The organism is Citrobacter sp. GW821-FHT07H02 (assembly GCF_059418505.1).
Window position 1 is genome coordinate 1 of sequence record NZ_JBWKPZ010000017.1, and the last position, 56,765, is coordinate 56,765.

At 54.8% G+C, this 56,765-nt stretch carries 58 protein-coding genes and 1 CRISPR repeat array (1 of these 59 running past the window's edge); of the genes, 27 read left to right on the top strand and 31 right to left on the bottom strand.

The features are described from left to right. The first annotated feature begins 413 nt into the window (after positions 1 to 413). The 9 genes from AC07NP_RS16065 (at position 414) to AC07NP_RS16105 (ending at position 7,554) form a co-directional block, all read left to right on the top strand. On the top strand, positions 414 to 1,250 hold the full coding sequence (locus AC07NP_RS16065) for a flagellin N-terminal helical domain-containing protein (protein WP_203358760.1): 837 nt from the start codon (positions 414 to 416) through the stop codon (positions 1,248 to 1,250). Between the two features lie 154 nt (positions 1,251 to 1,404). Next, a complete protein-coding gene (gene fliD, locus AC07NP_RS16070) occupies positions 1,405 to 2,667 on the top strand; it encodes a flagellar filament capping protein FliD (RefSeq protein ID WP_494661053.1) in 1,263 nt (420 codons plus the stop codon). Between the two features lie 16 nt (positions 2,668 to 2,683). After that, the gene (gene fliS, locus AC07NP_RS16075) at positions 2,684 to 3,064 is read left to right on the top strand and encodes a flagellar export chaperone FliS (RefSeq protein WP_192611251.1); all 381 of its coding nucleotides are present in this window, start codon (positions 2,684 to 2,686) and stop codon (positions 3,062 to 3,064) included. Beyond that, positions 3,061 to 3,372, top strand: a complete 312-nt coding sequence (locus AC07NP_RS16080) for a hypothetical protein (protein WP_203358762.1) — start codon at positions 3,061 to 3,063, stop codon at positions 3,370 to 3,372. Before fliS ends, AC07NP_RS16080 begins: the two co-directional genes overlap by 4 nt. Further along, on the top strand, positions 3,369 to 4,520 hold the full coding sequence (locus tag AC07NP_RS16085; protein ID WP_494661054.1) for a flagellar hook-length control protein FliK: 1,152 nt from the start codon (positions 3,369 to 3,371) through the stop codon (positions 4,518 to 4,520). Before AC07NP_RS16080 ends, AC07NP_RS16085 begins: the two co-directional genes overlap by 4 nt. Positions 4,521 to 4,556: 36 nt before the next feature. Then, a complete protein-coding gene (locus AC07NP_RS16090; protein WP_494661055.1) occupies positions 4,557 to 5,012 on the top strand; it encodes a flagellar basal body-associated FliL family protein in 456 nt (151 codons plus the stop codon). 12 nt (positions 5,013 to 5,024) lie between these two features. After that, positions 5,025 to 5,756: a FliA/WhiG family RNA polymerase sigma factor gene (locus AC07NP_RS16095; protein WP_203358765.1), complete on the top strand. Its 732-nt coding sequence runs from the start codon at positions 5,025 to 5,027 to the stop codon at positions 5,754 to 5,756. Further along, positions 5,756 to 6,613, top strand: coding sequence for a flagellar motor stator protein MotA (gene motA, locus AC07NP_RS16100; RefSeq protein WP_494661056.1), 858 nt, complete (start codon positions 5,756 to 5,758; stop codon positions 6,611 to 6,613). Before AC07NP_RS16095 ends, motA begins: the two co-directional genes overlap by 1 nt. After that, positions 6,610 to 7,554 carry a flagellar motor protein MotB gene (locus tag AC07NP_RS16105; protein ID WP_203358767.1) on the top strand — a complete coding sequence of 315 codons (945 nt, stop codon included), beginning with the start codon at positions 6,610 to 6,612 and terminating at the stop codon, positions 7,552 to 7,554. Before motA ends, AC07NP_RS16105 begins: the two co-directional genes overlap by 4 nt. 156 nt (positions 7,555 to 7,710) lie before the next feature. On the opposite strand, the gene AC07NP_RS16110 is transcribed toward AC07NP_RS16105, so the two are convergent. From AC07NP_RS16110 to flgB, 12 genes are read right to left on the bottom strand one after another with little or no spacing between them, the layout of a single operon-like run. Next, positions 7,711 to 8,790: a hypothetical protein gene (locus tag AC07NP_RS16110; protein ID WP_494661057.1), complete on the bottom strand. Its 1,080-nt coding sequence runs from the start codon at positions 8,788 to 8,790 to the stop codon at positions 7,711 to 7,713. Positions 8,791 to 8,793: 3 nt separating this feature from the next. Further along, positions 8,794 to 9,717, bottom strand: coding sequence for a flagellar hook-associated protein FlgL (gene flgL / locus AC07NP_RS16115; protein ID WP_203358769.1), 924 nt, complete (start codon positions 9,715 to 9,717; stop codon positions 8,794 to 8,796). 59 nt (positions 9,718 to 9,776) lie between these two features. Then, positions 9,777 to 11,138, bottom strand: coding sequence for a flagellar hook-associated protein FlgK (gene flgK, locus AC07NP_RS16120; protein WP_203358770.1), 1,362 nt, complete (start codon positions 11,136 to 11,138; stop codon positions 9,777 to 9,779). Beyond that, positions 11,135 to 11,626, bottom strand: a complete 492-nt coding sequence (locus AC07NP_RS16125; protein WP_494661058.1) for a rod-binding protein — start codon at positions 11,624 to 11,626, stop codon at positions 11,135 to 11,137. The genes flgK and AC07NP_RS16125 overlap by 4 nt, the downstream gene beginning before the upstream one ends. A gap of 13 nt (positions 11,627 to 11,639) precedes the next feature. Next, positions 11,640 to 12,743: a flagellar basal body P-ring protein FlgI gene (locus AC07NP_RS16130; RefSeq protein WP_203358772.1), complete on the bottom strand. Its 1,104-nt coding sequence runs from the start codon at positions 12,741 to 12,743 to the stop codon at positions 11,640 to 11,642. 2 nt (positions 12,744 to 12,745) lie between these two features. Continuing rightward, positions 12,746 to 13,429, bottom strand: a complete 684-nt coding sequence (flgH, locus tag AC07NP_RS16135; RefSeq protein WP_238929162.1) for a flagellar basal body L-ring protein FlgH — start codon at positions 13,427 to 13,429, stop codon at positions 12,746 to 12,748. Positions 13,430 to 13,437: 8 nt separating this feature from the next. After that, a complete protein-coding gene (flgG, locus tag AC07NP_RS16140; RefSeq protein ID WP_203358773.1) occupies positions 13,438 to 14,223 on the bottom strand; it encodes a flagellar basal-body rod protein FlgG in 786 nt (261 codons plus the stop codon). Between the two features lie 22 nt (positions 14,224 to 14,245). Then, the gene (locus tag AC07NP_RS16145; RefSeq protein ID WP_494661059.1) at positions 14,246 to 14,983 is read right to left on the bottom strand and encodes a flagellar basal body rod protein FlgF; all 738 of its coding nucleotides are present in this window, start codon (positions 14,981 to 14,983) and stop codon (positions 14,246 to 14,248) included. Then, complete coding sequence (gene flgE, locus AC07NP_RS16150; protein ID WP_494661060.1) at positions 14,983 to 16,206, bottom strand: flagellar hook protein FlgE; 1,224 nt, start codon at positions 16,204 to 16,206, stop codon at positions 14,983 to 14,985. The genes AC07NP_RS16145 and flgE overlap by 1 nt, the downstream gene beginning before the upstream one ends. Further along, entirely contained in the window at positions 16,203 to 17,030 is an 828-nt protein-coding gene (locus tag AC07NP_RS16155) for a flagellar hook assembly protein FlgD (protein ID WP_203358776.1), read from the bottom strand. The genes flgE and AC07NP_RS16155 overlap by 4 nt, the downstream gene beginning before the upstream one ends. 23 nt (positions 17,031 to 17,053) lie before the next feature. After that, positions 17,054 to 17,485 carry a flagellar basal body rod protein FlgC gene (gene flgC, locus AC07NP_RS16160; protein ID WP_203358777.1) on the bottom strand — a complete coding sequence of 144 codons (432 nt, stop codon included), beginning with the start codon at positions 17,483 to 17,485 and terminating at the stop codon, positions 17,054 to 17,056. Between the two features lie 41 nt (positions 17,486 to 17,526). Next, positions 17,527 to 17,913, bottom strand: coding sequence for a flagellar basal body rod protein FlgB (flgB, locus tag AC07NP_RS16165; protein ID WP_203358778.1), 387 nt, complete (start codon positions 17,911 to 17,913; stop codon positions 17,527 to 17,529). A 145-nt stretch (positions 17,914 to 18,058) separates the two neighbouring features. On the opposite strand from flgB, the gene flgA reads away from it, so the two are divergent. The 15 genes from flgA (at position 18,059) to AC07NP_RS16240 (ending at position 31,025) form a co-directional block, all read left to right on the top strand. Then, a complete protein-coding gene (flgA, locus tag AC07NP_RS16170; protein ID WP_494661061.1) occupies positions 18,059 to 18,829 on the top strand; it encodes a flagellar basal body P-ring formation chaperone FlgA in 771 nt (256 codons plus the stop codon). 84 nt (positions 18,830 to 18,913) lie between these two features. Beyond that, positions 18,914 to 20,194 (top strand): motility associated factor glycosyltransferase family protein, encoded by a 1,281-nt coding sequence (locus tag AC07NP_RS16175; protein ID WP_494661062.1) that lies wholly within the window; start codon positions 18,914 to 18,916, stop codon positions 20,192 to 20,194. Then, positions 20,191 to 20,457: a hypothetical protein gene (locus tag AC07NP_RS16180; RefSeq protein WP_494661063.1), complete on the top strand. Its 267-nt coding sequence runs from the start codon at positions 20,191 to 20,193 to the stop codon at positions 20,455 to 20,457. Before AC07NP_RS16175 ends, AC07NP_RS16180 begins: the two co-directional genes overlap by 4 nt. Before the next feature lie 148 nt (positions 20,458 to 20,605). Further along, positions 20,606 to 21,007 carry a flagellar biosynthesis anti-sigma factor FlgM gene (locus tag AC07NP_RS16185; protein WP_203358782.1) on the top strand — a complete coding sequence of 134 codons (402 nt, stop codon included), beginning with the start codon at positions 20,606 to 20,608 and terminating at the stop codon, positions 21,005 to 21,007. A gap of 6 nt (positions 21,008 to 21,013) precedes the next feature. Next, a complete protein-coding gene (gene flgN, locus AC07NP_RS16190) occupies positions 21,014 to 21,445 on the top strand; it encodes a flagellar export chaperone FlgN (RefSeq protein ID WP_494661064.1) in 432 nt (143 codons plus the stop codon). 305 nt (positions 21,446 to 21,750) lie between these two features. Then, on the top strand, positions 21,751 to 23,085 hold the full coding sequence (locus tag AC07NP_RS16195) for a sigma 54-interacting transcriptional regulator (RefSeq protein WP_494661065.1): 1,335 nt from the start codon (positions 21,751 to 21,753) through the stop codon (positions 23,083 to 23,085). 26 nt (positions 23,086 to 23,111) lie between these two features. Then, the gene (fliE, locus tag AC07NP_RS16200) at positions 23,112 to 23,441 is read left to right on the top strand and encodes a flagellar hook-basal body complex protein FliE (protein ID WP_494661066.1); all 330 of its coding nucleotides are present in this window, start codon (positions 23,112 to 23,114) and stop codon (positions 23,439 to 23,441) included. A 24-nt stretch (positions 23,442 to 23,465) separates the two neighbouring features. Further along, the gene (gene fliF, locus AC07NP_RS16205; RefSeq protein ID WP_203358784.1) at positions 23,466 to 25,139 is read left to right on the top strand and encodes a flagellar basal-body MS-ring/collar protein FliF; all 1,674 of its coding nucleotides are present in this window, start codon (positions 23,466 to 23,468) and stop codon (positions 25,137 to 25,139) included. 9 nt (positions 25,140 to 25,148) lie between these two features. Further along, positions 25,149 to 26,183, top strand: coding sequence for a FliG C-terminal domain-containing protein (locus AC07NP_RS16210; RefSeq protein WP_494661067.1), 1,035 nt, complete (start codon positions 25,149 to 25,151; stop codon positions 26,181 to 26,183). Positions 26,184 to 26,186: 3 nt separating this feature from the next. Beyond that, the gene (locus tag AC07NP_RS16215; protein ID WP_494661068.1) at positions 26,187 to 27,053 is read left to right on the top strand and encodes a FliH/SctL family protein; all 867 of its coding nucleotides are present in this window, start codon (positions 26,187 to 26,189) and stop codon (positions 27,051 to 27,053) included. Positions 27,054 to 27,057: 4 nt separating this feature from the next. Continuing rightward, positions 27,058 to 28,389, top strand: coding sequence for a FliI/YscN family ATPase (locus tag AC07NP_RS16220; RefSeq protein ID WP_494661069.1), 1,332 nt, complete (start codon positions 27,058 to 27,060; stop codon positions 28,387 to 28,389). Continuing rightward, positions 28,386 to 28,814 (top strand): flagellar FliJ family protein, encoded by a 429-nt coding sequence (locus AC07NP_RS16225; protein WP_203358788.1) that lies wholly within the window; start codon positions 28,386 to 28,388, stop codon positions 28,812 to 28,814. The genes AC07NP_RS16220 and AC07NP_RS16225 overlap by 4 nt, the downstream gene beginning before the upstream one ends. 49 nt (positions 28,815 to 28,863) lie before the next feature. Next, complete coding sequence (parM, locus tag AC07NP_RS16230) at positions 28,864 to 29,907, top strand: plasmid segregation protein ParM domain-containing protein (protein ID WP_494661070.1); 1,044 nt, start codon at positions 28,864 to 28,866, stop codon at positions 29,905 to 29,907. Then, positions 29,900 to 30,559, top strand: a complete 660-nt coding sequence (locus AC07NP_RS16235; protein WP_494661071.1) for a hypothetical protein — start codon at positions 29,900 to 29,902, stop codon at positions 30,557 to 30,559. The genes parM and AC07NP_RS16235 overlap by 8 nt, the downstream gene beginning before the upstream one ends. Before the next feature lie 85 nt (positions 30,560 to 30,644). Then, positions 30,645 to 31,025, top strand: a complete 381-nt coding sequence (locus tag AC07NP_RS16240) for a FliO/MopB family protein (protein ID WP_494661072.1) — start codon at positions 30,645 to 30,647, stop codon at positions 31,023 to 31,025. 11 nt (positions 31,026 to 31,036) lie between these two features. Here the strand turns inward: AC07NP_RS16240 and AC07NP_RS16245 are convergent, their stop codons facing one another. From AC07NP_RS16245 to AC07NP_RS16280, 8 genes are all read right to left on the bottom strand, one after another. Continuing rightward, positions 31,037 to 32,221 (bottom strand): transglycosylase SLT domain-containing protein, encoded by a 1,185-nt coding sequence (locus tag AC07NP_RS16245; RefSeq protein WP_494661073.1) that lies wholly within the window; start codon positions 32,219 to 32,221, stop codon positions 31,037 to 31,039. Next, positions 32,184 to 34,193 (bottom strand): flagellar biosynthesis protein FlhA, encoded by a 2,010-nt coding sequence (locus AC07NP_RS16250; protein WP_370552336.1) that lies wholly within the window; start codon positions 34,191 to 34,193, stop codon positions 32,184 to 32,186. The genes AC07NP_RS16245 and AC07NP_RS16250 overlap by 38 nt, the downstream gene beginning before the upstream one ends. Before the next feature lie 91 nt (positions 34,194 to 34,284). Continuing rightward, positions 34,285 to 35,400 carry a flagellar biosynthesis protein FlhB gene (gene flhB, locus AC07NP_RS16255; RefSeq protein WP_494661074.1) on the bottom strand — a complete coding sequence of 372 codons (1,116 nt, stop codon included), beginning with the start codon at positions 35,398 to 35,400 and terminating at the stop codon, positions 34,285 to 34,287. Next, a complete protein-coding gene (gene fliR / locus AC07NP_RS16260) occupies positions 35,397 to 36,176 on the bottom strand; it encodes a flagellar biosynthetic protein FliR (protein WP_494661075.1) in 780 nt (259 codons plus the stop codon). Before fliR ends, flhB begins: the two co-directional genes overlap by 4 nt. A 2-nt stretch (positions 36,177 to 36,178) precedes the next feature. Then, positions 36,179 to 36,448, bottom strand: a complete 270-nt coding sequence (locus AC07NP_RS16265) for a flagellar biosynthetic protein FliQ (protein WP_494661076.1) — start codon at positions 36,446 to 36,448, stop codon at positions 36,179 to 36,181. Further along, entirely contained in the window at positions 36,445 to 37,179 is a 735-nt protein-coding gene (gene fliP / locus AC07NP_RS16270; RefSeq protein ID WP_494661077.1) for a flagellar type III secretion system pore protein FliP, read from the bottom strand. The genes AC07NP_RS16265 and fliP overlap by 4 nt, the downstream gene beginning before the upstream one ends. 4 nt (positions 37,180 to 37,183) lie before the next feature. Then, complete coding sequence (locus AC07NP_RS16275) at positions 37,184 to 37,564, bottom strand: FliM/FliN family flagellar motor switch protein (RefSeq protein ID WP_494661078.1); 381 nt, start codon at positions 37,562 to 37,564, stop codon at positions 37,184 to 37,186. A gap of 20 nt (positions 37,565 to 37,584) precedes the next feature. Beyond that, entirely contained in the window at positions 37,585 to 38,469 is an 885-nt protein-coding gene (locus AC07NP_RS16280; protein ID WP_494661079.1) for a FliM/FliN family flagellar motor switch protein, read from the bottom strand. 730 nt (positions 38,470 to 39,199) lie between these two features. Here AC07NP_RS16280 and pspE point away from each other — a divergent pair. Continuing rightward, positions 39,200 to 39,523 carry a thiosulfate sulfurtransferase PspE gene (pspE, locus tag AC07NP_RS16285; RefSeq protein WP_494661125.1) on the top strand — a complete coding sequence of 108 codons (324 nt, stop codon included), beginning with the start codon at positions 39,200 to 39,202 and terminating at the stop codon, positions 39,521 to 39,523. A 349-nt stretch (positions 39,524 to 39,872) separates the two neighbouring features. Beyond that, positions 39,873 to 41,405 carry an EAL domain-containing protein gene (locus tag AC07NP_RS16290; RefSeq protein ID WP_494661080.1) on the top strand — a complete coding sequence of 511 codons (1,533 nt, stop codon included), beginning with the start codon at positions 39,873 to 39,875 and terminating at the stop codon, positions 41,403 to 41,405. Positions 41,406 to 41,464: 59 nt separating this feature from the next. On the opposite strand, the gene AC07NP_RS16295 is transcribed toward AC07NP_RS16290, so the two are convergent. The 11 genes from AC07NP_RS16295 to cas3 all read right to left on the bottom strand — a co-directional run bounded on the left by AC07NP_RS16295 (position 41,465) and on the right by cas3 (position 54,623). Next, positions 41,465 to 42,244, bottom strand: coding sequence for an anti-sigma factor family protein (locus tag AC07NP_RS16295; protein WP_494661081.1), 780 nt, complete (start codon positions 42,242 to 42,244; stop codon positions 41,465 to 41,467). After that, complete coding sequence (locus tag AC07NP_RS16300; RefSeq protein WP_494661126.1) at positions 42,241 to 42,771, bottom strand: sigma-70 family RNA polymerase sigma factor; 531 nt, start codon at positions 42,769 to 42,771, stop codon at positions 42,241 to 42,243. The genes AC07NP_RS16295 and AC07NP_RS16300 overlap by 4 nt, the downstream gene beginning before the upstream one ends. A 2-nt stretch (positions 42,772 to 42,773) precedes the next feature. After that, on the bottom strand, positions 42,774 to 43,283 hold the full coding sequence (locus AC07NP_RS16305; protein WP_370552337.1) for a tetratricopeptide repeat protein: 510 nt from the start codon (positions 43,281 to 43,283) through the stop codon (positions 42,774 to 42,776). 204 nt (positions 43,284 to 43,487) lie between these two features. Continuing rightward, positions 43,488 to 46,017: direct repeats of the CRISPR family, unit length 29 nt; unit sequence CGGTTTATCCCCGCTGGCGCGGGGAACAC. A gap of 84 nt (positions 46,018 to 46,101) precedes the next feature. Next, positions 46,102 to 46,395 (bottom strand): type I-E CRISPR-associated endoribonuclease Cas2e, encoded by a 294-nt coding sequence (gene cas2e, locus AC07NP_RS16310; RefSeq protein ID WP_494661082.1) that lies wholly within the window; start codon positions 46,393 to 46,395, stop codon positions 46,102 to 46,104. A 4-nt stretch (positions 46,396 to 46,399) separates the two neighbouring features. Continuing rightward, the gene (cas1e, locus tag AC07NP_RS16315; RefSeq protein WP_494661083.1) at positions 46,400 to 47,314 is read right to left on the bottom strand and encodes a type I-E CRISPR-associated endonuclease Cas1e; all 915 of its coding nucleotides are present in this window, start codon (positions 47,312 to 47,314) and stop codon (positions 46,400 to 46,402) included. Position 47,315: 1 nt separating this feature from the next. Continuing rightward, complete coding sequence (gene cas6e / locus AC07NP_RS16320) at positions 47,316 to 47,969, bottom strand: type I-E CRISPR-associated protein Cas6/Cse3/CasE (RefSeq protein WP_494661084.1); 654 nt, start codon at positions 47,967 to 47,969, stop codon at positions 47,316 to 47,318. Then, positions 47,969 to 48,703: a type I-E CRISPR-associated protein Cas5/CasD gene (gene cas5e / locus AC07NP_RS16325; protein WP_494661127.1), complete on the bottom strand. Its 735-nt coding sequence runs from the start codon at positions 48,701 to 48,703 to the stop codon at positions 47,969 to 47,971. Before cas5e ends, cas6e begins: the two co-directional genes overlap by 1 nt. A 9-nt stretch (positions 48,704 to 48,712) precedes the next feature. Further along, positions 48,713 to 49,768, bottom strand: coding sequence for a type I-E CRISPR-associated protein Cas7/Cse4/CasC (cas7e, locus tag AC07NP_RS16330; RefSeq protein WP_494661085.1), 1,056 nt, complete (start codon positions 49,766 to 49,768; stop codon positions 48,713 to 48,715). Between the two features lie 26 nt (positions 49,769 to 49,794). Further along, positions 49,795 to 50,391 carry a type I-E CRISPR-associated protein Cse2/CasB gene (gene casB, locus AC07NP_RS16335; RefSeq protein ID WP_494661086.1) on the bottom strand — a complete coding sequence of 199 codons (597 nt, stop codon included), beginning with the start codon at positions 50,389 to 50,391 and terminating at the stop codon, positions 49,795 to 49,797. Then, positions 50,384 to 51,946: a type I-E CRISPR-associated protein Cse1/CasA gene (casA, locus tag AC07NP_RS16340; protein WP_494661087.1), complete on the bottom strand. Its 1,563-nt coding sequence runs from the start codon at positions 51,944 to 51,946 to the stop codon at positions 50,384 to 50,386. Before casA ends, casB begins: the two co-directional genes overlap by 8 nt. Before the next feature lie 25 nt (positions 51,947 to 51,971). Beyond that, positions 51,972 to 54,623, bottom strand: a complete 2,652-nt coding sequence (cas3, locus tag AC07NP_RS16345; RefSeq protein WP_494661088.1) for a CRISPR-associated helicase Cas3' — start codon at positions 54,621 to 54,623, stop codon at positions 51,972 to 51,974. 691 nt (positions 54,624 to 55,314) lie between these two features. Here cas3 and AC07NP_RS16350 point away from each other — a divergent pair. Further along, positions 55,315 to 56,765: the 5' portion of an APC family permease gene (locus tag AC07NP_RS16350; protein ID WP_494661089.1), read on the top strand. It continues 31 nt past the right edge of the window; only the first 1,451 of its 1,482 coding nucleotides appear in the window; the start codon lies at positions 55,315 to 55,317; the stop codon falls past the right edge of the window.

Below are 56,765 nucleotides of genomic sequence, written 5' to 3' on the forward strand. Positions count from 1 at the left end.
GGCAGACGGAATAAGGCGAATATATCGCGAAGCGACGATTTTCCCGCCGGGAGCCAGGGTTGCAAGGGAGGCGGCGGCGAGCCTCCCTTGCACGTTCACGGGTAGGGTGGTTTCAGAAAAGCAGTAGACATAAGGTGAACGGAACCCTTCGCAAAATCAGCATGTTGTCCGTTCCGGGTAAATGCCACATGGCTTTTTAGTTTGCCAGTGCTGAACTAATCAGCCTTACTCCATCTCCCCTCTTTTTCGTCGTTATCGACCTACCCAAATAAAAAAATCGATCGTCATTTAAGTTACTGCCCCAACCTGCCGTTTTTTCACTAGATGGACAGGTAGCCCGGCCAGCCGGGACCTTCTTCGATATGCGTAATGTCGTATTACGTTTCAGCTAGCACTTTATAAGGAATATTGTCATGGCTATTTCTATTCAAACTAACTACGCCTCCCTGGTGGCTCAGAACTCCCTGGCCAAGTCCACCGAATCCCTGAACACCTCCATGGAGCGTCTGGGTACGGGTTACCGCATCAACAGCGCCAAGGATGACGCCGCAGGCCTGACCATCGCCAACCGCATGAACACCGATATGGTCGGTATGAACGCCGGTATCGGTAACATTGAAAAGACCCAGGACATGCTGCAAACCGCTGACCAGGCGATGGCCGAACTGACCAGCATCACCGACCGTATGACCGAACTGGCAACCCAGGCATCGAACGGCACGAACTCCACCGCCGACCTCGAAGCTATGGACTCCGAGTTCCAGAAACTGGCTGATGAAGCGAACCGTATCGTTACCGACACCCAGTACGCGGGCAACAACCTGTTCGATAAGCTGGCTGCCGGTTCTATCAACGTACAGATTGGCCGTAACGGCTCTGCAGACTCCATCAGCGTTGATGTTTCCACAGAAATTACCGACATGCGTACTGCAATCGGCAGCATGGGTACCATGACCCTGACCGGCAGCGGTAGCGCCCAGGCGGTACTGAGCGGCCTGAGCTCAACCTCCGACACCATCTCGGCTGCCCGTTCTTCCACCGGTGCTTATATCAACTCCCTGGAACACACCAAGAGCAACCTGATGAACGTGGAGATGAACACGGAGGTGGCGAAAGGGCGAATCATGGATGCCGACTTCGCGGAAGAAGGGGCCAACATGTCCAAGCAGATGATGCTGCAGCAGTCCGGCACCATGGTCATGGCCAACGCCAAATCAATGAGCGGCCTGGCCCTGAACCTGATCGGCTAATTATCCGGCTTACCGTCTCACTAAATGGACTGCCCCGGCAGTCCATTTTTTTGTGATGGTCCTGAATGTGCTACGTCTGCATATCGTTAAATGAAAATCGGCACGATTCTTGCTTTTACGATGTTCAGCGCTCACTGAGAGGCATACACACACTATGATCAACCCCTCCTATCTGGCCAGCTACTTCACCGCCCTTGAGCGGGCGCCTTACGATGAGCGCTATCAGGCCCAGATGGCCGATGTGGACGCACAGATCGCCGCCTGGGGAGAAATTGAAACCGCCATTACCAGCGTACAGACGGCAGCGAAAGCGCTCTATGCGGACAACGACGGTTTCAATACCACCAAAGCGTCAGTATTACCGGAGAACTCCGGTGCGACCGTATCAACCGGTGCGGGCGCCATCCCGGGTCACCATGAACTCTATGTCGAGCAGGTCGCCAAGGCGCAGCAGGAGTCGCTCAACTTCGGTACCAGCGGCAATGTGCCCGCCGGCACCCTGACGATTGATGGCACTGATGCCGATGGCAACCCGATAAGTCTGGTCATTGATACCAGCACTCTCAACCCGCCTACGGTCGAGTCACTCTCTAATGCCATCAATGCCCAGGGCGATGATCTGGGGATCTCAGCCTCGGTACTGAAGGACGATACCGGCAACTACAACCTGGTAGTGACCAGTGACGATACCGGCGTTGATAACGGGTTTACCATCAGCTTCTCCGACCCTTCCGTCACCCAGAAAACACTGAGCCAGGCGCAAAACGCCATCGTCTGGTACGGCGGTCAGAATACCGGTATCCGCTACGAGTCCCAGAGCAATACCATCAGCGACATGATCCCCGGTGTCACTATCAACGTCACCCAACCGGGTCAATTGACGATTGATGTCATACCGGACACCGAAGCGATCACCACGGACGTACAAGCCTTTGTCGACAGCTACAACGCGATGCTCGACGTGTTCACCACCCATGTGAACACCCCGGAAGGCGCGCTGTATGCCAACGGCTCGGCACGCGGCATCCAGAACAGTCTCAAGCAGACGTTCTATACCGTCAGCCCGGACGGCATGATGATGGCCAACTACGGCATCACCTCCGATCCCTACACCGGTAAGCTGACGCTGGATACGGAAGAGCTGCAAACCGCGCTCACCGAGAACCCCGAGGACGTAGCCGCCCTGTTCAAAGACGTCGCCACGCAAATCGACGATCTCGTTTACAACTACACCTCCACCAGCGGCACCATCTACAACGCCCAGCAAAGTCTGGATAAAGAAAAAGCCAGCATCCAGTCCGATATGGACGCGCTCGATCGCCGTATGGATAAGGTCTACCAGCAATACCTGAAAGAATTCAGCGAGATGGTCGAGTACATCAACATCATGAACGCCACCTCGGCCATGTTCCAATAACCCGGCAGGAGTCGCCATGTTTGACAATGACAACCCGCTAATCGCCTATCGGCAGAATGCCGGGGCCGCCCGTATCGCCGCCGCCAGCCCACAGCAGCTGGTCGTCATCCTGCTCGATCACCTGCTCGACGAGCTGGATTATATCGAAAACTATATCGCCACCATGCAGCTCAACCGCAAGGGCGACAGCATCAGCAAGTGCCTGGAGATCCTGCATGTTCTGGACGCCAGCCTGGACATCCAGAACGGTGGGAAACTGGCTGAAACCCTGCACCAGCTCTACGACTTCTGCAGTCGCCGCCTTCTGACCGTCAACCTGCGCAATCAGCCAGAGCCTCTGCAAGAGGTACGCCGGGTGATTATTCCGCTCAAGGAAGGTTGGGAAGGTACCACGTGATAGACCGTATCAGAGAGCTGGGCGAGCAGTTGCTCGCCGCCATGGAAGCGAGGGCGGCAAAGCGTGAGTGGAAGGCATTAATTCAGTTGGATGGTCAGCTTGCCGATCTGTTACGCCGTCTCGGGCATCAGCCAGCCCTTAAAAACCAATTGCCAATGACCGAATGGCAGGCCCGTCATCGGCAGATAATCACCCAACTGGAAGCCCGCCAGACATGGCTGGGCGAGCGCCTGCGCGGCGACAGTGAATTGCGGGAAGGCAAACGCACTTATCGTGAAGTTCAGTTGTACGGAGGAGAAAAGCAGTGATTCAACCCACACCAGGTTTGCCCTACGGAAGCCAGGCTTCCCCTGCACCCGGAAGTTTCGTTGCCTTGTCCCAGGCAAGACCAGGGTCCCCTTTCCGCTTTGAGAACAACATGGGTTCCCCTGCGGTGGACGAGCTGATGGTGGAGATCGAACAACTGCGCAAAATCGCAGCGAATGAACCGGACCTGCTGGCCCGTCTGGATGACATGCTGGAAGCACTCCGCGCCCATGATCAGGGGAACAAAGATGCGCCCGCCAGGCTGATGGAAACGGTAAGCCAGATGTGGCAGCGCCCTCCTCAGGACCCCGCTGTCGTGGCGCAGTTACAGCAGGTTGTCTCCACACTGGAAAGGGCGCTGGCGGCAGAACCCAAGAGCGAATCCCTGATTGCGCAGCTACGAGGTATGCAGGCGATGCATCCCGCGCGCCTGAAGCAAGGCACAGAGCTGACCGTGGGCGAGCTCCAGAAACAGGCGCCGCATCAGACTGGCAAGCTCGCCAATGGCGCCCCCCTGGCCCCTCTACAGACGCAGGCACTTCTGACACAGCCAAAACCAGACTCTCAGTTGCTCTCTTTGCTGAGTACGATGGCGCTGAATAGCGAACAGCTGAGTGAGCTGACAAGCCAGGTCCAGTTGCGCCAGACGCAGCCGTTGCTCCCCGTCGCGGCAAACACGATGAGTCGGCCGATGCCGGGCTCTGGCGGTCATGAGTTTTCCCCCCTGACCCTGGACAGACAGCCTTCCCTGTGGGCCGAGCAGATGCTGGCGCCGCTGGTAGACCGCCTGCGAGTACAGAACCACCTGGGGGTAAAACAGGCAACCCTGCGACTCGATCCGCCCGATCTGGGCAAACTCAATCTCCAGGTACGAACCGAGGATGACAGAGTCTTTATCCAGATTTCGGCCACTAACCCGGCGGTCAGGGATCAACTGCTGCAATTAAGCGACAGGCTGCGGCAGGATCTGCTGTCCGGACAGTCGTACAGCCAGGTCGATGTCGAAATCGGCCAGCACGGCGAGCAAACCGACGACCGGCAGACCCGCGACGATGATCAACATATTGCCCTCGCCGCCGAAGGGCACGATGAACCCGAGGCTCGCTCGCTTGCGACGACCTCCGATTATCATCTGGACACCTATGTCTGATTATCCTCTTTTCCTTTTATAACGAGACAGTTATCCATGGCAAAAAATATTATTATCGGCCTTCTTCTGGTGTTGCTGGCTGGCGGTGGTGGTTATTTCTATCTCGGTGGGATGGAAGGAATACAGAAATGGCGGGAGGCGTCTGCCACCAGCCAAAGTGAAGGCCAACCTGAACTGCAGCTCTATACCATCGAAAAGGTACTGCTAACCCTGCCGGAGGCAGGTCAACCCCGGCTGCATCACGCCCAGCTTGATGTTGTGCTGACCAGCTTCGACCCCAAAACCGTCGCGACCCTGAAAAAACTGGATCCTCTGCTGCGCAATATCATCGTCGAGACGTTCTCCGACAAGACATTCGACCAGCTCAGAGAAATGAAAAATTTCAACACGCTGCAAAAGGAACTTCAGAGTGCGTTCGTGGTGGCGCTGGCCAGGTACAAGATCAACCTCGAACTGGTGGATGTGAAACTCAGTAAGATGGTCTTGCAATAACAGGTGGCCGTGATGTCGATGTTTGCCACCCACGATTCCGCGCTCTTCGAACAGTTCCAGGAGCGCAAACATATTGAAAGCGATCTGCTTCGGCAGTATCTCCCGCTCGTCCACAAGCTCGTCAACCAATTGCACAGCCATGCGGGTCCCATTATGGGACGAGAAGACATGATCCAGCTTGGGTTAATGGCGCTGCTGGACGCGCTGCGCCGCTATCCAGGACAACTGGATGCCGGATTTATCAGCTATTGCAAACAGAAAATCAGAGGCTCCATCCTCGATGAGCTAAGAAGACTCGACTGGCGTTCGCGCGGCGCTCGCCAGGAAGCCCATCGTCTCAATGATGCGACCCGCCTGCTGACCCAACAGCTCGGCCGCTCTCCCAAACCGGATGAACTGGCCGCAGAGATGGGTATCACCCTTGACGAATTGCGAACGCTGGAACAGGAGTCCCACGCGAATGCCTTGCAGAGTCTGGAGACGCTGCTTGAACAGGGTGAGCATTGCCATCCCGCTGGCAGTGACACCACAGAACCCATGGAGAGGCAACGTTGGCTGGCACAGGCCCTTGGGCAACTGCCTGAGCCCGATCGACTGGTGCTGAGCCTCTACTATCAGCATGAGCTGAACATGAAAGAAATTGCCGTCGTCATGCAAAGAACCGAGGCCCGCGTGTGCCAGTTGCATAAGCAGGCTATCTCGCGTCTGCAGGCGGTATTACAAAATGAAATGGAGTCGTACTGATGTTAAAAATTGTAGGCATCCTCGTGGTGCTGATCGCCGTCATCGGTGGTTATATCTTTGCGGGTGGCGCGATCCGCATGCTCTGGCAGCCCGCCGAATACATTATCATTCTGGGGGCGGCTGGGGGCGCTATGCTGCTGGCCAACGACAAGGAAGTGCTGAAAAGCATCTGCACCCAATGCAAGCGCGCCTTCGTGAAACATGATGATGGCGACCTGTATCAACAGTTTATCCTGCTGACTATGGAGGTGCTGGAAAACACCAAGCGCCAGGGGCTTAAGTACCTGGACGAACACATTGAGAACCCGCAGGAAAGTACGCTCTTCGCCAAATATCCGCTGATTCTCGATGAGATCCAGTTGGTGACTTTTCTCACCGACAACCTGCGACTGCTCTCAATGGGCAGAATAGAAGGATATGAGCTGGAAGCCATCCTCGACAAAGAGATCGGCGCAATCGCCGAAAAACGGCTCTCCGCCTCTCAGGCCGTCGGCACGATTGCCGAAGCCATGCCGGGCTTTGGTATCCTGGCGGCGGTACTGGGGATTGTGATCACCATGGGCAACATTGATGCCGGTATTGTCATTGTCGGTCTCAAAGTTGCGGGCGCGCTGATCGGCACCTTCTTCGGTATCTTCATGTGCTACGGCGTACTCAGCCCGCTGTCTGAAGCCATGAAAGCGACTGTCGAGCGCGATATGACGCTGCTCTACGCCTGCCGCGAGGTCCTGATCAACTTTGCTGCCGGTAAATCCCCGTTGATGTCCATTGACGCCGGTCGCCGCATGATCCCAGAAAAATACAAACCCACCTTCGCCGTCATGGAAAGCTGGATTGAAGAGGCCAAGGCGCAATGACCGAAAAAAGCGATTCCGATAAGAGACGCAAAGGGTCGGTCATCATCAAACGGGTGACCAAAGTGAGCAGTGGTCAGCATACCGGGGCCTGGAAGGTCGCATTTGCCGACTTCGCCATCTCCATGATGGCGCTGTTCCTGGTGCTCTGGATCATGGGGGCGACGACGGAAAAAGAGCGCAAGCAGATGGCGGAAGCCGTGGCCAGCAACAAGATAGTGGAACTGGACGGCGCCTCTGCGTTGCTGGAGGGGGCTGGCGGTAACTCTGTGCTGGAGGAGACCGTGACCTCATCATTGCCCTCGACGGAAGAGGAAGAAGAGACGCCAGAGAAGGCAAACGAGAACAAGATTAAGGAGGCTCTCGCCAGACAAGCGTCCTGGTACGAATCTCAGGCGCAGCTTGGCCAGTTGGCTGAAGATCTGTCCAGCACGATCCAGGCGATGAAAGTCAGCGACAGCGTCGTTATCGAAGTGGTTGAGCAAGGGGTGAGGGTCCGTTTTCAGGATCAGGCCAAAAAGCCACTGTTCGCCAGCGGCAGCCGGGAACTTAGCGGCTATTTTGTCAAGATATTGCGCTCTCTCGCGCCGGTCTTCGCGAAGATCAACAACCGGGTGATGATCACGGGTCACTCCGATGCCACGCCGCTCAACAATGCCTTTTATTCCAACTGGGAACTGTCCACAGAGCGCGCGATCACGGCACGTCACGTACTGGCACAAAACGGTATGAAACCGGAGCAAGTGATCCAACTGGCGGGCTATGCCGATACCATGCCTATCCAGGACAAAGATCCGTTAGATCCGGTCAACCGCCGCATTGAGATATTGATCCTGACCGAAAAAGGGGAAAAAGAGCTGAAGAAGATGTTCAGAAACAGCGCGGCCCCGATTTCCTCCGGGACTCCCTCTTCTGCGCCAGCCACACCACAGGTTAAACAGTGAAAACCGGGTTATGCGCAGCGGATAAAAATGTACCCTGAACCCGCATCCCAGCGGGTTCTCCCGGCGTTACGGAAACACTTCAGTTGGACTCTTCCCACACCTGGCCTATCGTGCGATTAGTGCCCCTTTAAACAGCCAAACGGAAATCCCTGAAAGTCAGGGTTCTTCTCGCCAGCGCTCGCCGACAGCCAGAATGTTCTGTACGGTTCCCCGCTGGACATTGGCCTGGGTCGTGAACAGCACCAGCGGATGGGATGACTCCTTATCAAAGCAGGACGTCACATGGCTCATCAGGGCATCAAGTTCATCCGTTCCCAAATCGTTGGGCTGTGCCTGCAATTGCCCCATCCATTGACTCTGCATCTGCTGCAACAGGAAGAAGTGCGACTCTATCTCACGGCCCAGACGACCGATTCGCCCCTGGGCCAGGGTGAGATCCTCTTCATTGCCTAACTTCCAGAGGCCGATTTCTCGCCAGGAGATATCGGGTTCCAGTTGCAATTTAATCGGCTCCCCCGTTGGAATACGGACGCCCCCACCCCGAACGTAGAGCTGTCCGTTGACCGCCTTCCACTGCTCAATCGGCACGCTAAACACCAGACCACCCTCTTCACCGGGTCGCGAGCGGATACCCAGTCGCGCAAATGCGCGGCCAATCTGGCGGATGCGGACATCCAGCAACGAATCTCCCTTAATGCTAAGGCCGGCACGCACCGGGCGCCCACCCAGTAATATCAGCTCAAGGTGCTCATCACGCCCCGCAGGCGTCAGCAGGTTCAGGCCTGGAATGGAAAACTCCCGGATATCCTGATAACCGAGTAGTGCCGGACGAATCCCCTGCGTCAACAGACGCAAGCCGCGATAGTGAGTCTGGAACGGGATCCGGGCCACTAACCGCTTCTGCTCCTGCAACTGGTTCGTCCAGCCCTTGAAGGAGCCTGCTTCTCTGATGGCGGCGAAGAGCTGCAACATATCGCGCAACCCCTGTCTGACCAGCAACAGCGCGCGCAGGGTTATCTGCACCGCCGTCGCCTGCTGCTGGAGAGACCCCACCTGCGCCCAAAAACGGTGTAAATCATAGCGTCCCGGCAGAGGGCGTAATAGCGGAGCAGGCAGTTGCTCCAGCTCCGGGCCTTTTCGTGATTCTGTTACAGGGGAGCCCAGAGGCGTCGTAAAACGGCGCCTCTGAAGCCCGTCAAGCTGACCGGTGCGTGGGGTAGTATTAGCAACCTTCATGCATTACATCATCTGGAATAAATTCATCTGAGACATATCCAGATAGGTTTTCTGTACCGCCTGCAGGGCGACCATCGATTCGGTGAGGTCCATCGCTGCCTTTGCGTAATCCAGGTCGCCAAACTGCCCCTGTAACTGTTGGTTGAACATTAAAACATCGGTGTGAGAGAGCTGCATGTCGTCGACCATGTTCATGCGTCCCCCCAGCTCGGCAAGCTGCATGTTAATCGCATCCTGAAAATCACCGACGGCAGTCAGCAGGTCATCAGACGCCTGGGCAACCTGCTCCGGAGTGGCGTTAGGATCGCGCAGCACCTCTACCGTATCGTCAATGGTGTTGAAGATGTCATTACCGCTGCCGAAAAGCTGATCAAACGGGCTGAAGGCCGCGTCGATACTGGTACCTTCACCCACAGGCACCGGACGCGTGCCGTTATCGCCCTTATAGACCCAGGTGGTTTCACCGGTCACCGGATCGGTCTCTTCAACCAGAGGGGGTTGATCGGTCACATTACCGCCAAACATATAGAAACCGGTCGGCGAGGTGCCATTGAACTGCATCGCCAGCGCCTCGTTGAGCTCTTCCAGTTCGGCAGCATACGCCTCCAGTTCTTCCGGCGAGGCCGTACCAGAACCAATATTGATCGCTATCTCCGTGACCCGATCGCAGATAGAGTTCATCTGGGTCAGATAGCTGTCGGCCGACATGAAAATGGACTCAAGATTATTGAGGTTGTCCATATAGGTGTTGATCTGGTTTTCACTGTGGCGCAGATCCTGAATGGCGCGTGCCGCCAGAGGATCATCAGAAGGGCGCAGCATGCGGTTGCCGGTGGCCATCTTCGCCGCTGTCTCATAGTAACTGACATTTGATTTGACCATCGCACTGTACATGGTCGTGTTCATCATGTTGGTACTGACACGCATAGGAGTTTCTCACAAGAGAGTTCTACGCTTCCCCCGCCGTCAGGCCGGAGAAGACGCCATTAGAACATGTTCAGAATAGTGGAAAATAACTCATCGCTGGTGGCTATCACCTGGGCATTGGCGACATAGTTCTGCTGATACGTCATCAGGTTCATCGCCTCCTCATCCATACTGACCCCGCTGACCGATGACCAGGAATAATAGGCTTGCTCCATGGTGGTCAGCGCCATCTCGTAGGCTTCACGCGCACTGGACGCGGCGCTGGCGACATGACTGTAGACCGCGTTATAGCTGTCGTTGAAGGTGTAAGAACCTCCCCCGAGTGAGTCAAACACAAAGGCCTGACTCTGTACGTTAAGCATGTTTTGCAGGTTGCTGTTGTCACCGGCACCGCTGGTCGGCGAAGAGGCAAAGGCCAGATCCGCATTGGTAAATCCCTCGGCCAGAGCGATGGTGCCTGCCGGATCCGCCGGATCATAAGTGAACATCGGTTTACCCGGATTGCCGTTGAGATCGTAGCCGACCACTTGCCAGCTATTGATGGCGTCCGCAAACTCTTGAGCAAATTCGTCGACATAAGCCTGCGCGGGAATCAACTCTTCCTGATAGTACTCGTAGGTCGCGCCCAGCGCGCCGCCGATGTCCGGATTGAGATAATAGACATCTTCACCAAAACGCAGCTCCAGCTTTCCATCGGAAGGCTGAGTGCCGGAGGTAAAACCGAGGGTCGCGGCCTCTCCCTGACTGACCAGCGGCTGTCCCTGGGGCAATGTGACCTGGATGGTACCGTCACCACAGTCAATCACGCTGATATCGAGCATTTCGGAGAGCTGCAGCACCGCGACATCGCGCTTATCCTGTAAGGCACTGACATCCTGTCCCGATGCCATCCCCTCCTGAATCTGCATGTTTAAATCGGCAATCTGTTGGGTGAGCGAGTTAACTTCCTTCACCATCGACTGCATCGACTTGTTAACCTGTTCGAGCTGGTTTTCCAGGTTGCCGTTAATGTTGTGCATCTGGTTGCACAGCTCGCGGGACGTATTCAGTACATCCTCGCGCAGGGCCGTGTTACCGGGGTCCGCCATACAGGCGCTGAGCGCGGCGAAATAGCCGTCTAATCCCATCCCCAGATTTCCACCGTCGGTCGCGAAGGTGTTCTCCAGGGCCAGCATATAGCCCGCATAAGCGCCGCTGTAACCCACTTCAGTACCGGCATCCCAGGCCTGCGCCACCAGATACTGATCGGAGATCCGCTGTACGCCATCGATACTCACTGTACCGTCGGCATTGGAGGTCAGCGCCAGGGTATGCCGGCTGTAGCCCGGTGTACTGGCATTGGCGATATTACCGGCAGTGACGTTCAGCCAGGCCTGGGATGCCTGCAAGCCGGACATCCCGATCTGCGTCATGTTGCTCATGATGTTTTACTCTCGCTACCCACTCGGTTAATAAAGGGATGGTCCTGACTGGCATCCATGAGAGGCACGCTGGCATAGTCATTCAAACCTTCTTCTACCACTCTGCCCGATGCGTCCTCTTCCCCTTTAAGGGCGACATTATTCTCTGCCGACTTAAATGCCGTCGTCAGTTCGCCCTGCTGCTGGGTCTGGCTGAACTGCCTGACGAGCATTTCAGCCAGACCAAACTGCCCCTGGGCACCCAGTTGCTGAGCGAGTTGTTCATCACCCAGTTCACGATAAAAACGCTGGGTGTCGCTTGAAAACGGCGAATCCTCTGCCGCCAGGGCATCGGTGGCATCGCGCATATGCTTGAGTACCGTCTTAAGAAAATGCGTCTCAAACAAGGAAGCCGCCTGCTCCAGAGCCTCCTGCGGATTCTCCTGCTTAATCTGGTTGAGGGATTGCAGGTCGTAGTAGGCTTTCTCGGATTGCTCGATAGACTTCATGTTATTCACCTTGTTATATGACGATAAGGTCAGCATCTAACGCGCCAGCTTTATCAAGCGCTTGCAATATGGACATCAAATCGCTGGCGGTGGCACCCAGTTCATTCAACGATTTGACAATCTTGTCCAGCGACGTCCCTTCGGGCATCACGGTTATCCGTGATTGTCCTTCGGTCATGTTCACCGTTGAGCGGCGCACCTTCTCCGTCGTTCCCCCTGCCAGCGCATTCGGTTGACTGACCCGGGTATCTTCACTTATCGCCACCGTCAGATTGCCATGCGTGACCGCCGCCTTTTTCACATAGACGGTATCGCTCATCACCACGGTACCGGTCCGACTGTTCAGGACAATGCGGGGGCGCTGGCGCCCTTCCTTAACCTGAATTTCTTCCAGCATCGCCAGGAAACTCACCCGGGCACTGGGGTCGCTCGGCGCCTTGACCCGCACCGAACCGGCGTTGTAGGCCGAGGCAATCCCACCACCAAACCGGGCGGTGATGGCCCCTTCGATATTGCGGGCCAGATTGAAGCTCGGCGTCTTCAGGTTCAGGCTGACATAAGCATTTCCGGTTGGGCTGGTAGGCACTGCTTTTTCCACCACCGCACCACCTGGAACCCTGCCGACGGTCGGCACATTCACCGTGACGCTGGAGCCATCGCTGCCTTCTGCAGAGGCGCCCCCAACGACCAGGTTGCCCTGCGCGAAGGCGTAGACTTCACCGTCCACACCGTAGAGGGGGGTCAGCAGCAGCGTGCCTCCCCGCAGGCTCTTGGCATCCCCCACCGAGGAGACGGTGATGTCGATGACCTGACCGGGCGAGGTCACATTGCTGATCTCAGCATGGATCGACACCGCCGCGACGTTTTTTGTTTTGGCCTGGTCCTCTTCCTGGATCCCAAACTGGCGCAGCATGTTGCTCATGGATTGCGCCGTGAAGGTCACCTGGTTGCGATCTCCTGAACCGTCCAGGCCGACGACCAGCCCGTAACCCACCAGCTGGTTTTTCCGCTCCCCGCCGATTTCAACCAGATTAAGCAGCGGTGTGGATTTGGTCTGCGCAAACGTGGGCAACAGGGCCAGCCAACATAACAACACTATGCGTATGCTCTGTCTCATTTTCAGAATGGACTCAAAGGACTATAGAAAAACTTGGTCAGCCAACCCGGATTGTTGCTGTCGGACATGGTGCCCTCACCGGAATAGCTGATACGGGCATCCGCCAGACGCTGGGAGGAGACACGGTTCAGGCCATCGATGTCCTCAACGCGCACCAGGCCACTCAGACGGATATACTCATCGCCCTGATTAAGCTTGAGCCACTTCTCGCCCCGCACATGCAGATTGCCGTTAGGTAATACGCTGGCAACGACCACGGTGATTGCACCCTGCAACGAGTTCTTCTGGGAACTCTGCGCGCTGCCATCGAAGTCGCGATTCGCGTTGATACTCCCCTTGAAATTTTTAGGGCTAAACGAACTGCTGCTCGCATCGGCCCCCACAGAGACATCGCTGTTTTTGCCATAACTGGTGTCGGCCTGCTTGCTGGACGATGTTTTTTCATCCAGGGTGACCGTCAGCATATCGCCGACCCGGTAGGCGCGCCTGTCCTGAAACAGCGTCATCACGTAGCTACGGTTGTACAGGGTGCCCTGGCTCGCATAAGTGACCGGTTGAGGCGTCAGTTGAGGAGGCGCATAATTCTCCTCTTCCACCTGTTTTTTCGAGTCAAGGGAGGGCATAGTGCACCCCTGTATCAACAGCCCCATCATCACCACGGCGCACCATTTTGGCCAATTGCTCATGTTATTCCTTACAGCATCCGGTTGAGGGTTTGCAGCATCTCATCGGCGGCTGTCATCACCTTGGCATTCATCTCATAGGCTCGCTGAGTGGCGATCATGTCGACCATTTCCTGCGCCACGTTAACGTTGGCGCCTTCCAGCGTCCCCTGCTTGATGATCCCAAAATAATCTTCGCCCGGAACACCTTCGTTGGGCGCGCCCGAGCCCTGAGTCTCGATGTAGAGGTTCCCACCGATAGGCTCCAGTCCGCCTGGGTTGATGAAACTGGCCAGCATAATGTTCCCCAACTCTTCCGGCTCGGCAGAACCCGCAACAACTGCTGACACGGTCCCGTCGGTGCCGATACTGATCCCCGTCGCATTCTCAGGGATCGTGATCTGTGGAATCAGGGGCAAGCCAGAGGCATTCACCAACATGCCATCGCTGTTGATATGGAACTGACCATCACGCGAGTAAGCCGTGGTGCCGTCCGGCATCTCTATCTGAAAGAAACCCTTGCCGATAATGGACGCATCGGTTTCCGCCCCTGTGGTGAGGGCCGTCCCCTGCAAAAACATCTTTTGGGTGCCGATGACCTGAACACCGGTACCAATCTGCAAACCGTTCGGACGCTGGTTCTGAGAATCCATCTGCGCGCCCGCCTGGAACTGCTTCTGATAGAAGAGATCGTTGAATACCATTCGATCCTTCTTAAAGGCGATGGTGTTCACGTTGGCCAGGTTGTTGGAAATCGCCGTCATTTTGGCGTCCTGGGCCGTCAGACCTGTTTGACTGACAAAAAGAGTACCTTGCATTACTTTCTCACTTAATTAGTTATCAGGCGGGTCTGATGAGACGGGTCGACGCCTGGCTGAGCTCTTCTGCGGTTTTCATCATCTTCACCTGCAGTTCAAACTGCCGACTGGTGGTGAGGATGGCGACCATCTCTTCAACCGGATTGACGTTACTGGCCTCGAGGAAACCGCTCGCGACCGCCACCGTATCATCCGCAGGCAGGACGGCGGCGGCAGTCCGGGGACGGAAGAACCCTTCCGTGTCCTTGACCAGATTCGTCACTTCCGGCTTCACGCGTTTGAGCGTCGCCACTTCCAGCAACACTTCGCCCCCGGAATCGGGAACCACGCTGACCCGTCCCTGCTCGGTGATGCTGATCGACCGGTAATCGGGGATCTCAATTTGCTGGCCATCCATATCGAGTACCGGGAATTGCCCCAGCATCAGGATGCCCTGCTCATCGATATGCATGCTGCCAGCCCGGGTGTAGCGCTCCTGACCATTGACCTGCACGGCCAGCAGTCCCTCACCACGAATGCCGACATCCAGTTCATTGCCCGTGTGCTCAAGCACCCCGGGTGAAAACTTGCTCCCCACCCCCATCGGAACCGCGATATGGCGAGTGGAAAAGCCGTCGCCGCCCACGGCGTAGCTGTGGGCCCGCTCATAATCGGCGCGAAACCCGGTGGTATTGACGTTGGCAAGGTTATTGGCGTGCACCTGCTGAGAGAGCATGCTGCGATTCGCCCCGCTCATGGCGGTGTAGATCAGCTTATCCATCAGATGGCCTGCATCAGCACTTGATCAAGCTGGCTCTGTACCGCGATGGCCTTGGTGTTAGCCTGATAGTTACGCTGCACTTCCATCATGTAGACCATTTCACCCGTGACGTTGGTGGAGGAGTTCTGCAACGACTGGGACTCAATGCCACCGTATACGCCCGTGCCTGGCGTGCCGTACAGCGGCATACCGGAGGTCGAGGTCTGGGTCCAACTGGTATTGTCTGCCACGGCGAGCGCTTCAGGATTCGGGAACGTCGCCAGCACGATTTGCCCCTGCAGCATCGTTTCACCGTTAGAGTAGGTCGCATAAATATTGCCGTACTCATCGACCGTCACACCGGTCTGCTCGCCCGACGGATAACCGTTAGAGGAGTTCAATTGGTTACTGAACGGCACCGCATACTGAGTGGTTTGGGTCAGATCAACCTCAATGCTCATGGCGCCAGCGCCCTGAAGCAGAGGATCATTTAGCGGAATGTCCAGGGTAAAATTGCCGCCGGAAACTAAGTTGCCGTCAGTGTCAAACTGCAAAGTCTGCGGACCCGGAGGGGTGCAATAACCGTTTGCAGGCTGACCATCCATATAAACCTGTACTTCCCAGGAACCATCCGCCGTTTTGGTGTAGTACTGGGAAACGGTGTGCTGGTTGCCCATAGAGTCATAGACCACAGTCGAGTTAGTGCTGTGATAGCTGTTTGGGTCAGATGGATCAAAAGTCGTGGTTGTGCGGTCAATAATCTCTGCGTTCTGATCGAGGTTCATTCCCAGATCCACGTCGCTGGTTGACTGGGGAGGCATTGAGCCGTTATCCAGCTGCAGATCGTCCAACTGACCGGTCATCACGTTGCCGTTTTCATCAACCGGGTAGCCCTGTACCCGGTTGCCGTTGCTGTCGACGATGTAGCCGTCTTCATCCTGATGGAAGTTACCCGCGCGGGTGTAATAGACCTGACCGTCGCTCCCCTGGGTGATGAAGAATCCATCCCCGGTAATCGCCATGTCGAGGTCGCGCCCGGTGAAGGTCGTGGTCCCCAGTGCGGAAAAGTTTTGGGTGGTATAGCCCGACGATACCCCCGCAGCCTGACCGCCCGCGTAAAGTGCCGAGAAGGTGGTGGTGGATTCCATGTACCCCACGGTTGCGGCGTTGGCGATATCCATGCTGATGGTGTTCAGGCTCTGGCTGGCGGCATTCAGACCGCTTACCGAGATTGCATAACTCATAGTCTTTTACCCTCTGTCGTTTCGTCTCCACCTTGCGTGGGAGGAGCGCTAATCTTCGAAATATCAAACAACGGCACCATGCCGACACCCTCAACATCCAGCATTAAGCCTTCCTGACCCTTGAGGGTCACGGAGTTCACGACGCCACTGAAATAGGTCGGTGTAGTGCTAATTTCATCGCCGATCACCGTCTCGGCTTCGATACGGTACTCACCTTCGGGCAGGCCCAGAACGTTGCCATCCAGCACAAATGCTTTCTCGCCAGCCGTCTGTGGCCCCAACGTGACGGTGCCGACTTCCGCGTCAAACTCGTCATAAATTCGGATGCTAACGTTGTCGTAATCCTTATCCAGCACCAGTTCCCCTTCCAGCAGGGTATCGGGACCGAGGGTCACGGTGTCATCAGGCGCCGTGACCGTGTTACCGATCAACTGCTCAGTCGAGACCACCAGGTTGTTTTCTGCCACCGCGTAGAGCGCGTTCATCGTCATTCGCATGTATTCCATGCTGGTCACCTGGGCGAACATCGCCATCTGGGTAACGAACTCGGTACTGTCGACGGGGTTAGTGGGGTCCTGATAGGTCAACTGCGCCAGCATCAGGTCGACGAAGACGTTCGCCACCTGAGGCGGTTGGGTCGCCTCCTCCGAGCCAGAACCCTCCGTTGGTTGCTCAGGATCTTCTGGGGTGGATTCCGTTACGGCGGCGGTCGGCGGTGTTGTGGCGGCCTGGGCACCAGGCGCGCTCATGGGGGCAACCATGCCGTTGACCTGCGACAGCATGTTCTGAGCGCCCGGCAAGCGATTACCCGGATATGTATTCACAGGGTTGAAACCCGCCAGATTCATCAGACCCTATCTCCCAGACGCAGCAGGCTTTGTTGCATGCTCTTAGCCTGATTCAGCATCTCCACATTGGCTTCGTAGTTACGCGAGGCGGCAAGCATGTCGGCCATCTCCTCCACCACATTGACGTTGGAGTAGTAGACATAGCCCTCGGCGTCAGCCAGCGGATTATCCGGCTCGTGACGCTTTTGTACGGGTTGATCCGTCTGGACTATTCCCTGAACCCCGACGCCGGCGGAGGCGGCGCGCTCGGTGACATTCAACGTGGGATCGTTGTAAATCGTGCTAAACACGGGCTTCAGGGAGCGATAAGCCCCGGCTTCGCTGCCGCTGACTGAGTCGGCATTGGCCAGGTTGCTCGAAATGGTATTGAGCCTCAGGCTGTTCGCGTTGATGGCCGTACCCGCAATATCGTAAATTTTTCCGAAGGACATGGCGTGTTTCTGTCTCGTCTTATCTGTTTAATGTTGAATGATTATTTGCCGTCGATGGCCGTCGCGAGCCCGTTAAACTTGCTGTTGAGGAACTCCAGACTGGTCTGGAAATCCATCGCATTCTCGGCAACCCTCGCCTGTTCGATACCCGCTTCTACCGTATTGCCATCACGGCTCACCTGATAAGGCTGGCGGTATTTCAGGTTCATTCCGGTCTGAGTCATGCTCATTGCCGGGATAGGGGCGACGATGTCATCCGGGGAGGAACCCTGTCCCTCGGGGACGGCGAGTCGAAACTCGAGATCCCGTGCCGCGTAGTTGGGGGTATCAGCATTGGCTAGATTACTGGCCAGGACCCTGCTACGCTCGACGCGAAAATCGAGCGCCTCGGGATGAATGCCAAGCGCTTTTTCGAAGCTAATTCCCATCCATCCTCCTCCTTACAGTTCAGTAGAGATGAAACGACATACGCACTTAGCAATAATCGGGCCAACATTTAATTTTTGTCGCATCCATCGTCGGGTTGCACAATTTTCCCCACGGCTGACGGGACTTTTTCTCGCCGGTGCGTTATTGCTGATCGGAGGGAAGAGCCTTGCTTCGACAGCATTGCCAGCACACCCCGCGCCTGTCGATTCGACCGCCCGGAAGACCGCGCCGACGCCCGGTGTCGATCCCAATGCCCTGAAGCAATTTGTTCGCGATTACTGGCAACAGCGCTTTACCCAGCATGCACAGCGCGTCAACTGGCGTGATTACCAGTGGCAAAGCGAGATCAGTATCCCGGAGGCGGTCAGTAAACTTCCTCCCTGTCGTCAGCCATACCGGGTCGAAGACTCTCAGGTGAAGTTCCCCGTTGGCCGACACTCCCTGCGTTTGCGCTGCCCGGACTCCCCTGGCTGGGTCATTACGACCCGCAGCCAAATCTCCGTCCTGATGCCCGTCGTCGTTGCCCGGGTGGCGACTGGTCAAGAACACTATCTGCAGGAAAGCGACCTGGCCGTTACCCAGGTTCTGCTCACGCCCCAGATGGACGATGTGTTGACCGACCCGGCCCAGGCCATTGGACGTCGCCCCCAGCGATCGCTTCGGGCAGGCCAGCCCGTGCGTAACCGGATGCTTGAAGCGGCGCTGTTGGTACGCAAAGGCGACAAGGTAAGTCTGACGCTGGCAGAAGGTGAGATGTCCATTTCCATGCAGGGTACTGCCCTGCAGGACGGACAGAAGGGGGAAACCATCAGCATTAAAAACGAAAAAAGCGGAAAGGTTATTTCCGCTTCGGTCTCTGGTCCTGGTCAGTTGCTGATCGTCAATGAAACACCGAAGGTGATCCCTCAAGAATAAAACGGCATGTTTATTGCTTGTCTCAACGCCCACTCGTCGGGTGAGTCCCCACGGGGAGCGCTGTTTTAAAGAGAGCAATAAACGATGTCTGACGCATGCCTGACCCAACATCTCGCCATCATCGCCAGCCGCTGGCCCGCGCTGGCCACAATACTTAGCCAGACGCCGCCACTGTCCTCGGCAAGCATAATGGAAGGGCATTGCGGAACCCTGCTGGTCGACGGCATCCAACTGACCAGTCGCCACGACCGGATAAGCGAAGCGCAGCAGCAGGCGAATAGCCTGCCCGTAAAGCCGCATCTCAACGTCTATGGCATTGGGCTTGGCTGCCTGCCGAGCATTCTGCTGCAACGTCACACGTTGACACAGCTCAATGTCTTCATCATGAACCGCGCGCTGTTCCTGCTGACCCTGACACTGCTGGACCAACAAGACTGGCTTGAGGATCCCAGAGTCTGCCTTGCATTGGCCGCCGACGAAGACGAGATTCGCCTGCCCTTCTTTGCCTTACCTGGCGAGCTACGCCTGGCGGAAGACGCGGCAAGCGGAATACGTGACCGCCTGATCAGGGAAATTACACTTCCCCATACTAATCGTCGTTACGAGCAACATCTCCCTGCGCTGCGGCAACGGCTTGCCGACAACCGTCACCTGCTCAAGCGAGACGGTGATGCGGCCTCGCTCTTCGCCAGCGCGCCGGGTCGCCAGGCGTTCGTTATCGGGGCAGGCCCCACCCTGAAGTCACATCTGCCCCGCTTACAGGCGCTGCAATGCCTGCCGGAACGACCGCTGCTGATTGCCGTCGACACCGCCTGCCGCGCCCTGTTTGCACACGGCATCCAACCGGACTGGGTGGTCTCCATCGACCACCTGATTGATGAAGAGAAACTTCCGCCCGCTGACTGCGGGCTGGTGTACTTCCCGCTGCTGCCCACCGGAACGTTGACGGCCTGGCGCGGAAAACGCCTGGCCGCCTATTCCAGCAGCCCCCTTTATCAACCGCTGCGTAAAGCGCTGCCAAAGGCGCTGCTCTATTCGGGAGGAAGCGTCATTCATCCCGCCGTCGATCTCGCAGTGCAGATGGGCTGTCTGGACGTTATCCTGCTCGGTGCAGACTTTGCCTTTCCAGGCGGAGAAACCCATACGGGCTGGGCAGTCGGCGCTCTGAATACCACTATTGAACAGGCAAAACACTGGGTGCTGAATGGGCATGATCAGCGCATCCGTACCAACATCAGCTTTACCGGCTATCGTATTCAGCTTGAACGCTATATTGCCGCGCATCCCGGGGTTTGCTTCTGGAACGGCAGTCGGGAAGGCGCCAGGATTGCGGATTGCCGTTATCATCCGGAGTTCACCTCATGACGATCGCCTCACAGCTCACGCATCTTGCGCAGCAGTTCCGCCTGGGGATGTCTCTGGATGCGGCAATGGCGCTTCCGCCCCTGATGAAATCGTTACTTCCTCTTCTCCCTTCGCTTTCGCCAACGGCGCAGCGCCAGTTACCGCAGATAATGTCAGCGATCCTGGCCTGTCAGGAACGCGAAGACTGGCTGGGTCTTGCCGACTGGCTGGAATATGAATTGCTCCACGTGCTGTCTGACCCAGCCCCACGTCATGGCGAATGAGACATTGAATATTTTTCGTAAAAAATGCGATCATGGCTAAAGTCTGGCCGTAAAACGGTCGCTTATCTGTCTTAACCAGAGTGCTATGTTGGTTCTGTCGAGGCCAACCAGCATACCGTTTCGTCAGCTTGTTCAGAGTGGCTTGATTATGAACATTACATCACCAAACGGGAGCTTTCCCGAGAACTCACTTCAGAATGCCTACGCTAAACAAACGCAGGTAGCGTCGGAAATCGCGGCAAGTGAAAAGAACGTTCCTCAGCAGGTCAACGCGCCGACAAACGTCGCGAAAGACCAAAAGCTCGGAACAAAGGGATCAAATGACGCGCCGTTCACCCTGCCGCCAACGGAGTGTCCTGCCGAGGTGCCGGTGAATGCCCCGGTGTCCGCAGCACTGGCCCGGGCGCTTGCCGATGAGCTACGCCAGTTTCCCGATATTGATCATGCCAAAGTGGCTGGCGTCATGGAGCAGCTCAACAGCGATAAGTTCGCCGTGAGCAACGATGCCCTCGCAGACGCAATGATGAACTTCTATCAAAGTGGGAGATAAGTTGACGTGAGCAACGCAACCGAGCGCCTCCGCCAGTTGATTGTGGACATCAATCAGGATGTCGTCTCCTGGCAGCAGATGGAACTGTTGCTCAAGGAGCAGCACAGCAACCTGATTCGCCGTAATAATCCGGCTATCCATCAGAACAATGAACAACAGGTGCAGCTGTTGGATACCCTGCGTAGCCGGGCTGAACGGCGTGTGAAACTGCTGCACGCTTTCGGATTACAGGCCAGCACCCGCGATCTGCAACGGCTGGCCAACAAATTGCCTGCGGCGATTTCAGATAAGTTGGTAGATCAGTGGCAAACCCTGGAAACCAGCGTCGTTCGCTGCAAAAAACTCAATGACCACAATGGCCGACTGCTGGCGAATCAACAACTGTTGATCCGTAAACTGCTCAACACGCAAGAAGATTTCTACCAACCCGCAATCTGATGACGCCCGTCACTGCGACAGAGGATTCTCGCCTGTTTCTGTCGCCCCCTCCCCTGAATTGCGTGCTTGCGTGAGTTGCGAAACAGCACAACTGACTCCCTGAAACTGTTTATCCTTTATGAATATTGCTCAAAAATAGCCCCCTGCCGTAGATATGCTCAGGTAAGTTCTTCGGCTGGGCATCATGTCTCTCGTATGTACAGCTTCAGTTAAGTTAACTCTGCTTTAATTTCTCGTAAATTTTATTGTGATCCCGTCTCGTCACTCACGTTTTTATTCGCTCATTACAGGTATTTATTCGTTCAATGATCTTGCTGCTTGAATCAGATAAAGTGTGCGCAGACGAAATTCTCACTCATCTCAGTGAAGAATATGCTCGTCGCGTAGTCTGGCAGCCAGGTTTGCTGGATATAGCCTCTCTAAGCGCCACTATTCCTAGCCTGGTCATTCTGGGCCGGGGTCTGTCTCAGGTGCAGGCCCTTAGCTATATTCGCCAGTTGCATACGTTACCTATCCTGTTGATTAGCCCTATGGATCAAGCCGAATGGGCCAGCACGGCCTTGGGCAACGGCGTCAGTGATTATTTGCTCTATCCCTTTAGTCTCCAGCAACTGAATCAACAGATAACCAGCCTGCTCAATGCAAACTCGCTGCAGACCCGTGGCATGATCATGAGTTCACCGGCCTCCCGCCGTCTGTTGACGATGGCGCATCGGGTTGCTCTGGCCGAAGCGCCAGTGCTCATCAGAGGCGAAACGGGGACGGGCAAGGAGATGTTGGCCCAATTTATCCACACCAACTCCAGCCGGAAAGAAGGCCCTTTTGTGGCCGTCAACTGCGCCGCGATTCCCGAGAACATGCTGGAAGCCATCCTGTTTGGTTACGTTAAAGGGGCGTTCACCGGCGCTTACACCGGACAAGCCGGTAAGTTTGAACTGGCCAACAACGGCACCCTCTTTCTGGATGAGATAGCAGAGATGCCACCCCCTCTGCAGGCTAAGCTGCTGCGCGTGTTGCAGGAGTGGGAAGTCGAACGTCTGGGAAGCAACAAGGTCATTCCACTCAATGTCCGACTCATCACGGCGACCAATCAGAATCTGCGGGAAGCGGTGAGTCAGGGGCGTTTTCGCGAGGATCTTCTCTATCGTCTGGATATTTTGCCGCTCGTTATTCCTCCCCTGCGCCAGCGCCGGGAAGAACTGGACCGATTGATCGCTCACTTCGTGCAAAAACACGGGGATCAGGCGTTTGCTCACGCCATTAAATTAAGCCCGTGCGCGCAGAAAGCCTTATTAGCGCACAACTGGCCGGGCAATATTCGGGAACTGGAGAACCGCGTACAACGTGCGCTGGTGATGTGCCGCAGCACGGTGCTGCTCGCTGCTGATTTCGATTTACCTTCTGTTCCACCTACGCAGGAAATTATTGTTGCCGCCCCACAAACTCAGGTTGAACTGAACCCTTCGGCCTCCCTACAGGAGAGCCGCAAACACGGTGAGTTCCAACACATTTTAGACACGCTACGCCATTGCCGCGGACACCGGAATATGACCGCCAAAGCCCTTGGCATTACCCCCAGAGCTCTGCGCTACAAACTCGCCGAGATGCGGCAAAGAGGCATCATCACTGATGATGCGTAACCCGTTTTTTATTATTTGGCCACACTATGAACACGATTAATGACTCACAGCAGGCAATGATGCAGCGGATGACGACGATGCAAACGGCTGCCCAGCAACCGCTGTTTGCCTCCCAACAGCAAAACAGCACGCAAAACACGTCCTTTGAGAGTGTCTTTCATGCGGCCCTGAATGGGGTGGATAGCCACCAGCAAAATGCAGCAAACCTGGCGACGCAAATCGAAACGGGTGCCAGCGACGACCTGACTGGCGCGATGATCGCCAGTCAGAAAGCCAGCCTCAGTTTTTCGGCCCTTACCCAGGTCCGCAACAAACTGATGACGGCCTATGACGAAGTCATGAAGATGCCTTTGTAAGGCCGGGGAAGTAGCGAGTAACGAATGAGGCAAAAATTCAAAACGATTTGGGACAATATCAGCAAGCCGCTGCCCGCAATCACCCTATTACGGAATAAAGTACCCCAGCTCATGCTATTGGGCATGTTGACCTGTCTGATAGCAGTACTCGTCGTACTGTTTCTCTGGTCTTCCCAGGGGAATTACCGGCCCCTCTATGGTCAGCAGGAGCGCTTCGACAGTGCTCAAATCATGGCCATTCTCGATCAGGAGCGCATTGCTTATCGTCTGTTGGATACGACAGGACAGGTGCTGGTTGAAGAAGATAAATTATCGCAGGCGCGGATGTTGCTGGCGGCAAAAGGCGTACAGGCCAAACTGCCGGTAGGGCTGGAATCACTGGAGCAAGAGTCAACCCTGGGAACCAGTCAGTTCGTTGAAAATGCCCGTTACCGTCGTGGGTTAGAGGGAGAGCTGGCGCGTACCATCATGGGCATGCAGGGGATTGACTATGCCAGGGTCCATCTGGCTATCCCGGACAAAATGATCTTCCTGCGTGGCAATGAGGAGAAACCGTCGGCCTCCGTGATGCTTGAGCTTTCCGCTGCAAACTCCCGGATGGAGCCTGGGCAAGTGCTGGCTATCGTGAACCTGGTCAAAGGCAGCGTCTCCAATCTCACCACCGAAAACATCTCTGTCGTCGATCAGTATGGTCACTTGCTGACACAGGATCTCAACGATGAACTTTCCGGAACCCGGTTGACCAGCCATCAACTCGACTATCAGAAGCAGGTTGAGCGCAGTTATGAACGTCGCGTCAGCGAGATGCTGCAACCCGTGCTCGGTGCCAACAATTACAAGGTGCAGGTCACGGCACACCTGATCTTCGACAACGTGGAAGAGACCCGGGAATCCCTCGACAAGAGTCCTGTCGTACGCGAAGAACGTCTGCAAAAAGACGCCTCGCAGGGAGGCCAGCTGAGCGGAATCCCCGGCGCCCTGAGCAACCGTCCGCCGGTCACAGACCCACAGCAACAGGGCAATCAGGCGCAAACGCCACCCGCCACGGCTGAGCGTCTGGTTAATGAGAAAGATGAGCAGCAGCGTCGCTATGATGTGGGACGCACGATCACCCACACCAAATACCAGCAGGGGCGTCTGAATAATCTCAGTGTCTCCGTGGTGCTGAATCAGACCGTGTCACCGGAAAAAGGCTGGAGCGCTGAGCAACTGACAAATATCCGGCAGATGGCACTGGATGCGGTGGGCTTCGATCAGGCGCGGGGCGACCAGCTCAGCCTTAATGTGTTCCCTTTCTCGGAAGATGGCATCAATCCTGCGCTGGATAGCCAATGGTGGCAGGAGCCGGTTTTGCTGATCTACGCCCGTTATCTGGTCGCCACCATTCTCGGTCTGTGCCTCATCTTCTTTGTGATCCGCAAGTTGATGCAGCACCTGATCCAACGCTCCCCGGCGAATGGCAGCGATAACGCAGATAACGCGTCTGCCACGCAAGTGACGTCCGACAAGAGAGAAAGCGAAGAGAGCGAATACTTCAGAAAACACAACCGTAATCTGGCGTTTGATAAAGTTCGCCTGAATGAACTTCCTGACACGAATTCGCCTTTGCGGGATAAATTGGCCCACTTGCAGCTGCTGGCGGACCATGACCCCAAACGCGTCGCCGAAGTATTAGAACAGTGGATGAATAGCAGGTGATTACCAGCCATGAATGAAGAGTACGAGCAACAACCGCTCAAAAGTGCCGAACAGGCAGGTCTACTGCTGTTAACACTGAGCGAGCACCAGGCTGGCAACATTCTGCGCAGCCTGAGTCGGGAACATGTGCAGGATATCGTCCGGGCCATGGCAGAAGTCGGCCATGTCAAGAATCAGCACCTGGACATGGCATTGCAGCGGATGTTCATCGACTATCGCGAACTTAGCGGCATCTCTCGTGCCTCCCGTGGCTTTCTTGAGAGAACGCTCGATGTCGCCCTTGGGCCAGAACTGGCCAAAGGGGTGATCAACGACGTTTACGGAGAACAGATTCGGGAGACCATGCATCAGTTACAGTGGATCTCCCCCACCCTGATCGCCGCCAATCTGCAACATGAAATGCTGCCGTTGCAGGCAACTTTCCTCGCGTTGCTGCCGCAGGACGTCTCTGCCGAGGTGATGAAGCACCTGCCGCAAGCGCAGCACGACAGACTGATTCTGAACATGGCGAATCTGCGGGAAATTAACCAGAACATGGTGGCGGAGCTGGAGAAAATCATTCAGCAGTGCCTGACCATGGTCCAGCAAGGCGTTCAAACGTCGGTGAGCGGTGTCGAACAAGCGGCGGGCCTGATTTCCCGTTACCCAGGCAACAGCGCCAAATTGCTTGAGACCGTGCGCGAACATGACCAGGGACTGGCCGAAGAAATTGAGAACAGCATGTATCGCTTCTCCATTCTGGAACGCCAGCCAGAGGCCACCATCGTCAGACTCTGTCAGGAAGTGGAGCCAGAGGTGTGGGCCAGAGCCTTCAAAGGGGCGTCGCCATCTCTGCGCCAGGCCATATTGCGCTGCCTGCCGAAACGCCAGGCCAATGCGATTCAGGAACAGATGCAGGTCATGGGCGGCCTCCCCGCCAGCGTGGTCAGAGGTGCGGAAGCGGAGATCATGGCCAAAGTGCGTGAGCTCATCGCAGACGATGAAAATGCAGAAGGAGGCGAGCCTTTCGAGTTTCGCCTCTTTGAAGAGAAAGTGTTGGAGTAACCCATGTCACAGCCTGGCAAAAAAGACGGCCCCCCACGCAGTGTCCATCGCTACCATTTTCCACCGTTATCCCAGCAGGAGCCCCTGCCGGAGGAGCAACCTTATGCCTCCCCACAACAGATCGCGGCCAAATATCAGGCCCTGATGGAAGAGGGTCGCGATGCCGGTTTTGCTGAAGGGCTGCGCCAGGGGTTAGAGCAAGGTCATCCTCTGGGCCAGGAGCGAGGATTTCAGGTGGGCATGCAGGAAGGGCGAGAAGCCGGGAGCCAGCAAGCTTACGAAGAGAGCAAACCTAAACTGGATGACGCATTTCATCAGGTTGGCCAGCTCTATGATTCCCTTGAGGCCACACTGCAAGAGACGCTGACCGGGCAAAGGGAAACCCTCTGCCGCCTGATTTCACAGATCTGCCGACAGGTACTGCGCGCCGAACTCGCGCTCAATCCGACGCAGATCCTTGGGCTTATCGAAGAGACCCTGGCGATGTTACCGAAGCCGCAGGGCGCGATTTCCATCCGCCTGGATCCAGGCACCCACACGCTGCTCAAGGCATGTGCACCGGAAGCACTAAAAAACTGGGATCTGCAATCCGATCCCCTGCTCTCCGCCGGTAGCTTCCATATTCAGACAGGGCTCGCTGAAGCGGAAAGCCAACTGGATGCACGCATCGATCTGTGTGTCGATCAGTTGCGTCGACAGCTGGTCGATACCCCAGAGCTGAACGCACTGGAGGCGCCCGCCATCACCGCGGAAAGCCAGACGATATCCTCCACAATCACGCCGCATAACTTGCCCTGGCGCCAGGAGGAGACCTTCTCTTCTCTTTCGCTGCCCGCAGACAAGTTCAGCGACGAAGACTTAAAAGCTTAACCCCATGCGCGCCCTGAAAACGTTGCTTAATCAACTTGAAAAGGACGAGTATCAGGTGCCTCCCGCCCAGATTTACGGGCGGCTGGTGCGCGTCACGGGCCTGCTGCTGGAAGTGACAGGATGCCCCCTTTCTATTGGGCAACGCGCGCTCGTTGAAACCAGCAATGGCACCTGGATCGAGAGCGAAGTGGTGGGTTTTAATCAGGATCGCACCTTTCTGATGCCCGTCGAGCAGGTTACCGGCCTGTTCCCTGGTGCCCGCGTCTCACCGCTGCAAGAAGACAGCGAACTGGTGGTCGGGCCCGCGCTGCTCGGTCGCATCCTGGATGGTCTGGGTCGCCCTCTGGACGGTCTCGGCCCTCTGACGGGAGAACGCATTTCTTTGCATCAACCGCCGCTGAATCCGCTCGCACGCCAGCCCATCACCACCCCTCTGGATGTCGGCGTGAAGGCCATCAACGGCATATTGCCGCTGGGTCGCGGTCAACGAATCGGACTGTTTGCGGGCAGCGGCGTGGGCAAGAGCGTGCTGCTCAGCATGATGACCCGTTATACCGATGCCGACGTGGTCGTGGTCGGTCTGATCGGGGAACGCGGACGCGAAGTTGCCGAATTCCTGCAACATACGCTCGGGGAAGCGGGACGCCGCAAGGCGGTTGTCGTGGTTGCCCCTGCCGATGTTTCTCCCCTGCTCAGACTCAGAGCCTCCCAGGTCTGCCACCGGATTGCCGAAAGCTTTCGCGATCAGGGCAAACACGTGCTGCTGTTGATGGACTCACTGACCCGTTATGCCATCGCTCAGCGCGAAATCGCCCTGTCGTTGGGTGAACCGCCAGCCACCAAAGGATATCCCCCCTCCGTCTTCACCCAGTTGCCGCAACTGGTAGAACGGGCAGGCAACGGCTATCACCCGGAAGGCAGCCTCAGCGCCATCTACACCGTGTTGGTCGAAGGGGATGACCACAACGATCCGATTGCGGACGCCGCGCGAGCGATCCTCGACGGTCACATTGTCCTGCGTCGTGATATCGCCGAACAGGGGATTTATCCGGCCATTGATGTCGCCGCGTCGGCCAGTCGCGTCATTCCGTTAATCTGCTCCACCGCCCAGGTTCAGCAAATCCAACGGTTTCGCCGCTATTACAGCCTGTATCAACAGGTGCGCGAACTGATCCCGTTGGGCGGTTATCAGGCCGGTCACGACGAGGAAATGGACAAAGCCGTGACCCTGTTCCCGCAGATGCTGGAGTATTTACAGCAGCCTGCCCAACAGGGGGTAAATCTGCAACAGACCCAGACGTTGCTACAGGCGCTAATGGAGGAAGATAAACGATGAAATCCTTGAGTACATTGCACCGCCTGCAGAGCCACAAGCTGGACAATGAGAGCAAGGCGCTGACGACGCTGGAAACGCGCAACGTCGAACTCCAGCGTTCCCTCGACGTCCTCGGGCAGTATCGCCGCGAGATGTCGCGACTGCCCACCTACGGCTCGGCCTTTGCTCTGCATAACCGCAACATCATGCACCGCCAGTTGGGCGACCTCATTGATAAGCAGCACGAAGAAAAAGTCGCGCTCAAACTCTCCATCGCGCAACAGAAGAAAGTCGTGCTGGACGCCTTCGTCGCCAGAAAAAGCAGCGAGATCATCCTCGAACGACAGCGGGTCCGGCAGTCCTTTGAAACACAAAGGCAAGAACAAAAGATCCTGGATGAGCTGGCGCTCAACCAGGTGCGGCTCGCAGCGCGGGATAAGCGCTAAGCCGTAAACCCATCACAACCCTTTTTGAACCCTATTGAGACACACAACCATGCGTAAGCCACTTAAGATCGCCATCGATGACGGTTCGACCAACGTCAAGGTTAGCTGGATAGCCAACAAAACCCTGAAAAGCATCATCTCGCCTAACTCATTTCGCAAAGACTGGAAGAGCGCCGCCCTGCTCAAAGGCAAGATGGTCTACAACTACGAAATAGGGATCAACAAATACACCTACGATCCGACGTCAGAGAAGTCCCTCTCCACCACGCACATCGACTATCAGTATGGCGATCTCAACCTGTTGGCGGTGCATCACGCCCTGCTCCAGACCGGTCTTCCTCCCTGTGATGTCGCGATCACCGTGACGCTGCCCATTACCGAGTACTATCAGCAAGATGACTGTCAGCGTAACGAAGCGAACATTGAGCGCAAAAAGCAGAACCTGATGCGTCCCATCAGTCTGAATAAAGGGGAGCTGTTCAACATCGTCAGCGTTGATGTAATGCCCGAAAGCCTGCCCGCCATCCTTACCCGACTGGTCAATTCAGGGGTCAACCCGTACACCAAAACGCTGGTTATCGACTGTGGCGGAACGACCCTGGATATGGGGCTGATCGTGGGTGAATTTGACGAAGTTTCCGAGGTCTACGGCAACCGCGCGCTCGGTGTCTCCCTGATCACGGATGCCGCCCGCACCGCGCTGGCCGCCGCCGACAGCGACTCCAGCTATCTGGTGGCAAACGAACTGATCAAGCACCGCCACGATGATGTTTTTGTGCGTGAAGTGATCAACGATGAGTCGCAGATCCCCCGGATTCTGGAGAAACTTGAGCGCAAAATTGAGGAATTGGGGCACTTCGTTGCAGAAGAGGCGAAAAAGTTTGCCCGTAACCCTAACCGGGTCTACCTGGTCGGCGGTGGCGCAAACCTTATCTACCCCACCATTCAGGCCAGTTATCCCACCCTGGGCAAACGCGTGATCCTGGTCGAAGAGTCCCAATTCGCACTCTCTCGCGAAATCTGCCTCTACATCAGCGATGAAGATAAAGTGTTCAGCGAAACGCCGGTCACGTCAGAGGCAAGCAATGACTAATTCAGTCAGAGAAGTCCAGGTAACCCTCACGCTGGATCCACAGCAGGCGAGTGATAATCTGGCGCTGGCGACATTACAGCGCTGGTATCAGCGCGCTGAAATCCTGAACAAAGAGACGGACAATTTTGATTTCTTCAGTCTGCCGTTGCACAAAGACATCTATCTGTCAGGGTTGCTGCTGTGCCTGCTGGAACCCAATCTGGTCAAATTTCTCTCCCGAAATCTGCAAGTTAACAATCTGAACAGCGAGTTTCTCCAGCACAGTCTGGAGGAACACCGGCTCATCGCCGGTCGCGAGGCGTCAACGGCGGAACCGTCCGGACAGTTGACGCCGGACGAGCTGGCCACCCAGATTGCCGATAAGCTCAACCCGTTGCTCAGCGCGCTGGGTAAAGCGACGGGTCAACGTAAGCTGCGAGATGCGTTGCAAGCCAGCGTCGATATGCTGGCGCAGCAGTTGCAGGAACAAAACGGGCTTTTACAACAGCAGGCACATCTCCTCGACAAACTGACGCATGTGGGTGGGCAGGTTCAGTCAGCCCCGGCACCGGGTCATTCCCCGGCTCCCCAGGTTTCCGGAGAGGTCCAGCGGCATGATCTTTCGGAAACGGCAGCCAAAGTGCGCAAAGTCAGGGCAAAAGGCATCTTCTGATGCCCCCATCCCCGGCGTTACCGGCAGACCGCGTATTCCTCGCGACGTCTGCCGTACCCACCTTTATTTGATCCGGAGTTCTATTATGTATCTACTCTGTCTGTTGCTGTTACCGCTGCCCGCGCTGGCGGCGCCGCTGAACCAGGACATTAGCGCCTTCAAGCCGTGGTTTATCACCTGCCTGGCCGTTCTGCTGATCGGTACCGTGGTATTTCTGCTGGCGAGGAAGAGAGCGCGCACGAACTGGCGAAGCGGAGGAGAGATGCGGATCCAGTCGGTACTTTCATTGGGCATGAAAGAGAAACTGGTGCTGGTACAGGTGGAAGACCAACGTTTACTGCTGGGAATCACCCAACAGCAGATCACCCTAATCAGCAACCTGACCCGGGAAGATCCTCAGCCGCCGCCTGCGGAGTTTGCGCAAGTCTTTGAAACCCTCGGCGCATCCGACAGCGATAAAAAATAGTCCTGGACGGCTCAGGGCGACGTCGTCTGTGGTGTGACGGGATTCTCCGTCTTCACCCGATTCCACTGACTCAGTGGCTCAATGCTGGAACGCCAACCGAGAGACGTTGTCTGCGGCAACGCCGTTTTCTTCGCCCCCTCATCCTGGGTGCTCTTTTTGTCGTTCGCCGGACGCGCTGAATAGAGATCCACCGCCCCTGGCGTTCTCTGCCACAGCCCAACACCCCATCCCAGGGACTCCAGATCCTTGTCGGGGAGCGCTCGCCGCTTTGCAATCTGGGGAGGTGCTTTCTCTTGCGGCTGGGGGAGATTGTCACTGCGGGTTCCCAGCACCTGACGCGCCCGTACACCCCAGCCCGCTGGCAACAGCAGGGCAATGCGGCTGCCCCGGGGCGCTACTGCATTTTCCAGCCCCGCATTGTAAAAACCCAACTCTTCCGTACTGCGCCCGAGTTTTCTGGCCAGCCAGGCCAGACTGACGCCATCTTCAACATGCAGAGCGACCAGACGGGACGCCTCGGGTACTGCGGGTAACTGAAGATGGCCGGTCCGGTATAAGCGCACCAACGCCAGTAACCTGGGCACATACTGTCTGGTTTCGTCTGGTAAAGACAGGGACCAAAAATCGGTCTGTCTGCCCTTCGCTTTGTTTTGCTCGATAGCATTCTGAACCGTCCCTTCCCCGGCATTGTATGCAGCCAGTGCCAGTAACCAGTCACGTCCGAACAAGTTATACAGATAACTCAGATAATTGAGCGCTCCACGGGTGGAGGAGATCAAATCCTTGCGCCCGTCGTACCAGTCATAGCGGATCACACCATACTGCTTCGCCGTTTTGGGCATCAACTGCCAGGGGCCGACCGCCCCCGCAGGCGATTCGGCATACGGGTCGTAGCCGCTCTCGACAAGCGGCACAAACAGCAGTTCCAGCGGCAATTTGCGCCGCTGAAGTTGGGTGACGATGAAGCGGATGGAGGGGGCTGAGCGCGTCATCAGCCCCTGGATCCTGACCGCTTCTTTGCGATAAAGACCCTCATATAATGCCACGTTCGGGTGACGCGACTGCCAGTTCATCGCCGCCCCTTCCCCCTGTCGGGGAGGGACTTCCTGCGACATGAGCGGGAGTGACAGGGTCAACAGTCCCCCGGCCAGCATCGCCTTAACCCAGGATCCCTTTGACTTCAATGTGGAGTTCATCGGGAACCTCGTTAAATGACAGAACGTGCAGCCCTTTGGCAAAGGTGCGGGCATAACGGGCGAGCAGAGGACGTAATTGTGGTAGCACCAGCAAGATCGGCGACCACCCCTGCAACGACATCTGCTCCTTCACACTGGGCATACGGTTTTGCAACTGCGCCAGTAACTGAGGCTCAATGGGGAAGCTGTCAGCCGGTACACCGCCGTTGCGTTGCGCCTGCGTCGCGGCATTGAGCAGAATGTTCTCCAGCTCGTCAGAAAGGGTGAAGACTTGTACCGTCGTCGTCGTCCCGATCAACCCGTGCAGGATCGTGTGGCGCAGGGCGCAGCGGACTTCCGCCGCCAGTAACATGGGATCTTTGGTGATTTCGGCCCCATCCACCATGCTCTGGGCGATCGTCCGCACGTCCATCAGGGAAACCTGATCGGTCAATAAATTGCGGTAGACCTTCAACTGCTGGTTTGCCGTCAACTTAGCGGTAAGATCCTCGGCCAGTTTGGGCGCCATCTGGCTGAGTCTCTGCTGGAGATGGTGTACATCGTCAAGCTGCAACAGGACGCCGATATTGCTGCGGATGATCTTACTGATGTGAGTACCAATGATGGTCGCAACATCGACAACGGAATAGCCTAAGTTGAGCGCTCTGGCTTTGTCGGCAGGCTGGATCCAGACCGCATCCATGCCATAAACCGGCTCCTTGGCCAGATAGCCTGGGATCTCCCCCAGCAACTCCCCCGAGTTAATCGCCAGCAGTCTGTCCAGCATGACGTCCGCCACGGCGACCTTAACCCCATTAAGATAGATGGCGTACTGGTTTGGTTTGAGCCCCATGTTGTCCCTGACCCGGACTTCGGGGAGCAGAAAACCGGCTTGTTCGGAAAGCGTCTGGCGCACGCCACGCAAGCGTTGCAGTAATTCAGCCCCCTTGTCCCGGTCGACGAGGTAGATCAGTTGATAACCCAACTCCAGCCTGAGCAGATCGGTATACGGGATGTCCCCCCACCCCAGCTCATTCTCGATGGGGCGCGTAAAGCGCTCCATCTGATCCTGATCGGCAGGTGCGACTTTTTCTGCTTTTTGTTTTCGACTGCGCCAGGCGGCATAACCCAGGATACCGGCAAACAGCAGGAAGACCAGCGTCGGCATTCCCGGCACCAGCCCCATCACCAGCATAACGGCGGCGGCGGTCATGATCACCGCTGGAGAAGCCAGCAACTGCTCACCGAACTGGACGGTGATATCTTCGTCAGAATCGGAGACGCGGGTGACCACGATAGCCGCAGACACAGCCAGCATCAGCGAAGGAATCTGCGCCACCAGACCGTCACCGATGGAGAGCAGGCTATAGACGCCCATAGCCTCAGAGAAGCTGAGCCCATGCTGAAAGACCCCGATGGCAACCCCACCGAAGAGGTTGATAAACAGGATCAGAAGACCGGCGATCGCATCCCCTTTAACAAACTTGGAGGCACCGTCCATCGAGCCATAGAAGTCGGCTTCCCTGGCAATCTCGTCCCGTCGCTCCTTGGCCTGGCGCTGATCGATCATTCCGGCATTCAGGTCGGCATCGATAGCCATCTGCTTACCGGGTAACGCGTCGAGGGTGAAGCGGGCTGCGACTTCCGAGATACGCTCACTACCCTTGGTGATGACAATAAAGTTAATGATCATCAGGATGAAGAACACCACCATCCCCACCACATAGTTGCCGCCAATCACCACCTTACCGAACGACTCGACGACCTTACCGGCGGCATCAGGAGACTCATGACCAAACTGCAGCACCACGCGGGTTGACGCCACGTTCAGACACAGGCGTAGCAACGTGGCAATCAGCAATACGGTCGGGAAGATCGAGAAATCAAGTGGCCGCCGGACAGACAGGGCGACCAGCAGCACGATGATGGAGAGCACGATGTTGAAGGTGAAAAAACCATCCAGCAAAAACGCAGGCAATGGCAGCACGATCATCGCCAGGAGCGACAGGATAAGCAAAGGTATCGCAATAAAACTGCGCGATGTACCGGAAAAAAGAGTGGTCAAACGTTTCACGGGGTCACCATCAATATCTTAATGAGTCTGGGATCTCGACTGACGAGAGCGGCGCTGGCTGGTCGCCCTTGCCCTGACGAAAGGCCTTCAGACGCAGCACATGGTGCAGCAATTGCGCCATGATGACGTACAGGCCGGGAGGGATCTGTTGGTTCACACGGGTCGTGTGATAGACGGAACGGGCCAAGGCCGGGATCTCCAGAACCTCCACGCCCAATGACTGCGCCAGAGATCTCATCTGCAGCGCCATATAGTCTTCCCCCTTGGCAATCACAAAGGGAGCATCACAGCGCGCCGGATCGTATTTGATAGCAACCGCATAGTGAGTCGGGTTCATCAGCAGCAGATCGGCATCCGGTAAGGTACGACGCATTGAACGCATCGCCATCGACATCTGGATCCGCCGGATACGCCCTTTTATTTCCGGGTTACCCTGCAGATTTTTGTGCTCCTCTTTCAGCTCCTGTTTGCTCATCCGAAGCCCGCGCAAATGGTTCCATTGCTGGTAAGGAGCATCAAGAATACCGATCGCCAACATCGCCAGCGCCATATAAAAAATGCCATCGACCAGGATGGCCATTCCCATTCTGACGGAATCCTTCAACCCGATATAATAGAGGGCGGCAATAGTGTCTGATTCAGTCCTGACGTACAGCAGAACGGTGGCGGAAATCACGACTATTTTCAGTACCGACTTGGTAAATTCAGCCAACGACTGCATGCCAAAGATCCGTTTAAATCCCTTCATTGGACTTACCCTGGAGAATTGGGGAAGCAGGGGTTCCAGGGAAAAATTCCATCCGCCCATCACGATGTGCGCCAGTACGCCGACGGCAATAATGAGCCCCGCCAGCGGTAACAGCGCCAGCAGTGTCTCAATGAGACTCTGACCCAGGTGGCTGAGCATCTGAGCGGGATCGTGAACCTCCTCATGGGTCAGGGACAAATTAAACGTCAGTATCTGACTCAACGCGTTACCCAACCGGGCAAAAAGCGGCAGCGCCAGAGATGCGATGACGACCAGGATGATCGCCATGCCCAAATCTTTGGAGCGTGGAATTTGCCCCTTGTCGCGCGCTTTGCCAAGCCGGTGCGACGAGGGCTTCTCGGTTTTTTCCGAACTCATCCCTCACCCCCGTAATAGCCGCGCACGCTGAGGAATATGCTGTGCGCCAGATCGGAAAATCGATCCGGTAATCCACTGATAATTAACAAAATACAAAATAACCCGCATAACAGGGCCATAGGAAAACCCAGGACAAAGATATTGAGGGACGGAGCGACCCTTGAGAGCACCCCAAAGGTGAAGTTGACCAGATACATCGCAACCATCGCCGGCAACGACAGCATCAGCGCAGCCGCCAGCAGCCAGGAAAACAGCTGGATCACGCTGGAAGAATCCACGTTGAACGGACCAGAACCTACCGTCCAGACCCTGAAACTCTCAACCAGCACCTCCAGCATTACCAGGTGGCCATTCATACTGGCGTAGAGCAACAATCCCATATTGCTGAAGAAACTTCCCAGCACCGGAATGGCAAGGCCATTAACGGGGTCATTCATACGCGCCATGCTCAGGCCCATCTGCATGGAAAGCAGCTCGCCAGCCATGACCAGCACCTGAATCAGACACACCGGAAATAGCGCCATCATCGCCCCGAGAAAGATCTGCTCCAGGCTCAGCAAAACGGCATTCAACGACATAGGATCGACAGCAGGCATGGCGGGCAACAGGGGGGCCGCCAGTACGGCAATCAGAAACGCCAGCAAGACGCGAACCTGGATGGGAATCAGCGGGTATCCCAGCAACGGCAGGACGGCAAAGGCGCTGCCAATCCGTAAGAATGGCCACCAGACACGCCCCCATGCCTGCAATAATTCCGCAGCAGATATCTCAAGCATGGTCAGCGCAGGGATAAAAGAATGTACTGATTGATGCTGGAGAAGAGCTCCAGCACTTGTCTGACCATCCACTGTCCCGCGAAGACGATCATCAGCATCGTCACGACAAAGCGGGGCAGGAAACTCAGGGTCTGCTCCTGGATTTGGGTCACCGCCTGAATAATGCTCACCAGCAACCCCACCAGCATGCCCGGCAGAACAATGATGCAGACCAGCATGATGATGGTGTAAGTCGCCTCCACCATCATCGCCATCAGGTTATCGGGCGTCACTGAATCCCCCCGAAGCTCATCGAGAGGGTGTTGACCACCATACTCCAGCCATCTGCCAGGACAAACACCATCAATTTGATCGGCAATGAGATGATGATGGGGGAAAGCATCATCATCCCCATCGACATCAGTACCGTGGCCACCACCATGTCAATGACCACAAACGGAATGAACAGCATGAATCCTATCTGAAATGCCGTCTTCAATTCGCTCAGTACGAATGCGGGCATCAGAATAAAGAAATTGACCTCCTGCGCCGAGGTCGTACGCGCCTCTCCCGCCACCCTCAGCATCAAATCCAGATCGGTCTTTCTCGTCTGCGCCAGCATAAATTTACGCAGCGGTTGCTCAGCCCTGGATACCGCCTGCATCAGCGTCATCTTGTCTTCGTCGTAGGGGACGAAAGCATTTTGATAAATATCCTGCCAGACGGGTTTCATCAGCAACAGGGTCATACTGAGCGCGATAGAGATCAGCAGACGATTCGGGGGAGAACTCTGCAAACCTATCGCCTGGCGCAATATCCCCAACACAATAATGATTCGGGTGAAACAGGTCATCAACAACAGCATGGAGGGAAGTAATCCCAGCACGGTCATCAACAGCAGGACCTGTAACTTGACCGAAAAGTCCTGCTGACCCTCGCCACCGGTAATGGTCAGGAGAGGGACGTCGCTGGCAAAGGCGGATGCTGGCACCAGGGTGAGCAACAGGAGAAGCACTGTTTTCATTACATCACGCCAGCTTTGACCAGTTGATGTCATCAAACAACTCGGTCATCCGCAATCCGTAGTGACCCTCGACGATGACCACTTCGGCGGCACCGATCAACACCCCATTGACCTTCACATCCAGCGGCTGGTGGCTCAGCTTATTCATTTGAACGACAGCCCCTTCGGCCAGCGTCATCAACTCTTCCAGCGGGATCTCAACGCTTGCGACTTCAAGGGAAAGCGTCACCGGCAAGCGATGGAAGAAAGATAAAGGGCGTTTTTCAACGACTCTCTCTTCTGGCGCACTCTCGTTAAGTGCGTCGCCCTCGCTGGCAAACAGATCGTCAAATCCCTCAACATCCAATCCGGCCATATCCAGATCCATTTTCGATTCTTTAGCCATTCAAAACCTCCAGAGGGTATTTAAGGTGTCTGTTGAGACACGTCATGCAGTTGAAATGCCAGGTGCCCATTGCGATCATAGAGTTGACCGACACCGATTGAGAAACTCCCACAGCCCAGCGTCACCCGCTCCAGCGGTGCAACGGGAAGCACTTCCCCTCGCAGAAATTGCTCCAGCTCGACCATCGTCAGTTTGGTACTGAACAAGGTCGTCTTGAGCTGGACAGGAATTTTTCGCAATGATGCTTCCAGCTGTGGCCGGGTAATGGGCGATGCCACCGGTTTCGGGTCAGTCACCTTCTCCAGAAGTTCAGAAAACGCCATGTGCCAGTAGAGGGTAAGCGGCCAGGATTGATCCTGAAAAACCAGCCGCAACGTCAGGCATAGCCCCTTTTTTTCCGGGGAATCTGTAGGTTGCTGCTGCCAGTCCAGATCGTGCAAAGCGGGATATTCCGTTCTGACCCCCTGGGTCAGGGTCTGTCCCATCCGATTCAGAAAACGTCGCTCAGTTTCACTTGGCGGCTGATCGCCGTTCGCCTCAATCTGCGTCCCCGGCTTGAGGCCCAGCGCCGTTTCCGTCATCGCGGTCACCGCCGCCCGATGTACGCCAAAGCGAAACATTTTTCTGGCACGACCGCCGTGCGGCGCGAGTGCGGCGCACCACACCCACTGCTCTCGTTCGACGGGGGATAATTCACGAAATGTCAGTTCAAGCGGCTCAACGCGAAGACAGCCAACGGAACGCAAAAATTGCTCCAGTATCCTCGAGATCCTCTCCATCGCACCGTCCACAGAGGCGTGCAATAAGCGGAATTCCTGTACCTGCCCTAATTCTATCGTGGGGAAAAGATTGCCTTGCTCAGGTGCAATGACTTGACCTTTATTCTTTTGTGTCTTGTTAGCCATGAAATTTACTTATCATTAACAATGAGTATGCAATACCAATAATTCAGGAGGATAACCGGCGAGTTTTCGCTGTTTTAGAGGTGAATACACTCACTCTCTCCCATTCCTCTTTTACGTTGAGACCTCATAAACAAGCGCATCACAATGCAACCAGAGGCTCTTGAGTTCGTACGGGAACGGTTTTAAACAACCAAACTTGCCTTTTGAACCTCATTCGGCAGGGCTTTTCTATCTTTTAAGAAATGTTGTATTGCTAAAGGTCCTGTACATGAACAATGCCAGGTGATTGAACTGCGAAAAAACCACATCAAAATACATACCACCACGCAGCACGTTGGGTGCAACTTACAATATTTAGATCGATAAATTCTGAATTACACATGCCTAACAGAAGCTGTACGGAGGGTGATTTTTTTAGAAATCGCTATCGATTTAAGAGGTTACATTGATGCAATCACCCTTTTATACATAATCCCCTGACGGACGGGAGTTCGGAGGGCACAAAAAGGCCTCGCGGTGTGGAGGAAAAAATGTCAGCTGTCGTGAGTCAGTCCAGCCCAAAAAGCGTTTAAAAACCCGCGTGTCTGCAATGTTTTTTCTCTTTTGTTCCTGTACTGTTTTCATCGTCAGAGTCTAGCCCGTTAATTTTCATGACATCACAATTGAATTTGATGGCAATATTTCACCTAAACCATAAAGGAAACCCATTAAGATGGTTCAACAAACCCGAATGATGAAAAAACTACTCCTTGCCAGCAGCCTGCTGATAGCGTCTACCTCTTTGTTCGCGGCTGAGCACTGGATTGACGTTCGTGATGACAGCCAGTTTCAGGAAAACCATGTCAGCGGTGCAGTGAATATTCCCCTTTCCCAGATAGACCAACGCATCAGTGAAGTCACTCAGGATAAAAACGACACCCTGCATCTGTATTGCAATACGGGCAATAAGTCCGGTAAAGCCCAGGCCTTACTCAAAGATATGGGCTATACCAATGCCGTGAATGAAGGTGGTCTGAAGGAAGTTGAAAAAACGCAGACGATGGTCAAAAAGTAATGCCGGAAATTGGCTGAACATTCCCTATTCTGGTGGTTTTTGAAGTTTGTCGCTTCATAATGGCCACCACTCTACTCGCCTAAAAACCCACGTTAATTTGCCCTTTTCACGCATTAAACGCCGCCTGTCCCCGGCCCCTTATCGCTGAATTTAAGAAAGAGATGACTCGTCAGGTTATTTCGTTTCTGAGCCACGAAGCGTTTCACAGACAGTCTGTACTCGTGGCTGCGACCTTACCACTGAATAGTCACACTAATAATGTTTTTTAAACAATAACAGATTCGGTCACCCTCTTTTGATGGCAAGATGGTAAAACGATAAAGTTAACTTGCGGTACAGAGACAATGTTATGCCGTTTGGTCTGCTAAAGAAGCGTCGATTCAAATACCGACTGGTTCGCGCCATTCTGGTGGGGTTATTTTGTATCCTGTTAGGGTTAGTCAGCACCTTCTGGCAGACGGCATCAAATCTCAAGCGAACCACCACCCTGCGGATGACCCACGCCCGACAACTGGTCGAAGGGACGCTGGACAGCGCCAAATATGCGTCGCTCGCCGTAAAAGATAATCTCGGCAAACCCTGTCTTGAGTCAGTGGAATTCCAGCTCAGGATGCAGGTGGCATACTCACAGGACGTGCGTAGCGTCAATCTGGCTCAGGGAAACAAAATTTACTGCTCATCTCTGTACGGTAACAATTTAGAAAATATCAACGTTGATAATTATACCAACGGGATGCTCTATCTGATGAGCGACACCCGGGTCAGAAAAGGCCAGCCGCTGATTATCTATCGGATGGTCCTCGGCAATGACAGTATTGTGGTCAGACTCTATGGCGATCACATTCTTTCCGAACTCAATGTGATGAGCATCAATTTGCCGCTGGGCCTGGCCGTCGGTCAACAGCAGTGGCAGACATCTACGGTTCCTCAGTTCTCATCCAGCATGTCGGGGTATCTGGAGCAGGCCTCGACCCGATATCCTTTCCGGATAGTGACCGTTATTTCCCCGGCGAATTATGTCCATTACTTCTGGATCTTCTCCCGGTTCACGCTTTTCGCCTGGCTGTTACTGGCCGTTATTGTGGGTTTTGGTGTATTTCGTTGGTCAGGTCGATATATCACGCCAGAACATGAATTGCGGCAGGCACTGGAACTCCAGGAGTTTATTCCCTATTTCCAGCCGGTGGTCTCCGGAGAGCATACGCACTGGATCGGCTGCGAGATTTTAATGCGCTGGTCACATCCTACACTCGGCATTATCCCACCGGACCGTTTCATCCCGTTGGCGGAAAGCTGTAACCTCATTATGCCGATGACCCAGATGTTGATGACCCAGGTGCGTAAACAGTTTGTACCGCTGGTTCATTTGCTGCCGAAGGATTTCCATTTCGCATTCAATATCAGCGCCAGTCAATTAAAAGACTTCAATCTGGTGGAGGACTGCCGGGCCTTCATCCAGGCATTCAGTGACAATCCGGTTAAGCTGGTTCTGGAGCTCACCGAGCGGGAATTACTGGTCACGGATAGCGCAACGGAAAGACTGGTGGCGGAACTGCACAAGCTGGGAGTACTGATCGCCATTGATGATTTCGGCATGGGGAATTCCAGCCTCAAGTATTTGCAAAGCTTCAACGTGGATGTCCTGAAAATCGACAAAAGCTTTGTCAGCAATATTGGCATTGATTCGCACTCTGTTCATATCATCGACAATATCATCGATCTGGCCTCCCGATTACACCTGCAAACCGTGGCGGAAGGGGTAGAAAATGAAGTTCAGGCCGCGTATCTGAAAGCGCGTAACGTGACGTTTTTGCAGGGGTATTTATACGGTAAGCCCATCCCCATGGAAGATTTCGCCAGACAATTTTACGCGTCTGTTTAAGGCATTCTGGTGAACACGGGGCAACGAATGACACGCGACTCAGCCGCGTTTTAAAAGCCTCATTGAGAAAGCGCAGCGTACAGTTGGCGCGCGCTTTTCTGTAGGTGTGACACCGGGTTACGGCCAATCAGGACAAACTGATATCCCCTTCTGCTCCACCAGGCAATATTCATGCTGTGGCGCTGCTCACTGCGAATCTCCGTCGAATTTCCGCCTTCCTGTGGCGAAATGCACAGCGCCATCGGGCCGTAATCGACGTGCACCCAGGCAATCTGGGCGATAGGCATCTTGTCGTAGCGCAGCATCCGCACCATTTTCAGCTCCGCGCCATGAAGTTCGAGCTGCTGCTCACGCAGTTGTAGCCCGACATCCTGAGCGGCGCGAGCAAGCCCGCGCTGCAAAACCGGCGCTGAACTGTCCATATCCAGCAACGTCTCAACACTGTAAAGCGCCATATATTGCGCCTCGAGATCGCGAATATGTTCGTTTTCGCTTCGTGCGCTGTTCAGCGGGCGCACCAGATAGCCAACCCCCGCCCCCATCACCAGAAAACCGATCGAGGCGGCCACCAGCGTGCGTCGACGGATACCTGACGCTGGCGCAGAGGTTTTATTCAGATGCCTTTCCAGGTTTTCCTGCATCCGCGCGAGCGGGGCTTCATCGAGCAAAGGGGCAAACGCGCGTTTAAAGTCCTGATTGCTTTTCATCAGTTCCGCGGTACGTTCGGAAAGTTGCTCATCACTTCGCAACTGCGCCTCAAACGTACGCGCATCGTCCTGGCTCATCTCTCCGTCAAGCCAGGCAACAATGGCATCGTCGTTATACGGAGGATATTTCATGGATGTCTCTCCCTTTTTGGAGGCTGCGCATCAGCGGATTTAGCCAGCGTTGCCCGTGCCGTCGCCAGTCGGCTCATTATCGTGCCAATCGGAACCGCTAACGTCTGGGCCGCCTCCCGATAGGTAAACCCTTCAACATAGACCAAAAACACCGTATTGCGCTGCGCTTCCGGCAGTGCATTTACCCGCTGCATGATGGCCTGGTAATGCAGACAAGCGTCATCCTGCTCACGGTAATCCGGGGCAATTAAATCTTCGCTGGCGACGAACCCCTGCCCCATTCGCACATGCCGCGAGCGCAGCTCAGAGATCCAGATGGAATGCAGGATAGAGAACAGCCATCTGTCGATGCGCGTACCAGAGGTGTACTGCGCGCCCCTCTCGAGCGCGCGTACGCAGGTGGACTGAACCAGTTCTTCAGCAAGATCCCGGTCGCGCGACAATACCAGTCCATAACGCCAAAGACGCGTCAGATGAGCGGCAAGCTGCTGGCGAACGTCGCTGGTGGTAATGATTTTGCCCTCAATGATCAGGATTCTGGATGACCGTCGATCGCGGCCTGAAGATCGCGATATTCCTCACAACTCTGCCCGCAAATCCCGGCAATGATCTTAAGCTGCTCTTTTGCCAGGTCCGGACGCCCCTTCACCATCCAGGCCTCGCCGAGATATTCCCTCGCTTTAGCATAGTTGGGTTCAAGCGCCAGCGAGCGCTGATAATAGCCAATGCCTTCATCCGTGCGGCCAAGTTTGCGCGTGGCGTAGCCGCGATAGTTCCAGGCCTCAGCCGTATTGCTATTTTTGAGCGTATCCAGCAGGTTTAACGCCGCCTGATACTCACCTTTTTTCGCCAGATGATAAGCATAATTCGTTTTATCCTCGTCGCTCAGGCTACCGGTTTTTTCAGGCACGCACTTCTTGCTGACACTGTCATAGACCTGCCCTGACGGGCAGTCAGGCGTTTTGCTATTGCTATCATTATTCCCCATAGCCAACACCTGTGGCGTTTGCAGGCAAATGAGCAGTAGGGGAAGAACCATAAAGGGGGCAGTACGACGAGGATAAGCGTTAGCGTTCATTTTCGACTCCTGGATGAGTGTGGCAGGTGAACAATGAGTAAACGCCTGAGCACCGCTTTCTATTCGTGGGAATGGCTTCTTTCTTTGCGCGTTGCATAATTCACCTGACATTCCCGGCAGGTGCGGGGAACACGCACTAAGAACGAAAACGCCAAGGAGAGTGTTAGGTTTATCCCCGCTGGCGCGGGGAACACGGGTAAGGAATGCCTTTAATCTCAACTTCATTCGGTTTATCCCCGCTGGCGCGGGGAACACAAAAAAATGATGCTGTATTTCATTTTGAATTCCGGTTTATCCCCGCTGGCGCGGGGAACACGGCTATCGGCAAACCCTATAACAGCATTTGTGCGGTTTATCCCCGCTGGCGCGGGGAACACACTCTGCAATCAAGCCTACCACAGCGCCCCCGCGGTTTATCCCCGCTGGCGCGGGGAACACGGTGCTGTTCGTCCAGTCCATCGTCTGACCATCGGTTTATCCCCGCTGGCGCGGGGAACACACTTCAGGTGACGGCCGCTCTCAGATTTTTGACGCTTTATCCCCGCTGGCGCGGGGAACACACTGATGATGGCACAATGTTCAGCATTGGTAACGGTTTATCCCCGCTGGCGCGGGGAACACTAACACATCAGGTCAAGTGCCTCGTTAGCGCCCGGTTTATCCCCGCTGGCGCGGGGAACACTTGTGGCCATGATAAAAACAGCACCTGAAAAACGGTTTATCCCCGCTGGCGCGGGGAACACGTTCCCGTTATTCGCCATGTTCCGGAAAGCGTCGGTTTATCCCCGCTGGCGCGGGGAACACCGAATTATTCCGGAGATGTCAGTTCTCGCGCCCGGTTTATCCCCGCTGGCGCGGGGAACACCCATTCCCTCATTGACTCGTGAGTCATCACGACGGTTTATCCCCGCTGGCGCGGGGAACACCATTACGGGAGGGTGAAATGGATGGATTTGAACGGTTTATCCCCGCTGGCGCGGGGAACACACACCATCACTATGCGCCTGAACTATTACCGGCGGTTTATCCCCGCTGGCGCGGGGAACACGCGCATCTCAAATGCCAAAAGCATGTTTTTAGCGGTTTATCCCCGCTGGCGCGGGGAACACCGCCGAAGCGGGTCTGTTTTGGTCAATATTTCCGGTTTATCCCCGCTGGCGCGGGGAACACTGCTGGTTATCCATCCTGATGATCTGAAGTCCCGGTTTATCCCCGCTGGCGCGGGGAACACACGCTGTCTGCCCTTCTCCGTGCATCCAGATACGGTTTATCCCCGCTGGCGCGGGGAACACGATTCCATCACTGTACCGATGGCCACCAGTGTCGGTTTATCCCCGCTGGCGCGGGGAACACAGCCCCGGCCCGGTTTGTTGACACTAAATAATCGGTTTATCCCCGCTGGCGCGGGGAACACTTCTCCTGACGCTGAGCCTCCGTTTCCGCGCGCGGTTTATCCCCGCTGGCGCGGGGAACACGCTTCCTGGTGCTCAACAATCTGCGCCAGCACCGGTTTATCCCCGCTGGCGCGGGGAACACCGCGACGGTTACAATCACCTCTGCAATGGATGCGGTTTATCCCCGCTGGCGCGGGGAACACGTGCTTATCCCGCTTATTCTGTTTCCAGTAAACGGTTTATCCCCGCTGGCGCGGGGAACACACTGTAATGTACGACCATTCAAGATGCTCAACCGGTTTATCCCCGCTGGCGCGGGGAACACCGTTGTGCGATGGTGATGTCTGTGAACATTTACGGTTTATCCCCGCTGGCGCGGGGAACACGATTTGTTCTGCGCAGCCAAGCGGTAAATCATCGGTTTATCCCCGCTGGCGCGGGGAACACATGACAGACGCAGCCAGGTTAAGCGTGACATGCGGTTTATCCCCGCTGGCGCGGGGAACACTACACTGCACCATCGGATGAATGCGCAACGCGCGGTTTATCCCCGCTGGCGCGGGGAACACGTCGTGATGACATTACCATCTGCGCCAACAAACGGTTTATCCCCGCTGGCGCGGGGAACACTGGGCTGCCTCCATGAGTTGCATTACGTGCCGCGGTTTATCCCCGCTGGCGCGGGGAACACCTGAAATACATCAGCGACTGCAACCGTACCCCCGGTTTATCCCCGCTGGCGCGGGGAACACTCTGCATCAATCGTCGATTTTGCCGTGACAGCCGGTTTATCCCCGCTGGCGCGGGGAACACCGAAATGCGCCACACGTAATAATCGATCAGTCCGGTTTATCCCCGCTGGCGCGGGGAACACATATTTTGTATGACCCGCAATTCCTGGAGTTGCGGTTTATCCCCGCTGGCGCGGGGAACACGCCAATATAGGACAGCAGCGATTCACCGCTGCCGGTTTATCCCCGCTGGCGCGGGGAACACTGGCCTATCAAGGCATCAGTAAAGCTATCGGCCGGTTTATCCCCGCTGGCGCGGGGAACACATGAGCGGTGGTTATCTATTTCATCAGAAGAACGGTTTATCCCCGCTGGCGCGGGGAACACGAGGATATTGTGATCAAGTTTTTCAGCAATTGCGGTTTATCCCCGCTGGCGCGGGGAACACTTTTACGGCTCAAATCATAATCGCCGACCACGCGGTTTATCCCCGCTGGCGCGGGGAACACGGTCATTTCGTACTGCATGGTTAACTCAATTTCGGTTTATCCCCGCTGGCGCGGGGAACACTCTTGAACTATATAACTGATTTCAAATAGCTTTATCTACAGAAAAAATTCCACCAACTTTTCCTTGTTTTTAAAGAACAGTAACCTATTGATTTTCAACAGGGTAAAATGCCACTAGCCTTAAACCATCCAGGTCTACCGGCATGCGCCTGTTTTCACCCCATGTTTGAAAATCAAATCCTGATTCGTTATTCACCGCCCAGGCCATAACGATATTACCGGTCTGGGCTAGTTCGGTTATCTGCAACCAAATCATTTCACGAACTTTGCGAGAAACCTCTCCCACATAAACACCCGATCTCACTTCGAGTAACCAGACCGCGAGACGCCCCCTCAAGCGCGGTGGGACATTTTCGGTAACAACGACAAGCATACTCATGGTTCTACCCCCGATGCCCCGCATCCCCAATAGAAACAGGTTCAGGTATCGCTGGAGGCTGAGCATCTTCAAACGGTTTTGGTAACGCGATCTCCCCGGCAGCCAGAACCTCTTCTATCAATGGGATTAATCGCGCCAGCGTTTTTTGACTACGAAAAACATCACGGCAGGCCAGACGTACTTCCTTATCCGGGTTGTGAGGTGTTTGTGCAGCTATCTCAAAGGCAATGGGAACAACACCCTCAAATTTCACAATATCCGCAATATCGTAAACAAATGAGAGTGGTTTACCTGAATGGACAAAACCAATGGCGGGTGCATAACCCGCTGCCAGAATAGCCGCCTCGGTGATGCCATAAAGACAGGCTGTAGCAGCACTTATGCACTGATTTACCACATCACCTTTTTCCCAGTCTTTTGGGTCATAGCGACGGCCATTCCACTTCACACCGTAACGTTTCGCCAATAAAACATAAGTCTGGCGAACGCGTGCACCTTCAATTCCCCGTAATTGCTCAACAGAACGCCTGCTGGGTGCTGGCTCACCAAAACGCAATTCAAACATTTTGCGCACAACTTTAAGACGCAAATCTTCATCCAGCGCCAGTTTTGCCTGGTACAGTAATCTGTCCGATCGCGCACCACCCGGCTGACCACTGGCATACATTCGCACCCCGGCTTCCCCTACCCAAACAAGCAAGGTTCCGGTTGTTGCGGCCAGACGCACCGCGGAATGCGAAATTCGGGTGCCCGGTTCAAGCATAATGCAGGCTATCGACCCCACGGGAATATGTGTACGTATGCCTGTTTTATCGATAAGGACAAAAGCGCCGTCAATGACATCAATCTGACCATACTGAAGGAAGATCATCGACGTACGATCTTTTAAAGGGATGGGTGATAAGGGGATGTAGCTCATCTTACCCCCGACGAATCAGCATCAACCCACACCCCATCGCTTTGCTTTTACCCAGCCCGTTTTTCAGTGTCTGCATAAAAAGTGAAGCATTTGTCACGGTCAGGTTTCCGGCAAAATCCACGGCGGTGAACGTTACAGGGCGCTCGCCTGACTTACGGGCAAAACACTGGCGCTGCTGACCCACCACGTTTACTTCCAGCGGATCAATCGCAAAGCCCCCTCTTTCACCCTGTGCCTTTAACCACACAATGGCGGCTTCACGTTGCCTGGCGGCAAATTCGCCAGGGTCTACCCCTTGTAATTTGGCCTGATATTTTGCATCCATTAATACATCGCTTCGCTTACCATTACGCGTCACGACTGGATTGGCCCGTAAAGCGAAAACCAGTGTCATGCCATCCACCAGTTGCGGAGTGAATGGTTTCGTGCTGATAGAAAAAAGAGCATCTTCCGTAACAGGAGCAACATCCGAGAGCAGATAAAACCGCTCTCCTTGCGGCGTGGATTCATGGCGGAATAAAAACGGTCTTTCATTCTGCTGTGTGAAGAGTTGCCATAACCATTGATGGCTGGCATAAGGCCTGGAAACTTGCCATTTGTGCATCATGGCAGAAGGCAATTTCGTCAGGTCAAGTGAGACGCGGGAAAGGAACATTAGCCCTCCTCCGTAAGATAGCCAGAATGTTGTACGCGGGTCGTAAATTGCCAACGGCGCCGGCTGAGAGGTTGATCACTGCGCTGATGCGTGGCGAATTCTGATACGCCCTCATGCTCACCCTCCCAGACGCAAAATAACTGCGCGGAACTGATAGCGGCCAGTTCTTCACAATGAAAGCCGTAGCTTTCGTCTGTGTAAGCCCGATGAAACACCGCAGCCAGCGTTCCCTCGATAATCTGCGGATTTAATGGCAATGCTGGCGGGCAAGATTTCCGTCCCAAATACAGCGGAAATACGGGTGCCAATAGCGAGCTTGCCAGCACATCAAGCGTGAACGGTGCTTCAGGTGTTTCCCGCACGGCTATGTGATAACAGGCATCGCATCGGTATTCCCGTGAAGTCAGCATTGTTTCTGGTTCATCTGACGAAAGAATCAGTTCATCGCGACGTGTAGAGTAGCGGCGTTTGCGATTCTCTTTGGGCACCTGAACGGTATGGTAATCACGCACCCATTGCTCACGCGGTGAAAGTGGTCTGACCGCAAAATGATAGTGCTGATTAAAAACCTGAAGTTGCGGCTCATCTTCTCGCCTGATACCCAACGCAGCCGCCAGCAACCCAAGCAGTGCAGAGCGACTGGGTATAGCCGAGGTGTGGCGAACTTCCCCCACTGCGGCCTCTCCCCAGGAAACTAACGGCGCATAAAGTTGAAAGATCAGATATCGGGACATCATCACTCCTTACTGGCTGACAAAGTTCAGCAATTCCTGAAGGGTGCCATCGCCCGATTCCACATTCATTTCATACCGTTGTTCATCAGCCTGCTGCCCATACGCGCGAGTAAATTTCTGCTGTTGCTGCTGTAAGCGCGTTATCGCCTGAGCATGCTGGTCTTCGCCACGCACGGGGTTAAAAAATGCGACAGATAATGCACGCGGTTGCTGTGTTCCCTTTTCAGCCAGAACATAGGAGGCCCATGCGCGTGAAGCGAAGCTATTTTGTTTGCCACCCGGCGAAACGGTTAACGCTGTCTCAGTCAATGCGCGGAGGGTTCGCTGGACCAGTTCTTCGTTACCGTTTAGATTTTCCAGCAATAAATCGCGGCTAATGCAGATGTAGCTATAGAAAAGCGCCGATGCGAAGCCCTGCTCTCCCATATGGGCTGAACCTGAAGTCTCACTGCCGTTAAGGTCGTCTACGGCCGTAAAGAAATCCTCTTCAACGGTGACAGCACTAACCCCTAAGGCATGTGCTACCTGGCATGCCGCTTCTACATTGAACTCTGGTTTGGATGCCAGCATGCGGCCAAATAGCGCAATATCTACCGCCTGCGCATTAGCGCGCAGTAGTTTTAATTCTTCATCATTTGGTTCGCGATCCTCGGTGATAAGTACCGCTAAAAGTTGTTGAATTTGTTGCTGCTCTTCCGGACTGACATGAACCAACTGTTCAATTTCAAGATTATCTTCAGCACTGGCCCCTTTATCACTTTTCAATTTGCCAAACTGGCCGGCAATCTTCCCGGCAATTGATAGCGCCGTTTTCCCGGCAACGCCTTTTTCCTGTAACTGTTTAAAGATTTGTGTCCCCAGGCGGCGAGTGCGGGTGCCGATATGCCCACTTAGCGCATCTTCAAAAACCTCCGACGTGCGCCAGGCGCGTTTCAGGCTTTGCGATGAAACACGCAAACGCTCAACGCCGCCCATAATGGCGGTTTTAGGGCGGCCCGTGTCGTCACGGTTTAAATTTGATGGAGCATAAGCGGTAAGAATGTGAAGCTGAATAAACGTTGTCATGATGATTATTCCATTAATTTTAACTATTATTTTTCTGTCGCCAGCAAGTACTCACTAGCCCAGCGCACACTGAAACGGTTAAACGGGTTACTGTCGACAGACATATTTTCTTCTCGCTGCTGCCATTCACGCATCCACAGAAGAATACCGTCGGCTAACGAAACGATATTGACGCCGTTATCGCCCCGTAACTTCACCGCCCGGGTGAGCTGGCTGCACAATTCGGCGGGTGTCCTGACGGCCAGCAGGCGATCAAAACGCAAACGTGAAAGGCAAACCGAACCGTTGATGTGTTCGCCAAGCTGGCGCGCAAAGCTCGTTTTTGGCTCATCCTTTCGTGCGTGGGCGACAACATAAGCCACGATTGCCAGCGCGAAGGTATCACTCTGTTGTAAGCGTGCGGCTGCGAAAAGCGACTGATTAAGTTGAAAAAATGCGGCTGTGGTTAAGGCACCAAAAGGTTGGGCAGAGCGGCGTAATTCCGCACGCCAGGCGCGGCCATTTGTCGCAACACCCTGATGCTGATTATTGCGTTCCTGTAAAAAATCAAACCAGCGGCGCAGCACTTTAGCCGCCGCCGGGTCAGTGAGGATTGTGGGTTTTGCGGTATCAACTTCAAACATCCTGTTTCTCCTCGTACTCATGCGTTAACTGCAACAACTCTTTTAAACACTTCTGTTTGATGAAATTTTTATGAAGGTTAAGGCGGGCGCGCAGAATTCGTGCGAGGTCTGCAACCTCATCAGGGTTGGTAAAAGCACGCTCATCAAATGCCCGGAACAGATAATCACGCAGCGAAATATGCCACTGATATAACGCTTCGCGTGCTTCAGGGAATGTGGCTGACGGATATTGATTGAGACACTTCCACAATGTGCTGAAATCGGCTTCGGTTTGCTGCCAGAACGCGATATCAATGAAGCTGAAGTCTCCTTTCGCTTCTTTTGGGGTTTCGAACCACGCCTCTTTTAGTGCGAAGCGCAATAAAGGCAGGCTACCAGTGGCAAGCTCCACGGCCTGTTGCAGCAGATTTTTTAGTTCGTCCTGATGCGCCTGGGGCAATGTGGACAGCGCCAGACGGTGTTCATACCAGCATCGCGCTTTGGCGTTATCCATGTCATAACCAAAACACCACAGATGAGTCAGTTTCTGTTTGGTATTTGCGCTAACCACTTTGGCGGGAAACGTGCAGTTAAGCTTTTCCTCAGACTCAATGACTAAGCCCAGCCAGTCTTTGTAAGCCAGCCCACCAGGCTGCCCTTTCAACGGGATCATTGGCGCGCTGGCATCTTTTGCCGCACGACGATAAGGCGAGAGCGGATGAACCCATGTGTCGTACTGCACACCGTAGTTTTTACTGCGCATTCTGGTCAGCAAACCTTCGTGCATTTCCCCGCATAAATCGCACTCACCAGGCTGCGTGTGGCTAAAATCAATCTCAAGACGACGTGGCATCCCCCAGTAAGCCTGAAGGGGATGGGCATTATCTGGTGTCACAATATTTTTCGGCGTTTCACTGCTGCGGGTGGGGGCAAGCCAGGGGAAAATCAGCGGTAGTTGCTCTTTTTGCCAGACATCACGCGTGGGCAGGACATTTAGCCAAAGCTTTCTCCACAGCGCTTCGCCCGGTTTGCGCGGCACGAGCAGTGTCGTCATCGGCCCACCGCCGCGCATACTGGTGCGAAATCCGGCCCCAGCCGCAGGAGAATTCGTCTGCACGGTATACAAGGCCATCGCGGCACAGTGAGGGCAAAATTGCTGGTAAGCGTTTCGTTTTACAAAATGATCTTTATTGAGCTTGAGCGTGTTTCCACCTGGCGCGTCCACCAGCAAACCCGATATCGACGATGGCTCAACGGGCAGAGTATCGAAATCCTGCAAAAAAGCCGGTTTTTGCGGGCCAAAATGAAATGCTTCAGCCACCCGTTCCAGAGCCTCACACCAGCGCTCCGGTTCGATACTGTCTTCCCAGATATCATCCCACGCTTCTTCATCTCGCGGCGGTATCGTGGTCTGTATCAGGCCAATCAACAATTGATAAGCGGCTCCCTGGAAATCCGCCCGTGGCCAGGCCAGTTCAAGAATGTCGTTATCGAATAGCTGCCGTGGTGATATTTTCCTGCGCTGCCCGGCACGGTCGATAACGGGTAGCCAGGCGTCAACAATCAGTGAAAACATATGTTCTCCTGCATAAATCTCCCTTTTATTTATCTGCCTGGTTCAGCAGACCTGATTCATAACTATAAAACTCAGACGCCTTTCCCCTTTCCAGCAGCGCTACCTGCGCCAGTGGATTGCGGATTTTCAACCGCAACTGTTCCAGCGCGTCGCCCTCCAGATGCGGGATATGGGCCGCCATTTTTCGCCATAGTGTTTCACGAACAGACAACCGGCTTTGCTCCCAGGCATGATCTTCTCCTTCGGCATAGGGCTCACCGTCTTGCCAGGCGAGATAGAGATCAACAGTGGCATCGCTCAAACGTGTCGCGAGTTCAACATCATCCCAGGGATAATCACTGGCAATCCGCGAGTAGCCATCATCACGCCGAAGCAGTGTTTGTGCGGCAGCCCCGCTGGCACTTAGATTTTTGCCATAGGCCTGGTCGCTTGCCCGCTCCAGGCCTTGCGGGGCAGAAACGCATTCCTGATAAACCGTTTCGACTAACTCACGGGCATCTTCCGGCATCCTGATGGCACCTTTTTCCCGTAAAATGTGCTGCGTACGCCACAGGCAAGCGTGGTCGGCATAGACAAAACCGGTTCCTGGAATCGTTTCCGTTAACCAGTCAGATTGGGGGGCGTCCTGCCAGGCAGGGGCAAAAATATGCAGTACGGGGGGAATACGCGTCCCGCGCTGATGCCGTTGTAAACGACCCGCGCGCTGGATCAGTAAATCGACCGGTGCCAGGTCGCTAATCATAATGTCGAGGTCAATATCCAGGCTTTGCTCAATAACCTGGGTGGCGATAAGCACCTTGCCGCGCCTGCCAGCAGAAGTGCTCTCTTTGCCAAAACGGCGCAATGCCTGGGTTTCAATTTCCATCCGGTCAATAAAAGCAAAGCGACTATGAAAAAGCAGCAAATCCTCTGCCGGAATGGTTCCACGCTCCTTCAGTTGACGATAAACTTCCGTTGCTTCATCCACCGTATTTCGAATCCAGCAAATACACTGTCCGGCGCTTACAGCACTCTCAATCAGTTCAACGGCCAGCTGTGCCTGGGTTAGCCACGCGATACTGACTTCACGGGCAACCTCCGGACGTGTAGCGGTAAAGCTTTCATGAAGACCTTGAGTGGTCAGCAAAGAAAACCAGGGGTATTGCGCATCCGGATTTGGAGTCGGTAATTTGCCCCCCGTCCCTTTTTGGAATGCCCGCAGTAATTTGCTACGTAGCGAGTAAGGCAATGTCGCACTGAGGATTATCGCGCTACCGCCCTGAGCGGCATGGAATTCAAGTAATCCTTCGAGCAGGCGTACCATGTAGCTGTCATAGGCATGAACCTCATCTAAAATCAGTAGCTTGCCAAAAAGCCCAAGCAATCTCAGCGACTGATGTTTAAACGGCATTGAAGCCATCAATAGCTGGTCGAGTGTGCCAACGCCGACTTCAGCGAGCAGAGATTTTTTCCGTGAATCGGCAAACCAGATATTACAAGCGCTGCTCGCGGCACTTTCGTCTGCCGCATATTGATGCTGCCCGTTGTTTTCTTCGCTCCACAATGAGTGATTAAACGCATCAGACATATGGCGAGCACCATGTGCTAAAACCAGCGAAGGCATGCTGCTTTTTATAAACAACGCCCTATAGGCCAAAGAAAGGCGGTGAAACATCGCGTTTGATGTCGCCATTGTGGGAAGCCCGACGTACAGGCTGTCGCCCTTCCCGGCAGACATCAGGCGATGGGCCAGAATCAGTGCGGCTTCCGTTTTCCCTGCTCCGGTAACATCTTCAAGAACCAGCAGTTGCGGGCCTGGTACTGAAATATCTACCTCTAAAGCCTTTTGCTGAAGCGGTGTTAAGTGTTCGATAAAAGGGAATAAGGCCCGGTATGAGTGAAAGTCCTGGATAGCAGAGGGAGTGGGTAATTGCTGTAATGCCTGCTGCGCCTGGCTCTGGGCTTGCTGCCAATACTCAGTCAGGGGAAAGATGTCACTCACCAGAGGAAAGTGAGACTGATTTGAACCCAGCCAGTCGGCCAGCACCGTCAACCCGGCCAGCAGCCAACTCTGCTGCTTTAACTTTTCCCGCCAGGTTTTGTCAGCAAAACATTCAGGTAAGGTATCTATACCAAGCAGGAGTGACAGATCGGTTAGCCAGTTTTCAGCGGCCTCTTTATCTTCTGACGTAAATGCCAGAGACCCTTTCACATTCTCTTTTGGCGGTTTTCCGTGGTGCCCTGTCGCGATACTAAACCAGCAATGCAACGCATAACCGGATTGCCGCTGATAACTGAAAGGTATTGCGTTGCAAACCACTTCTTTCCAGCGAGGTTCCAGGTAATCTTTCCACAACCAGTAACCCAGTGAATCATGACGTTCGCAATACGCTTTACCACTCACTGCCGGGACTAATAAAGGATGCGCCTCGCTTGATAACTGCTGGAAACCACGGGCAAATTTTCCGAGATCATGAGCGCCGAGCACCCATGCAAACCAACGTGCAGCGTCGTCACGAGCAAATCCAAGTTCGGCAAAAATATCTGCCGCATGAAAATGGTTATTCATCACCATCTGCCAGCCGCATGCTGCAACATCCAGACTGTGCCAGGGTAATAAATGATAAGGAGAGCTATCGACGTCGCCTTTACGGCGCGTTTTTCCCCAATAGTTGAAGTAGCCAGGTCGCTGATTCATCCATGATTACCAAACAAATGTATAGGCGACCAATAAAACGTAGATGGACTTTTTAATGTGTGATTTCAGTCCGTTATTTATCCACGGAAAAATTCAATTACATAATTAATAGTAACTTGAAAAATTTTCACTACGCAGATTGAGAATGATCGCCCCCCTGAAAACACGTCCAATCTGAATCGCCACGGGGTTAGCTGATATAGCCGCGCTGACGCATCAGTTCGCGGCGCAGGTCCGGGTGACCTCTGCGGAGACTGCACGGATGGCGCGATACTGAAACCAGTGATAGTACGGGATAACGCATCGTCAGGCTGTTTTACAGCAGTAAGTGCATTCATCAAAATCAATCCTCTCAGAAAGTCTTCAGGAGACAGGGCTGTGCATTTCGCCGCCATAAATTAAAAATATCTACATTTTTGAGAAATGGGCATATAGCGCTCAAATTGTTTGAATTTTGTGACGTAGGTGTAAAAAACGAGCGGGAAAAAGGAGCAAAAAACGCGGTTTTCTGTCGATGCAAAGGCAATAGCGTGATAAGCCTCACGGAAAAATCAGAAAAACAATAACAAAAACGTGACATATCCTTACAAATTTTAACAAATCACGACAGCGAGACTGTACGGCCTTCTGGCGCTCCTCTATACCTTGATCCGTGTTACCTGCGACACATCAACAACACAGAGAAAAACGTATGGAACAGACTTCTGGCAAGAAAAGTGAAGAAATTCATAGCGATACAAAACCGCAATTTAACCGCTCCATCGGACTCATCTCTAACTTTTCGCTCGGGTTCACCTACCTCTCGCCGCTAACGGCGGTCTATTCCCTGTTTGCGCTGGCGGTGACGCTGGCGGGGCCACCGGCAGTCTGGTGGATCCCGATCGTGGCCTGCGGGCAACTTCTTGTGGCGCTGGTGTTTGGTGAAGTGGCCTCGCAATACCCGATTACCGGGGGGCTTTACCCGTGGGCACGTCGCCTGTGGGGCAAAAAATATGCGTGGATCGCCGCCTGGATTTATCTGTGGGCGTTGGTCGTGACCATCACCTCGGTAGCGGAATATACCGCCACCTTCGTCGGCTCGCTGTTCGGTTTTGCGATCTCGGCAGGCAACATGCTGATCACCTCGGTGGTGCTGTTACTGCTGATGATGGCGGTGAACATGTCGGGCACCAAAAACCTCGCGCGGGTCGCCCGTATTGGCTTCTGGTGTGAAATCGTCAGCGTTATTGCGCTGGGGATTTATCTACTGTTGTTCCACCGCGCGCAGCCGTTCTCGGTGCTGTTTGACTCCATGGGCGTGCTGGCGAAAGACGGCAGCTACCAGCCCGCGTTTATGGCGGCGGCGCTGATCGGCCTGTTCATGTTCTTCGGTTTTGAAGCCTGCGGCAACGTGGCGGAAGAGGTGAAAAACCCGAGCAAAAAAATCCCAATTGCGATGATCCTGAGCATCGTGTTTGGCGCCCTTTCGGCGATGGTGTCGATCCTCGGCTACCTGCTGGCGTCGCCGAACCTGATGAACATCGTCAACGGCAAAATCACCGATCCGATCCCAGCGATCCTCAACGAAGCCCTCGGTGAAACCGGTGCCACGGTGTTTATCATCATCGCGGTGATTGCCATGTTGTCGTGCATTTTGTCGCTGCAGGCTGCTTTAAGCCGCCTGATTTTCTCCTTCTCCCGCGACCAGATGCTACCGGGTAGCACCTGGATGTCGAAGCTGTCGAAAAACAGCGTGCCGGACAACGCGATGATCGTCAGCTGTCTGCTGCCGGTGACCATCTGCGTGTGGGTCTATTTCCAGCCAGACAACCTCGCGCGCATCACCGCCTTTGCGGTTATCGGTATCTATATCTCCTTCCAGATGGTGGTACTGGCTGCCCTCCGCCAGCGCCTGAAAGGCTGGAAACCTGCCGGGGAGTGGAGCGTGGGCGGCTGGGGAATGCTAGTTAACGTGCTGGCGCTGGCCTATGGCCTGTGCGGGATCTGGCTGCTGGCGCAACCTGCTGAGAGCAGCAGTTTTATCGACCGCTGGACGGTGCTGGTTGGGCTGGCGGTGGTGGTGGTGTCCGGGCTGATGTACATGGCGCTGGCGCGACCGTTCGGACGTTCAAACGCCCCGGAAGACGATGCCATTGAACATGC

Excerpts from the sequence above, each read along its gene's own strand:
- AC07NP_RS16065 (WP_203358760.1), top strand. The coding sequence starts at position 414 with ATGGCTATTTCTATTCAAACTAACTACGCCTCCCTGGTGGCTCAGAAC.
- fliD (WP_494661053.1), top strand. The coding sequence starts at position 1,405 with ATGATCAACCCCTCCTATCTGGCCAGCTACTTCACCGCCCTTGAGCGG.
- fliS (WP_192611251.1), top strand. The coding sequence starts at position 2,684 with ATGTTTGACAATGACAACCCGCTAATCGCCTATCGGCAGAATGCCGGG.
- AC07NP_RS16090 (WP_494661055.1), top strand. The coding sequence starts at position 4,557 with ATGGCAAAAAATATTATTATCGGCCTTCTTCTGGTGTTGCTGGCTGGC.
- AC07NP_RS16095 (WP_203358765.1), top strand. The coding sequence starts at position 5,025 with ATGTCGATGTTTGCCACCCACGATTCCGCGCTCTTCGAACAGTTCCAG.
- motA (WP_494661056.1), top strand. The coding sequence starts at position 5,756 with ATGTTAAAAATTGTAGGCATCCTCGTGGTGCTGATCGCCGTCATCGGT.
- AC07NP_RS16105 (WP_203358767.1), top strand. The coding sequence starts at position 6,610 with ATGACCGAAAAAAGCGATTCCGATAAGAGACGCAAAGGGTCGGTCATC.
- AC07NP_RS16110 (WP_494661057.1), bottom strand. The coding sequence starts at position 8,790 with ATGAAGGTTGCTAATACTACCCCACGCACCGGTCAGCTTGACGGGCTT.
- flgL (WP_203358769.1), bottom strand. The coding sequence starts at position 9,717 with ATGCGTGTCAGTACCAACATGATGAACACGACCATGTACAGTGCGATG.
- flgK (WP_203358770.1), bottom strand. The coding sequence starts at position 11,138 with ATGAGCAACATGACGCAGATCGGGATGTCCGGCTTGCAGGCATCCCAG.
- AC07NP_RS16125 (WP_494661058.1), bottom strand. The coding sequence starts at position 11,626 with ATGAAGTCTATCGAGCAATCCGAGAAAGCCTACTACGACCTGCAATCC.
- AC07NP_RS16130 (WP_203358772.1), bottom strand. The coding sequence starts at position 12,743 with ATGAGACAGAGCATACGCATAGTGTTGTTATGTTGGCTGGCCCTGTTG.
- flgH (WP_238929162.1), bottom strand. The coding sequence starts at position 13,429 with ATGAGCAATTGGCCAAAATGGTGCGCCGTGGTGATGATGGGGCTGTTG.
- flgG (WP_203358773.1), bottom strand. The coding sequence starts at position 14,223 with ATGCAAGGTACTCTTTTTGTCAGTCAAACAGGTCTGACGGCCCAGGAC.
- AC07NP_RS16145 (WP_494661059.1), bottom strand. The coding sequence starts at position 14,983 with ATGGATAAGCTGATCTACACCGCCATGAGCGGGGCGAATCGCAGCATG.
- flgE (WP_494661060.1), bottom strand. The coding sequence starts at position 16,206 with ATGAGTTATGCAATCTCGGTAAGCGGTCTGAATGCCGCCAGCCAGAGC.
- flgC (WP_203358777.1), bottom strand. The coding sequence starts at position 17,485 with ATGTCCTTCGGAAAAATTTACGATATTGCGGGTACGGCCATCAACGCG.
- flgB (WP_203358778.1), bottom strand. The coding sequence starts at position 17,913 with ATGGGAATTAGCTTCGAAAAAGCGCTTGGCATTCATCCCGAGGCGCTC.
- AC07NP_RS16175 (WP_494661062.1), top strand. The coding sequence starts at position 18,914 with ATGTCTGACGCATGCCTGACCCAACATCTCGCCATCATCGCCAGCCGC.
- AC07NP_RS16180 (WP_494661063.1), top strand. The coding sequence starts at position 20,191 with ATGACGATCGCCTCACAGCTCACGCATCTTGCGCAGCAGTTCCGCCTG.
- AC07NP_RS16185 (WP_203358782.1), top strand. The coding sequence starts at position 20,606 with ATGAACATTACATCACCAAACGGGAGCTTTCCCGAGAACTCACTTCAG.
- AC07NP_RS16195 (WP_494661065.1), top strand. The coding sequence starts at position 21,751 with ATGATCTTGCTGCTTGAATCAGATAAAGTGTGCGCAGACGAAATTCTC.
- fliE (WP_494661066.1), top strand. The coding sequence starts at position 23,112 with ATGAACACGATTAATGACTCACAGCAGGCAATGATGCAGCGGATGACG.
- fliF (WP_203358784.1), top strand. The coding sequence starts at position 23,466 with ATGAGGCAAAAATTCAAAACGATTTGGGACAATATCAGCAAGCCGCTG.
- AC07NP_RS16210 (WP_494661067.1), top strand. The coding sequence starts at position 25,149 with ATGAATGAAGAGTACGAGCAACAACCGCTCAAAAGTGCCGAACAGGCA.
- AC07NP_RS16215 (WP_494661068.1), top strand. The coding sequence starts at position 26,187 with ATGTCACAGCCTGGCAAAAAAGACGGCCCCCCACGCAGTGTCCATCGC.
- AC07NP_RS16220 (WP_494661069.1), top strand. The coding sequence starts at position 27,058 with ATGCGCGCCCTGAAAACGTTGCTTAATCAACTTGAAAAGGACGAGTAT.
- AC07NP_RS16225 (WP_203358788.1), top strand. The coding sequence starts at position 28,386 with ATGAAATCCTTGAGTACATTGCACCGCCTGCAGAGCCACAAGCTGGAC.
- parM (WP_494661070.1), top strand. The coding sequence starts at position 28,864 with ATGCGTAAGCCACTTAAGATCGCCATCGATGACGGTTCGACCAACGTC.
- AC07NP_RS16235 (WP_494661071.1), top strand. The coding sequence starts at position 29,900 with ATGACTAATTCAGTCAGAGAAGTCCAGGTAACCCTCACGCTGGATCCA.
- AC07NP_RS16240 (WP_494661072.1), top strand. The coding sequence starts at position 30,645 with ATGTATCTACTCTGTCTGTTGCTGTTACCGCTGCCCGCGCTGGCGGCG.
- AC07NP_RS16245 (WP_494661073.1), bottom strand. The coding sequence starts at position 32,221 with ATGAACTCCACATTGAAGTCAAAGGGATCCTGGGTTAAGGCGATGCTG.
- AC07NP_RS16250 (WP_370552336.1), bottom strand. The coding sequence starts at position 34,193 with ATGATCGTGCTGCCATTGCCTGCGTTTTTGCTGGATGGTTTTTTCACC.
- flhB (WP_494661074.1), bottom strand. The coding sequence starts at position 35,400 with ATGAGTTCGGAAAAAACCGAGAAGCCCTCGTCGCACCGGCTTGGCAAA.
- fliR (WP_494661075.1), bottom strand. The coding sequence starts at position 36,176 with ATGCTTGAGATATCTGCTGCGGAATTATTGCAGGCATGGGGGCGTGTC.
- fliP (WP_494661077.1), bottom strand. The coding sequence starts at position 37,179 with ATGAAAACAGTGCTTCTCCTGTTGCTCACCCTGGTGCCAGCATCCGCC.
- AC07NP_RS16275 (WP_494661078.1), bottom strand. The coding sequence starts at position 37,564 with ATGGCTAAAGAATCGAAAATGGATCTGGATATGGCCGGATTGGATGTT.
- AC07NP_RS16280 (WP_494661079.1), bottom strand. The coding sequence starts at position 38,469 with ATGGCTAACAAGACACAAAAGAATAAAGGTCAAGTCATTGCACCTGAG.
- pspE (WP_494661125.1), top strand. The coding sequence starts at position 39,200 with ATGATGAAAAAACTACTCCTTGCCAGCAGCCTGCTGATAGCGTCTACC.
- AC07NP_RS16290 (WP_494661080.1), top strand. The coding sequence starts at position 39,873 with ATGCCGTTTGGTCTGCTAAAGAAGCGTCGATTCAAATACCGACTGGTT.
- AC07NP_RS16295 (WP_494661081.1), bottom strand. The coding sequence starts at position 42,244 with ATGAAATATCCTCCGTATAACGACGATGCCATTGTTGCCTGGCTTGAC.
- AC07NP_RS16305 (WP_370552337.1), bottom strand. The coding sequence starts at position 43,283 with ATGGTTCTTCCCCTACTGCTCATTTGCCTGCAAACGCCACAGGTGTTG.
- cas2e (WP_494661082.1), bottom strand. The coding sequence starts at position 46,395 with ATGAGTATGCTTGTCGTTGTTACCGAAAATGTCCCACCGCGCTTGAGG.
- cas1e (WP_494661083.1), bottom strand. The coding sequence starts at position 47,314 with ATGAGCTACATCCCCTTATCACCCATCCCTTTAAAAGATCGTACGTCG.
- cas6e (WP_494661084.1), bottom strand. The coding sequence starts at position 47,969 with ATGTTCCTTTCCCGCGTCTCACTTGACCTGACGAAATTGCCTTCTGCC.
- cas5e (WP_494661127.1), bottom strand. The coding sequence starts at position 48,703 with ATGTCCCGATATCTGATCTTTCAACTTTATGCGCCGTTAGTTTCCTGG.
- cas7e (WP_494661085.1), bottom strand. The coding sequence starts at position 49,768 with ATGACAACGTTTATTCAGCTTCACATTCTTACCGCTTATGCTCCATCA.
- casB (WP_494661086.1), bottom strand. The coding sequence starts at position 50,391 with ATGTTTGAAGTTGATACCGCAAAACCCACAATCCTCACTGACCCGGCG.
- casA (WP_494661087.1), bottom strand. The coding sequence starts at position 51,946 with ATGTTTTCACTGATTGTTGACGCCTGGCTACCCGTTATCGACCGTGCC.
- cas3 (WP_494661088.1), bottom strand. The coding sequence starts at position 54,623 with ATGAATCAGCGACCTGGCTACTTCAACTATTGGGGAAAAACGCGCCGT.